Genomic DNA, 56,171 nt, shown 5'->3' with positions numbered 1-56,171 from the left:
CGTTCAGGCTGCTGTCCCGGCGTGCGAGTGACATCGCAGAACGGCAGGCTTCTGTAAATGCGTTGGAGGCATCGCTCAGCAGTTGCCGCCGGTAGGCTGAGACACCGGCTTCAGCCAGGCGTACATTGCTTTCGGCGGCCTGTATGCGTGCCCCTCGCTTGTTGGCTGTTTCCAGGGTTATGGCAATACCTGCTATCGACGTGGTGGCAGTATTGGGCTTGTTTGGGCCATACATTTCCTTGGCATCAATACCCGCTGTCAATTGTGGATCTGGTCGTACACCGGCGATGGAAATACCTGCCTTCGCACTCGCGATGAGTTCTTGCTGCGCTTGCAGATCGAGGCTATTGTTTTCTACTGCAGCCAGGTATTGCTGCATGCTGACCGTATTTTCCTGCACATTGGCCTGCACATTGACCTGTGCATTAACTTGTGCATGAGCAGGCAACTGCAGCAAGAGTGGCAACAGCGGCAGCAGACCGCACATCAGCGGGAGGGCACGAGATTTTTGCTTCTTAATTTTTGGCATGATGATTCCTTACACTGCATCCGCGACGCTGGCATCATGGTGTGCTGCAGCTTTACTGTTTTTGTTTTCCATATATTTTTCTATCAGGTAATAGAGACCTGGCAGCCATACCAGGGTCAGGCCGGTTGCCGTGATCAAACCACCCACAACGACCGTGGCCAACGGGCGCTGCACGTCACTGCCCAGGCCGTGGGCGATGGCGGCAGGCAGCAAGCCCAGGGCTGCAACGCTGGCGGTCATCAGTACCGGGCGGAAACGCTCGCGTGCACCTTGCAGCACCACATCCCGCAATGACAATTTGCCTTCGGCACGCAGGCGATTCAGGTTCGACACCATCAAAATCCCATCCATTACGGCAACCCCAAACAGGGCGATAAAGCCCACCGCGCTGGATACGTTCAGCGTCATGCCACGCAAATGCAGGGCACACAAGCCACCGATGGCACCCAGTGGCACAGCCATGAGTATCAGCGCCGGTTGACGCAGGTTCCTGAATTGTCCAAACAGCAGAATGAACATCAGCGCCACCACGACTGGCAAAATCACCGCCAGCCTGGCCTGGGCCCGCTGCTGGTTCTCAAACTGACCGCCCCAGGTAATCTGGAATTTGGAATGATCGTAGTTGACTTTGGACTCCACCTGTTCCTTGGCATCATCAAGGAAAGAAGCAAGATCGCGTCCTTTCAGCCCCAGACCGACAGTCAGGTGGCGCTTGCCCATTTCCCGTGTGATGGTGCTTTCGCCATCATCGAGACGTATGCTGGCTACCTGCGCCAACGGGATCCTGGCACCGCTGGAGGATGTCAGCATCAGGTTGCCCAGGGCATCCGGGGTATTGCGGGATTCCTTGCTAAAGCGTACACCTATGTCATAGTGGCGTTCATCAATAAACAACTGGGCGATGGGTTTGCCACCTATGCCTGTGCCTATCAGGTCGGTGATATCTGCAACGTTGACGCCATACCTGGCAGACGCAGCGCGGTCGACTTCTATGCGTATCTGCGGCAAGGGTGGTTCCTGTTCGATAATGACATTTTCTGCACCAGGTACGGCTTTCAGTGTGTTTTCTACTTCTTTGGCAATACGACGGGATTCCTTGAAATCATTGCCATACACTTTGGCGACCAGGTCACTATGGGCACCGGCAAGCTTGTCCAGTACGCCATCTATCATGGGTTGCGTGAAGCCGACATGGGTGCCGGGTAACTTCTCAAAGCGCTGCGCCATTTTTTCGATGAGTTCCTGCTTGCTCCAGCCAGATTTCCAGGTGTCATACGGGTGCAGGGTAACGCTGACCTCGATGTGGGAAGGTGTCCATGGGTCCGTGCCCTCATCATTGCGCCCCAGTTGTGTGACGATGGAGGACACTTCCTCGAACTCCATCGTGGCTTTCCTGAGTTCATCTGACATGCTGCCAGCTTTTTCCAGTGAAATCCCCGGTGGCAAAGTGACTTGCAGCCAGATCGACCCCTCATCCAGGGTGGGCAAGAAGTCACGGCCTATGCTGGCACCCAGGCCCACGACGGCGGCAAAGGCAAAGACAAAGGCTGCAATCGTCAGGCGGGGTGAGTTGACGACTTTTTCCAGGACGGGTCTATAGATGGAAGCAAATTTTTCCAGTACCGGATTATGGAATACCTTGCGCGGCTTTTTATAGGCTTCATAGGCCAGGCCGGGTATCAATACCAGCGACACCACCAGTGCGCCGAACAGGGCAAAGCCTATCGCAAATGCCATTGGGGAAAACAATTTGTATTCTATGCGCTGGAACATGAACAGCGGCAGGTAGGCAGTGATAATCACAACCATGCCGAAAAAGATGGGTTTGCTGACCTGCAAGGCGGCTGTCATCACATCTTTGGCCGTCAGGGGCTTGCCGCCATCTTCTTCAAACTTGCGCAGTATCTGCTCCATGACCACAATCGCACCATCCACCACGATGCCGAAATCGATGGAACCCAGAGACAGTAAATTGGCCGGTATCTTGAAGTGGTGCATGAAGATGAAAGCCGTCAGCAAAGACATGGGGATCGTCACCGCAACAATCAGTGCGGCACGCGGGCTACCGAGAAAAAGCAATAACACCAGCGTCACCAGCACCATGCCTTCGAGCAGGGTTCTGCCTACCGTGTGCAGGGTTGCCTCCACCAGCATGGTACGGTCCAGATAAGGCACCACCTTGACATCCTTGGGTAAGACATTCTCATTCAAATCCTTGACTGCGGCGTGCACGCCTTCCAGTACCTTGGATGGATTTTGTCCCTTGAGCAGCAAAGTGATGCCCTCTACCGTGTCAGGATTTTCATTCTTGCCGAGTATGCCACTGCGTTCCTGATTACCCAGCTTCACTTCACCCAGGTCTTTCAGCAAGACAGGCACACCGTTTTTTTGCGTGATCATGATATTGCCCAGATCATCCAGGCCGCTGATCAGGCCTATGCCGCGCACGACAAAACCTTGCTGCCCGCGTGTCAGTATGCTGCCGCCAGCACTGGCATTATTGGCATTGATGGCTTGCGTGATTTGCGCCAGGCTCAGATTATATTTACTGAGTTTTTCAGGTTCAAATTCCAGCTGGAACTGGGTGGTGATACCACCAAAATTGGTGACATCGGCCACACCCGCCACCTGTTTCAGACGTGGGATTACCTTCCAGAACTGCAGTTCGGACAATTCACGCAGGTCACGGCTCTTGGATTCCAGCGTGTAGCGATATATTTCACCTATGGGTGATGTCAGCGGGTCGAGACCGGGCTGCGCACCGTAGGGCAGGGTAACGGCGCTGATGCGCTCCTGCAAACGTTGGCGTGACCAGTAATCTTCCGTACCATCCTGGAACACGACTGTGATCAGGGACAGGCCGAAGGTGCTTTTAGAGCGCATCACATGCATGCCCGGCGTCCCCATGATTTCGCGTTCCAGCGGTATCGTGATCTGCTTTTCAACTTCTTCGGCCGCCAGGCCACTGACTTGTGTCACGACCTGGGAAGTCGTATCGGCGATATCCGGATACGCTTCCAGCGGCAACTGGTTCCAGCAGTAGATGCCATACATGGCGACCAGAATAAAGACCAGCCAGACGATGCCGCGCCGGGCGAAACTGACTTTGACGATATGTTCAATCATTGAGGAGTACTCCCTCTTTGATGACGATGCGCTCACCTGCTTTCAGACCAGACAGGATTTCCAGTTTGTCGCCTACTTGCGCACCGGTCTTGACGATGCGCGGTTCAAACACCCAGGGTGTTTTTTCTACAAACACACGGGTATTGAAACCATTCTGCACCACTGCTGACGCAGGAATGGCAGGTGCCTGATGGGCCTGGCCGTTGAGATTGACCTTGGCATACATACCAGGTTTGAAACGCCCAGCCTTGTTGTCAATCGCAATCCTGACCTTGACGCTGCGGGTATCTGCATCAATGACATCGCCGACATAACGTATTTTGCCTTCGAAGACTTCATTGTCATAGGCATTTAGGGTGATTTTGGCGGCTTGACCAGCAAACACCAGTGCCAGGTCTTTCTCGGCGACACTGGCGGTCATCCAGACAGTGGACAAGTCAGCTACTGTCATCAAAGGCGCGTTGGTGTCATTCCAGAAACCACCTTGCGCTGCACTTAATTCAATGACACGTCCGGCTATCGGAGAACGCAACTGGTAATGGTGGCCAGCACCGCCATCCTGGCTGACGCCTAGCTGTGCCAGCCTGGCTTTGGTCCTGCCCACTTCCGAGCTGGCCTGGGAGTAATCTGCTTCTGCTTGTTCATAATCCTTGCGTGCCGCAATTTCTGCATCCACTAGGTCTTTTTGACGCTGCAAGTTGCGTTTTGATAATAAAAGTGCGCTTTGTGCCTTGCTGGCATCGCTATAGGCCGTGGCAATATCGGCAGAGTCTATAGAAAACAGTACGTCGCCCACGTTGACCTTGTCACCCAGACGTTTGTTCAACTGCAATATGCGCCCTGCTACCGGGGGAACTACCTTGATGGAGGTTGCCGCATCCAGTTCTATGGTGCCGGGAATGCTGATGGCGCGTTCTACCGTCTGTTCGGTGACCGCGGCGACCACGATAGATTTCCGTAATGGCGATGTCTCAGGCAGGCGTATCCCCGCTGCTTCCCGGATCAGAGGCAACTTGGCTTCATCCGCCGCTTCTTTTTTGGATGCCGGGGCCTCTGACTTGTTGCAGCCAGACAGCAGCATGCTCAGACAGATGGGGGCGAGCAGTATGCTTAACGTATGCAGACTGGTATTGTTCTTATTCATTTCCACCTCAAGGGAATTCACCTGACAGCAAAGCAAACTAAAGCAGCCAGGTGTTTGCCGCAGCAAATAGTCAATTACAAATTTTGAGGCAGGATAGCAAGGCATTCTGTCGTCAACATGACAGGAGGCTGACAATAAGCTGACAATCAAAAATAAGTGAGAGCAGGCTTGGAACAGAGATCAAAGAGGTAGAATATCCAGGTTGTTCATATGCTCATTCGGATATTTTATGCATGTCTTGTTGGTTGAAGATGACACCGTGATTGCGGATGGCATCTCCAAAAATCTCAAAGCCCACGGTATGGTGATTGACGTCGTCCATAATGGTCTCGATGCGCTCGCAGCATTGCAGCGTTCAGAAATTTCCATCATGGTGCTCGATATCGGTATTCCTGGCATTGATGGTTTTGAGGTTGTCAGACGCCTACGTAGTCAGAATGCTCATTTGCCAGTGCTGTTGCTGACAGCAAGAGATTCCATCCAGGACCGTGTGCACGGGCTGGAATTGGGAGCCGATGATTATCTGGTCAAACCCTTCGCTACACCAGAATTGGTGGCGCGCATCAAGGCCCTGGTCAGACGCAGTTCGCCAGAAGCCACGGCCATGCAACTGGCGGGACTGACGCTGGACCAGACTGCCAAGCGCGCCCGCGTGAATGGCCAGACAATTGAATTGTCGGTACGTGAATGGGCTGTGCTCGAATATTTGATGTTGCAGGTCGCCCGCGTGGTATCCAAGCAGCAAATCATTGATGCCATCCTGCCGTGGGGTGAGGACATCACGCTGAATGCGGTCGAAGTCTATGTCTCACGCATACGCAGCAAGATTCTTGATGCCGGTGTCACCATCAGGACGATCAGAGGTTTTGGCTATATGCTGGAGAAAACCAGTTGATGAATGCCAGCATACGCCTGCGATTGCTGAAATGGCTGATTGCCCCTTTGTTGATCACCAATATCCTTGGTGCCATCCTGATTTATCGCCTCGCCTGGGGGCCTGCCAATGCCGCTTTCGATGAAGGACTGACAGACACGGCCTGGGCACTGGTGCCAAGGTTAAAACTGGCCAGTGCTGATGTCGCCATTGACTTGCCACCGCAAGCTGAACAAGTTCTGCGCGTTGGTCATTTTGACCCTATTTATTTCATCGTCAGGAATGCGGCAGGCAAAACTATCGCAGGTGATGCTGATTTTCCATCCTTGCACACATCTGAACAACTGAATGAACCCCTGGCCTATGACGGCATGATGCGCGGCGGTGGAATACGCGTTATTTCACTCAAGGCCATGGTGGATGGCAAGCCAGTCTTCATCGGCGTAGGTGAAACCCTGAGGCGCAGGAATAATATCCGTTCCGAGATTTTTACCACCCTGTTGCTGATGGAAGGCTTGCTGGCAGTCATGTCCATCCTCATTGTCTGGTTTGCGGTGTCAAAAGGGCTGTTGCCTTTGAAGAAAATGCGCGCTGACCTGGATTCGCGCAGCTATGATGATTTGTCCCTGATTGACGTAGAACATAACGCACTAGAATTACAGCCATTGGTAATGGCACTCAATGATTTGCTGAGTAAAGTGCAGGTAGGCGCCGCTGCACAGCGTGATTTTGTTGCGAATGTGGCGCATCAACTGAGAACACCACTGGCTGGGCTGAAAATGCAGATCGAATGGTTGCAGCAGCGCTATGTGGCGGATGAAGAAACCAGTCGCTCCATAGAATTGATGCTGTCATCGAGTGAGCGCGTGATACGACAGACCAACCAGTTCCTGTCACTGGCAAGAGCAGAGCCCAGCCAGTTTGTGGAAGCCTATCTTGAGAAGGTAGCACTGGATAAGCTGGTGGAAGAGGCGATACAGCACTTCATAGAAGAAGCCGACAAAAAAAATATTGACCTGGGTTTTGATTTATCACCCGGCGATATCATGGGAAACCGCTTTTTGTTGCGTGACCTGATTGATAACCTGATCGATAACGCGATTCGTTATACCCCGGCACAGGGAACCATTACTGTCAGTTGTCTGAGTCTGCAAGACCAGGTACTGCTGAAAGTCGAAGATTCTGGCCCTGGCATTGCGCCTTCAGATCAGGAGTTGATCTTCAACCGTTTTTATCGTATCAGCGATCAGTCAAATGGCAGCGGCCTGGGGTTGGCCATCGTCAGGGATATTGCAACAGACCATAAGGCAGAGATCAAGGTGCTGACCGGCAGCCAGGGACAAGGAACGATTTTTGAGGTGATATTTCCTCGGTATAAAAACTGAAGCGCAACGCGTATTGTTTTATACCGGGTGTTGCCATAAAGTCCGTATGACTTAAGCACGTATGACTTAAGCGCGTATGATGTTCGATGCATTGACTTCACGGATGTCTTTAGTCCCCGTCAAAGCCATGCTGACATCCAGTTCCTTTTGCAGGATTTCGAGCATGGTAGTTACGCCGGCTTCACCCATTGCACCCAGGCTATACAAAAAGGCACGACCTATCATGCTGCCTTTGGCACCAAGGGCGGTGGCTTTGAGTATGTCTTGTCCTGTACGTATGCCACCGTCAAACCAGACTTCGGTCTGATGACCGACCGCATCGACGATTGCTGGCAGTGCCTGTATCGATGACATTGCACCGTCCAGCTGACGGCCACCGTGATTGCTGACAACGATAGCATCAGCACCGGCAGCGACTGCCAGCCTGGCATCTTCCACATCGAGTATGCCTTTGAGTATCAGCTTGCCACCCCATTCCTTCTTGATCCAGGCAACATCATCCCAGCTCAGGGTAGGGTCGAACTGGCTGGCTGTCCATTGGCTCAGCGTGACTATGCCGTCGCCGCCCTTGACGTGACCTACCAGATTACCAAAAGTCTTGCGGCCAGTCAGCGCACGCAAGGCCCAGGCTGGTTTGGTGGCGAGGTCGATGACGTTTGCCAGGGTCAGCTTGGGTGGTACCGACATACCATTTTTCAAGTCTTTATGACGTTGTCCCAAAATCTGCAAATCCAGCGTGAGCACCAGAGCCGAGCATTTGGCGTTCTTGGCCCTTTGTATGAGTTCTTTGACAAAGCCGCGATCGCGCATGACATACAACTGGAACCAGAAAGGCTTGGTGGTCACAGTGGCGACATCTTCTATTGAGCAGATGCTCATGGTCGATAACGTGAAGGGTATGCCGAATTTTTCTGCCGCTATCGCTCCCAGCATTTCACCATTGGCCCATTGCATGCCTGTCAGCCCGGTCGGTGCTATTGCTACCGGCATGGCTACTTCCTGGCCTATCATGGTGGTACGGGTAGAACGGTGTTCAACATTGATGGCGACGCGCTGCCTTAACTTGATGGCTGCCAGATCGCTGGTATTGGCCTTGTAAGTCGATTCTGTGTAAGAGCCGCTGTCTGCATAATCATAAAAAGCTTTTGGGACGCGCTTTTTGGCGAGCAGGCGCAGGTCTTCTACACAGGTAATGACAGGCATGGGTTTACTCCGGCTAATTAAACAATACGGCAAGTGTAGAGGATAAGCGGAACGCCATGGCGGAAAAGCTTTCAGACTTATGATGAAGGATTTTCAGCATCATTTTTATCTGAGACGATGAAATGGCCCATTCACTCAAGAAAATGATCAGATATCAGACTACGCATCCACTGATTACCTGCATCCTGATTGTAGCGCCTGTGCCAGAACATATTGGTTTGCAGGGCAGGCAAACGCAAGGGTGGTTTGACATAACGCAAACCAAACGGTGCGGCAGCACGCTCGGCCAGTTTTTGTGGCACCGTCACCAGCAAATCATTACAACTGACTATGTATGGAACAGCAACAAAATGCGGTACACGCAAATGGCTGGCTGCACTGATGCCTGCCTTTTCAAGGCTTTGGTTGACTTTGGCATAAGGGTTTTCCCTGGATGCAACAATCAAATGACGTGCAGCCAGAAAATCCTTCATGTCCAGCTTGTCTGCTGCCAGCGGGTGGTCTTGACGGAACATGCAGACATAATTTTGCCGGAACAGGCGGCGTTGGTACCAGGCATCTGACAAATGATCAAACGCACCTATAGCCAGATCAACACGACCTGATTCCATTTCCGTTTTTAAATCGATATCACTTGCGCGCACAGTGGATAACTGTACCTGCGGTGCCTGAGTATGCAAGTGCTCAGCCATTATGGGCATGAAATATACTTCACCGACATCGGTCATGGCGATGGTGAAATGGCGTTTGCTGCTGGCAGGGTCAAAATTTTCCTGACGATTCAGCGCCTGGGTGATATGCGTAAGTGCCAGTGCCACAGGTTCTGCCAGTTGCTCTGCCAGCGCCGTAGGCTGCATACCTGTTGCCGTTCGCACAAATAATTCATCATCAAAACTGCGCCGCAGCCGCGCCAGCGCGTTGCTGACCGCTGGCTGTGATAAGCCCAGCTTGCGGGCGACGGAGGATATTTGGCGGTCTTGGTAGACTTCCTGGAAGACCACCAGCAGGTTCAAGTCGATGTCTTTGGGTTCCAGCATCAGTGTCCAATATCATTGTTGAGTATTATTGATTTTATGAATGTAGTACATTTTTGTATTTATATCGTAAAACCGGGTGCTTTGCATTAAAGTTCAAGTCTGTTCAATCAAGAATGGCAGGATCAGCTATGAGCAAGCATGACGAAAGAGAAGTTCAACTGCAGTACCAGACCGGTTTTGCGAATGAATTCGCGACCGAGGCATTGCCTGACGCCTTGCCCAAGAGCCAGAATTCCCCCCAGAAGTGTGCCTATGGTCTGTATGCCGAGCAAATCTCTGGCACGGCGTTTACCGCACCGCGCCATGTGAACCGCCGTTCCTGGGTATACCGCATACGCCCGGCTGCCATGCACCAGCCTTTCCAGCAAGCCAGCAATGGCCGCATGACAAATGATTTCGGCGCGACACCAACAACGCCAAATCAGTTGCGCTGGGACCCTATGCCTTTGCCGACCGAAGCGACAGACTTTATTGATGGCTGGATGACCATGGCAGGCAACGGTTCTGCCGATGCCCAGACTGGTTGTGCCATTCATGTTTATACGGCTAACCGTGACATGACGTCACGTTTCTTTTATGACGCCGATGCCGAGCTGCTCATCATCCCTCAACAGGGCCGGCTGCATATCCGTACCGAAATGGGTCTGCTCGATATAGAGCCGCAAGAAATCGCCGTGATACCGCGTGGCGTGCGTTTTCAGGTGCACCTGCCAGATGGCGAGGCCCGTGGCTATGTCTGTGAAAACTTCGGTTCGATATTGAAGTTGCCGGACCTTGGCGTCATCGGCTCCAATGGCCTGGCCAATCCACGAGATTTCCAGACTCCGGTTGCCTGGTATGAAGACAAGGAAGGTGATTTTGAATTGCTGGCCAAGTTCAGCGGGAATCTGTGGTCGGCAAAAATTGGTCATTCACCTCTGGACGTTGTCGCCTGGCATGGCAATTTCGCGCCTTACAAATATGATTTGCGTCACTTCAATACCATAGGCTCTATCAGTTACGATCATCCTGATCCATCCATTTTCCTGGTCTTGCAGGCAGCCAGTGATACGCCGGGTGTGGATACCATAGACTTTGTGATTTTTCCGCCACGCTGGCTGGCCGCTGAAAACACTTTCCGCCCACCCTGGTTCCACCGCAATATCGCCAGTGAATTCATGGGCCTTATCCATGGTCAGTATGACGCCAAATCTACCGGCTTCCGCCCCGGGGGGGCCAGCTTGCACAATTGCATGAGCGGCCACGGCCCGGATGCGCCGACTTTCGATAAGGCATCCGCAGCAGATACCAGCAAGCCTCATAAAGTCGATGATACGATGGCATTCATGATAGAAACGCGTAATATCATCAAACCTACCCGCGCCGCCATGGAAGCGCCGCAATTGCAGGCTGACTATTATCAGTGCTGGCAAGGTATCCAGAAAAATTTTAATCCGGAGCAAAAATAAATGACGGTACAACTTAACGAAACCCATGATGTAGGCTTGCGCAGCTGGGTAGCACCCGCGAATCAGGCTGACACGGATTTTCCCTTGCAGAATTTGCCATACGGGGTGTTCCGTCGTCAGGGCAGCAACCAGGCATTTCGCATCGGTATTGCCATTGGTGACCAGATACTTGATCTGGCTGCCGCCCATGCTGCCCATGCTTTTGCAGGTTATACCGAATTGCAGGGCGGGCATTTCAGTAATGCCGTCAATGCCAGTAACCTGAATGCCCTGATGGGTCTGGGTGCACCAGTGTGGTCAGCATTGCGCCTGGCCCTGTCGCGAGTCTTGCGTGAAGGTGCAAATCTGCAAGGAGCATTGCAAGCTTGCCTGCTGGCACAAAGCGCGGCAGAATTTGCCTTGCCTGCACAGATTGGTGACTACACCGACTTTTATACTTCCGTACATCATGCAACGGCGGTTGGTAAATTGTTCCGCCCGGATAATCCTTTACTGCCGAATTACAAATGGTTGCCTATCGGCTACCATGGCCGTGCATCATCTATCGGCGTATCAGGCCAGCAATTCCGCCGCCCGGTAGGTCAGACCAAACCGCCGACTTCTGATACGCCACTGTTTGGTCCTGCCAAGCGCATGGATTATGAAATGGAAATCGGCATCTTCGTCGGCCCCGGCAATGCACTGGGCGATGTCATCAATATGGACAAGGCAGAGTCGCATATCTTTGGCCTGTGCTTATTGAATGACTGGTCAGCGCGCGATGTGCAGGCGTGGGAATACCAGCCGCTAGGCCCATTCCTTGCCAAGAATTTTGCCTCCACCATTTCCCCCTGGGTAGTGTCGCTGGAAGCACTGGCACCCTATCGTCATGCCTGGACCCGCGATGCAGAAGACCCACAACCCATGGCTTATCTGGATGCCCCAGATTTGCGTGACAGCGGTGCCTTTGATGTACAGCTTGAAGTCTTATTGCAGACCGAAAAAATGCGTGAAGCAGGTGCACCTGCCGAGCGTTTGTCCCTGTCGAATTTCCGCCATTCATACTGGACGATCGCGCAACTGATTACCCATCATACTGTCAATGGTTGCAACCTCAATCCTGGTGATTTGCTGGGCTCGGGCACGCAATCTGGTCCTTTGGCAGAAGAAGCCGGTTCCCTGCTGGAACTGACCGAAGGTGGCAAGAAGGCACTGACTTTCAGTAATGGTGAGCAGCGCATTTTTATGGAAGATGGTGATGCCATCATCATGCGCGGCTGGGCACAGAAAGAAGGTTGTGCGCGGATAGGCTTTGGTGAGGTGGTGGGGACTTTGTTGCCAGCCAGGACGTAAATTTTCGATTGACTTTGACTTTCTGCAAATAATAAAACGGGACTTTTCAGTCCCGTTTTTTTCATGCCAATTAAGCCAATCAATTGTGGTGTTATTTAAATCTGCACCCAGTTACCCTTGAATATAATCGGCCCAGATGGTTTCTCAGGATTACCCGATCCACCTTTTGGTTCCAGCGTCACTGCCAGCAAAGGCACGCTGTCTGCGGTCATGTCTTTAGGCATGGGCAGGGTGATGATTCCTTTGTCTGCCACCAGGCCCAGCGATTTGACTTTGCCATCCTTGCCCACTGCCCATAGTTCCAGGCTCTTGTCAGCAGCGATGTTTTGCGCTGTCACCATGCGTATCTGTAACTGGCCGCGTTTGCTGTTGCCGGTAATCACTGCGATAGCCTGTGCCTTGTCATCCGACAAAGTGGCGACATAATTGGTTTGTGGCGTTGCCTGCTGTTGATCCGCCTGTTTGCTCAGCAATACAGATACCAGCACCACGGCGGCGGTGGTTGAGAACATGCCCAGGCCGCGCCAGAAGGCCAGGTCTTCGCGCAATTTGCCCCAGTTGCGCCAGTAGGCCCATGGGTCTTTGGTGGTATTCAGGTTCAGGCGTTTTTCCAGTGCTGGCCAGACTGCTGCCGGCGCTGTTACAGCAGGTGTAAATTCTGCCATGGGCACGAGGTGTGCTTCCCATTGGCCGACGACCTGGCGCAGGGCTGCATCTTGTTTGAGCCAGGCATCAAAGCGGCGGCGTGCGCCACCGCGCAGGGTGCCCAGCACATATTCAGAGGCCAATTTTTCCTGCAGACCTGGATTATTTTTTATCTGGTGCAAATTCATCATGCCTCCAGACGTGTGAGGCAGGTGCGCAGCTTGTCGAGCCCGCGCCTGATCCAGGTTTTTACCGTACCTATCGGCAGTTTCATGTGTTCCGCCACTTCGCTATGTGACAGATCATGGAAAAATGCCATCGCCATTGCCTGCCTGTGCAAACCTTCCAGACGTGACATGCAAGACGCCAGTGCTTTGGCATCCTGTGTCAGTTCCAGCGTCTGTGCTGGTGTCGGTTCAGTGCTTTCCATGGCTTGCATGATTCCCATATCAAAATTATCAGCATCGATTTCTACATCGTGATCAACACGACGCAGGAGATCGAAAGCGCGATTGCGTACGATCGTTGTCATCCAGGTCATAGGTGCAGCCAGACCTGCCTGATAACTAGCGGCATTATTCCAGATGTTGACAAAACTTTCTTGTAAAACCTCTTCTGCCAACTCACGCTTAACTAATATACGCAACGCGAAGCCAAACAGTTTCGCTGAAGTGGCGTCATACAGAAATTTAAATGCCTGAGCGTCTTTGCGGGCGACGGCGGCTAGCCAGTTTTGTAACTGGCTGGTATCCAGAGCGGCAGTGGGCAATTGCTTTCCAATCTTGGCTGTCGGTTATATGAAGGGCTTACGTGCCAGGAAACGCTGACGCAGGTGCAGCTTATCTGATTTTAGTCGATTTCCAGTTTGTAACGCAGTGTACGATATCAGGACTTACGATTTTCTGCATGCATAAACAGAGATGGATGTTGTTCTGCATATTCGCGCAACAGGTTCCACACCACGCGCACCCGCTGCAAACGATACAGGTCGCTAGGAGCAGCCAGCCAGTAAGAGCGCTCGGTAAAGAAGCTGTCTTGCAAAACCGGCACCAGAGTACCGCTGGACGGTATGGCATAAGGCGGTGCCATGATCAGGCCCATGCCAGCTGCCGCAGCTTCACATTGCGCCATCATGCCAGTGCAGCACAAGCGCCTTTTTGGCGTAAAGCCCAGTTTGTCGAGGAAATTGAGTTCATTGCTGGCCAGGCGGTCTTGTACATAATCGACAAATTCATGCCCGGCCAGGTCGGTTTCACTCAGGATGGGGGGATGGCGGGCCAGATAGTCTGGTGATGCATATAAATTCAGGCGGAAAGTCGCCAGACGGGTAAACACATAGCGCCCGGTATTCGGTGGGTCCAGCATGACACCGAGGTCTGCCTCACGCGTAGCCAGGTTGGCAAAACGCGGTTGTACCAATAAGTCCACACTCAGTTCGGGATGGTCTTTCAGCAAATGCACCAGCAAAGGGGCAATCACCAGGGTACCAAACATTTCCGGCACGCCGAGGCGTACGACACCATGGGCAGAGACACTGGCTGCGCCTAACTGATCAGTCGCTGTCAGGGCGGCGCTTTCCATGGCTTCGGCGTGGGGGAGCAGGGCATGTCCCATCTCGGTCAGCTCATAGCCTTCGCGGCTGCGGTCAAACAGGGTGGAGCCTAGCTGACTCTCCAGCCGGTCTATGCGGCGCGCTACTGTCGTATGTTCAACGCCCAGACGACGGGATGCTCCAGACAGCGTGCCAGCGCGGGCAAGCTCCAGAAAGTAACGCAGGTCAGTCCATTCAGGCATGCTATTCATGCGCTAATTGTGCATCAATTGTGCGACAAAGCACATACTGCAACAGCTCATTCTCCATTTCTGCTTTGCAAGAAACCAAGAAATGCGGGTTTTGCACAACAACTGGGCAGTTTTAATTGCTCTATCTTCACTCTGATGTGCATTTATGCACAAACGGTGGGCGTGCATACGCTTTCTGGGTTTTTTCTTTCCGTGCACACTGCCTGCCATGCGACATACAACAATGTAGACGGCGCACATAAAAAATACAGGAGACAGAAATGAATCAGAGCAAGAGAAGGCAGAAATTCTTACGTCGGTCCGCTGCAGCGTTGTTGGTCGCATCAGGAACAGTCACAGGCAGTGGCATCAGCCAGGCGCAGACTACTCCACCAGCAACAAGCACTGAAACAGCCAATGCCGAGCCGACCACGGTAGTCGTTACCGCCCGTCGCCGCGAAGAATCCCTGCAAGACGTGCCAGTTTCTGTCACTGCTTTCTCCGCCGATCAACTCTCCAAGACAGCAATACCTGATATTGTCGGCCTGGTGCAAAGCTTGCCCAACACGACGATGAAAGCTTCGCGCGCCACTAATTCCACGCTGACCGCCTTTATCCGCGGCGTTGGTCAGCAAGACCCGCTGGCTGGCTTTGAGGCTGGCGTCGGCATTTATCTCGATGATGTGTATATCGCCCGCCCGCAAGGTGCCGTGGCTGATATCTATGATGTAGAACGCATCGAAGTCTTGCGTGGCCCCCAGGGTACCTTGTATGGCCGCAATACCATAGGTGGTGCGGTCAAGTATGTGACACGCAAACTGCAACCAGAAACCGATGTGCGCGTGAAAGCCACGGTAGGTACTTATGGCCAGACCGATGCGGTACTGACTGCCAGTACACCTGTATCCGATACCCTGCGGGTTGGGGCCAGCCTGGCAAAGTTCAAGCGCAATGGCTTTGGCAAGAACCTGCTGACCGGGGCAGAAAATTATGACAAGGACGTTGCTGCCGCCCGCCTCAGCGCAGAATTCACGCCTAATTCCAACCTGTTCATCCGTGTATCGGCAGATACCAGCCAGGATGATTCCAGCCCCAAGAACGGTTATCGCCTGACCGTGGGCAACCTCAGTAAGGCACCGGTACTGGACAATGTATTTGATACCCGCGCCAACCTGACTACAGCGCTGGGCCATTTGCAGCAGGTGAAGCAAAGCGGTGGTTCTGCATTGGTGGAGTGGCAAATCAATAATGAGCTGACGCTGAAATCCATCACCGCCAGCCGCCGCGATACATCCTATGCACCTATCGATTTTGATTCTTTACCGACAGTCGATCTGGAAGCGCCGGCGGTTTATAAAAACCGCCAGTTCAGCCAGGAATTGCAACTCAGCTATAGCGGCAAAACCATACAGGGCGTGGCTGGTATCTACTACATTGACGCCAACGCCTATAACAAATTCGACACACTGTTGAATGGTGCCTTGCCTTTGTCTGTGTACACACTGGGCGATGTCGATACCAAGGCCTGGGCGATATTTGCCGATGGCAGCATGAATTTATCTGAAAGTATTAGCGTTTCTGCCGGTGGCCGTTACACCTCGGATAATCGTCAGGCTACTATTCTGCGACAACTGTATCTGGGTACCAAAGGTTCGCCAGAACTGGGTAACCCTGGCGCAGTGTTGTTCCGCACCGATACCAACCTGAGTAAGGCAGACCTTGACCGCACTGACACCAAGTTCACACCACGCCTTTCATTGAACTGGAAAGCCAATGCTGATAACAATGTGTATGCATCTTGGTCACAAGGCTTCAAGGGTGGCGGTTTTGATCCACGTCTAAATGTGGTCGGTACCAAGATCAGTCTGGCTAAAGCAAAAAGTGGTTATGAGCCAGAAGAAATCGAAACTGTGGAACTGGGTTTGAAGTCGCAATTCAACAAGCGGCGCATCATGACCAATGCCGCGCTATTCTTCAGTAATTACAAGAACGTGCAGATACCTGGTTCGGTTGCAGTAGATACTGATGGTGACGGCAAGGATGACAATTTCGCCGGTGTCACCACTAATGCAGGCAAGGCACGCATCAAGGGTTTTGAGCTGGAAGCGACAGCACGTATTACTGATGCTTTCCGCCTGTCAGGCATGTTCAGTTACATCGATGCCAAATACACGCAATTCATCGTGGCCGGTGTCGATGTCGCCAGCCAAAAGGTATTCCAGAATACACCGAAGCAATCAGCCAACCTGACTGCCAGCTATGACTGGCCGCTGAATATGATAGGCAAGAACGGTACCTTGTCACTGATCTCCAGCTATTCCTATCGTGGTGCGACCAACCAGTTCGAAACACCAAACGCCCTGCTGGATCAGGATGCTTATTCGCTGTGGGATGCCAGCCTGGTCTGGACCAGCACCGACAAGCGACTGCGTGCTGGCCTGCATGGCAAGAACCTCAGCAATACCAAGTACAAAGTCGCTGGTTACCTGTTCCCGACCCTGGGCCTGGAAGGCAGTACGACTGCGTTCTATGGCAATCCACGGACAGTCTCGGCCACGGTGGAATACCGTTTCTAGTCCGGTGACAGCGAGAGGATAATGCGTGACTACTTTCACTGACATCAGCTATACCAGCAGCGATGGCCTGCAACTGTATGCGCGGGATTATCCATCGCAAGGCGGGCAGGCCAAATGCGCAGTCATTTGCATCCACGGCCTGACCCGCAATTCTGGCGATTTTGAAGAGCTGGCACCGTGGATAGCAGAACAGGGCAGGCGCGTGATTGCGGTCGATGTCCGGGGGCGCGGGCGTTCCCAGCATGACGCCGACCCTGAGCACTACAATACTGTCACGTATGCCAATGATGTCATCAAGCTGGCCCGTGACCTGGGTATAGGCCGGGCCGTCTTCATCGGCACCTCCATGGGGGGACTCATCACCATGACGGTGGCAGCGCGTAAATTGAATCTGATTGCGGCTGCTGTCCTTAATGATGTTGGGCCTGCCTTGTCCGCGAAGGGCCTGGGCAGGATAGCCGGATTTGCTGGCAAGGCCGTGGAAGTGCAAGACTGGGATGAGGCCACACACTACATACGCCAGGTGAATGTGTCTGCTTTTCCTGATAACAGCATGGAAGAATGGCGCAAGTGGGCCAGGCGGGCTTTTGCTCAGAATATCGATGGCAAGCTGGTGCTGCAATATGATCCTAACATTGCCCGCCCCTTGCAAACTGGTCAGTTAAAAAGTAAATCCTGGGTCGCCAATTTCGCCTTCCGCCGTCTTGCCAGAAACCGGCCTGTGCTGCTGATACGTGGTGATCTGTCAGACCTGGTCGAGCCTGAGCAGCTCGCTTATATGCAAGACCTGGCACCTGACATGCAATATGCAGAAGTCAATGGCGTGGGCCACGCACCCATGCTCATGGAAGCGCAGGCGCAAAGAGCCATCAGGAAATTTTTAGCCACAGTAGATTAGGCGATTTGCAGTATGCTTATGCGCACAGTCAAAAAAGAGCATGTGAAATGCCGCCGACAAAATGCATGCAGTTCCATAACGTAAAATTAGCAGGAGACAAAATGCAACAGAAAAACCGCTTTAAACTCGTCTGTCTGAGCCTGGCATTGAGCAGTATATTCGCCTCAGCCAGCAGCTTTGCACAAGATCTGAAAATTGCCCTCATTGCGGGCAAGACTGGCCAGCTCGAAGCCTACGCCAAGGAGACCGAAACCGGCTTCATGATGGGCCTGGAATACCTGACTGGCGGCAAGATGGAAATCAATGGCCGCAAGATCAAGGTCATCGTCAAAGATGATCAGGGAAAACCAGACATAGGCCGCACCATGCTGGCAGAAGCCTTTGGTGATGACAAGGCAGATATCGCCGTTGGCACCACTTCTTCCGGCTCAGCGATTGCCATGCTGCCCGTGGCAGAAGAATACAAAAAAGTACTCATCGTCGAGCCCGCAGTGGCAGATGCGATTACCGGTGAAAAATGGAACCGCTACATCTTCCGTACCAGCCGCAATTCCACCCAGGATGGCCTGGCTGGTGCCAGCACTATCAAGGCTGGTGGCAGTATCGCTTTCCTGGCACAGGATTATGCTTTTGGCCGTGATGGTGTCAAGGCAGCCAAGGATGCCCTGGTGACAGTCGGCGCCAAAGCCAAGGTAGTTCATGAAGAATATGCGGCACAAAACACCACCGATTTTACTGCCGCTGCGCAGCGCATTTTTGATGCGCTTAAAGATAAGCCTGAGCCGCGCATATTGCAGATCATCTGGTCTGGTGCCAGTCCCATGAACAAGTTGGCCGATATGAAGCCAGAACGCTTTGGTATTACCCTTGCGCCAGGCGGTAATATCTTGCCTATCATGAAAAACTGGAAAACCTATGCAGGCACCCAGGGCGCGATTTACTACTATTACGATTTCCCAAAAAACAAGATGAATGACTGGTTTGTGGCTGAGCATCACAAGCGTTACAAGGCACCGCCCGATTTCTTTACCGCTGGAGGTTTTGCCGCTGCCAGCGCAGCTTACACTGCGATAAGCAAGGCAAAATCCACCGATACCGAAAAACTTATCACGGCGATGGAAGGCATGGAATTTGACACGCCTAAAGGCAAGATGAATTTCCGCAAAGAAGATCACCAGGCCATGCAAGCCATGTACCATTTCAAGATCAAGAAAGACCAGAAGAATGAATGGGATTTATTGGAACTGGTCAGGGAAATACCTGCCAGTGAGTTGCCAGTCCCGGTCAAGAACAGGCGCTGATGATGGCAGGTGAGCAAATGAGTGGTGCGCCCTCGCTATCAACGCGTGATCTCAGCATACGTTTTGGCGGCCATGTGGCCGTCAACCAGGTCACGGCAGACTTTTATCCCGGTACACTGACTGTCATCGTCGGCCCGAATGGCGCTGGTAAAACCACTTACTTCAATCTGATGTCTGGCCAGTTGTCTGCCAGTGCGGGTAGTGTGCATTTATTTGGTGTGGACATCACCCGCAAGGGTGCGGCAGAACGCACACGCAGGGGCCTGGGCCGGGCTTTTCAACTGACCAATCTTTTCCCTAGTTTGTCGGTCATAGAAAATGTCAGGCTGGCTGTCCAAAGCAGGGCGGGTCTGGGCTTGAACATCTTTTCTCTGTGGTCTGCGCATGCCAGCCTGCTGAAGCGGGCTGAACATTACCTCCACAAGGTGGCACTTGCAGACCGCAAGTCGGACAAGGTTTCTGCACTGTCGCACGGCGACAAGCGCAAGCTTGAAGTCGCTATCCTGCTGGCACTGGAACCAGAAATCATGATGTTCGATGAACCTACCGCAGGCATGAGTGTCGATGAAGTACCAGTGGTGCTTGACCTGATCCATCAGATCAAGGCTGAGCGCAAGAAAACCATTTTGCTGGTTGAGCACAAGATGGATGTTGTACGCTCACTTGCTGACCGCATCATCGTCCTGCATAACGGCGCACTGGTGGCGGATGGTGAGCCTGTCAGCGTCATGGCATCTGCCATCGTGCAGGAAGCGTATCTGGGCGTTGCCCCTGAAACCAGGGAAGAGCAACATGCCTGAAGCCCTATTGACACTGACCGGGGTGCATACCCATATCGGTGAATACCATATCCTGCAAGGTGTGGACATGCAAGTGCCGCGTGGCGGCCTCTCGGTTTTGCTGGGTCGCAATGGTGCAGGCAAGACCACTACCCTGCGTACCATCATGGGCTTGTGGAAAGCCAGCCAGGGCAAGATACATTTTGATGGCCGCGATATCACTGCCATGGCAACGCCAGACATCGCCCAGCTAGGTATCGCTTATGTGCCAGAAAGCATGGCGATATTTTCGGACCTGACTATCAAGGAAAATCTGGTGCTGGCTGCACGCAATGGCCCGCTTGATAATCATCGCGTCGAATGGATATGCGGTTTTTTTCCGGCTTTGAAAAAATTCTGGAACTACCCGGCAGGCAATCTTTCCGGTGGTCAAAAGCAAATGGTCGCCATCGCCCGCGCCATCGTCGAACCACGCAAGCTGATTTTGGTCGATGAACCGACCAAGGGTCTGGCACCCGCCATCATCCTTAGCCTCATGGCGGCCTTCAATGAATTGAAAGCCAGTGACACCACCATCTTGCTGGTTGAACAGAATTTCAATTTCGTGCGCAAGCTGGGGGATACGGTGGCTGTCATGGATGATGGCCGTGTCGTCCATACCGGCGGTATGCAGGCACTGGCTGATGACAATGACTTGCAACAGCATTTGCTGGGCTTGTCACTGGCTGCGCATCAATAAAGCAAGAGGAAGAATAATGACAGATACTGTTCTGGACAAGACTGCCAAGCAAGAAGTCGCCAGCCTGCCGACAGCGCCAAGCGATATCTGGCCGCTGGTACTGGTGCCAGCGCTGGCCTTGCTAATGTTGCCGCTGGTGGGCAGTTTCCCGACCTGGATTACCCTGACCGTCGCAGGCCTGGCCATGGGCATGATGATCTTTATCATGGCCAGCGGCCTGACCCTGATCTTTGGCTTGATGGATGTATTGAATTTTGGTCATGGTGCTTTTGTATCTGTCGGTGCCTTTGTCGCCACGCTGGTGCTATTGCCCATGCACGGCTGGATGGAGGCTGATTCCTTGCTCATGAACCTGACAGCACTGGGCCTGGCTATCCTGCTGGCGATGCTGGCAACTGGCTTGCTGGGCTGGGCGTTTGAGCGCGTCATCATCATGCCCGTATATGGCCAGCATCTCAAACAAATCCTCATCACCATGGGCGGCATGATAGTCGCTGAGCAGATGATCAATGTCATCTGGGGGGCGGAGCAAATCCCGCTACCGCTGCCCACCAGCTTGCGCGGCTCTATCCTGCTGGGTGATGCTGCCATAGAAAAATATCGCCTGATTGCCGTCGTGGTTGGCTTGCTGGTATTCGTCGCCATGTTCCTGGTGCTGAACCGTAGCAAACTGGGTTTGCTCATACGTGCCGGTGTCGAGAATGGCGAGATGGTAGAAGCACTCGGTTACCGCATACGCAGACTGTTCGTGCTGGTGTTTGCTGCCGGTTCGGCACTGGCGGGTCTCGGTGGCGTCATGTGGGGCTTATATAAAGAAAGCCTGACCGCAGCCATGGGCGGCGACATCATGGTTATGGTATTTATTGTCATTATCATCGGTGGTCTGGGTTCTGTGGGCGGCTGTTTTATCGGAGCCTTGCTGATGGCGCTGGTGGCCAATTACGCTGGCTTCCTGGTGCCCAAGCTGGCGCTGGTATCGAATATCTTGCTGATGATCGCCGTGCTGCTGTGGCGTCCGACTGGCTTGTACACCGTGGTAAGGCGTTAAGACATGAATGCAATGAAACAAATCTTGTCGGATGATTTTCCGCGTAACCGCTGGCTGGGGCTGATCCTGGTGGCGATATTTTTAGGCTTGGCCTGCGCGCCCTTCATTACCAGCGGCGCCCGGCCTTTGAACACTGCTGCCACCATCTGCGTATACATTGTGCTGGTTGCTTCGTATGACTTGTTGCTGGGTTATACCGGCATAGTCTCTTTTGCTCACACCATGTTTTTTGGCATAGGTGCATACGGCATAGGTTTGGCGCTGGCTAGTGGCACACCATCCTGGGGACGGGCTGCCGTGGGCTTGCTGACAGCATTGCTGGTGACGCTGGTGCTGGCCCTGATCATCGGCCTGTTTGCCTTGCGTGTGCGCGCAATTTTCTATGCCATGATCACGCTGGCGGTGGCTTCATCCTTTGCTGTGCTGGCATCGCAATTGTCGGATTTTACGGGTGGCGAAGATGGCAAGACCTTCAGCGTGCCTGCTACCCTGTCGCCTGCTTATCGCCTGTTTGAGAACGAGATATTTGGCCGTGTGGTCGATGGCAAGGTGATTACGTATTACATCGTGTTTATTGGCTGCGTCCTGTTATTCCTGTTCTTGCTACGCGTCGTCAATTCGCCTTTTGGCCGGGTCTTGCAGGCCATACGCGAAAATGATTTTCGTGCCGAGGCCCTGGGTTACCGCACCGTGTATTACCGCATCCTGGCGAATTGCATTGCGGCCCTGGTTGCGGCAATGGCGGGTGCCCTGATGGCTTTGTGGCTGCGTTATGTCGGGCCCAAGACTATGCTGAGTTTTGAAGTCATGACAGATATTTTATTGATCGTCGTGATAGGTGGCATGGGAACCATGTATGGGGCAGTGGTGGGGGCTACCTTGTTCATACTCGCGCAGAATTATTTGAAGAGTTTGATGGGCGTGGCCTCGTCGTCTTTGGCTGACGTGCCGCTGCTGGCGAATGCCTTGCATCCGGATCGGTGGATGTTGTGGTTGGGGGTATTGTTTGTGGTGTCGATTTATTTTTTCCCTGCGGGAATAGTGGGAAAATTGAGGGGATCAACTAAGGCTGGTTGATCTGCTTACAAAATTGCCGTGTCCTTTATTTACGTCGCTCCAGCGCAGGCTGGAGCCCAGCGGCGTGTTGCATACTTGTGTTGTCTGTAAAACGATTGCCCTTCGTGGACGCAAGCTGGGTCTCGGCCCGGCGGCCGAAGTACTTTCTTTGGTCGCCAAAGAAAGTACTCAAAGAAAGGCGACCCAGGCGTAGTCGCCTCCTGAAGGGGGTTCCCGTTTGTGCAGTACAAAAAATGGGAAATGCCCGAAACTCGCCTGCGGCCTTGCTTTAGGAACATGCGCTTGCATGCGCATGCCGTTACGGAGGCGGGCAGCATGCTGCCCGAAACCCCTGCTACACCTCAAACAGCGGCTCTTCTGTTTCCATTTTCTGTACTGCACAAACGGCGTCTATACATGGGAACTGCGAAAAGTCAAAAGCAACGTCAAACCCAACAACAACGTCAAACCCAACAACAACGTCAAACCCAACAACAACGTCAAACCCAACAACAACGTCAAACCCAACAACAACGTCAAACCCAACAACAACGTCAAACCCAACAACAACGTCAAACCCAACAGCAACACCACCGCTCTACGTATTTTATCCCTTAGTTTTTTGTAAGCGGCAGGCCATCTGCGTACTCCCCATACAAAGTCTGGCCTGCCGTCCTTGCAAATCAGCGGCTATCTTGTTTTGAACCAAACTCCCTGTCCAGCAAGGAATAGCATTTAAGATCAACATAGCGCCCATGTTTGAATTCACACTCCCGCAACACTCCTTCCAGTCGGAAGCCCATTTTTTCTATCAAGCGCCAACTGGCGATATTTTCTGGTTCAACCATGGCTTGCAAACGGTGCAAGCACAGATGCTGGAAACAATGGGCGATCATTGCGTCCAGGCATTCTGGTATGACAGCTTTGCCCCAGTGGTCGGGCGAAAGCCAGAAGCCGGTTTCTGCGCAGTGGTGTTCCTGTTCCCATTCATGCAGGCCGCAAGTGCCTATCAATTGTTCAGGTTCCTCTTTGCTGCAAATGCCCCACCACAGGCCTGAGCCGTCTTGCCAGACCTGCTCATACCAGTCCATCTGCGACTGGCTTGATGCCAGGGTGTCGTAGCTGATGCCATAATATTCAGTGACGCGCGGGTCGGATAAACCACGAAAAACGGCGGGCATATCGGCAGCGACTATGCGGCGTAGTTGGTAGTTTGCGGTCTCAAGTACGGGGAAAGGTTTGGTTTCAGGCATATAAGCTTTGCAATAAGGAATGAGAGGATTGCATTTTAATATGCGCTTGCACGTAGCGCGGTGCCGAGTGTGCTCGCCTTGGAGCTGTAAAATCTGGGATAATCCGTCTGCTCGTTATCAGCGAGTGAATTGATTAACAATATTGAAGAAATAATGAGCCCAGAGCAACGCAAAGAAGCTTCCGAACTGGAATTGCATAAACGTGGTATCCGCATCAATGTGCAATTGCATGTGATTGAGTCTGATGAAGAAGTGGAACTGCGTACGCCTGCAGAATTGATGCCGCGCATGCTGGCCTTGTGGGCGGTGACTGCGGTAGCGGCTGGTGGTGATGCTGTGCACTACCGCTCGTATTTTGAAATGCATGATCTGAAGCCTTGTTTGTCGGCACAGGAGCAGGCATTTTTGTTTGCAGATGAAATCACTGAAGAAGTGCGTGCGCAATTTCTGCAAAGGCAGGAGTCCCTGTATTTTCTGTCCTGGGCAGCGGGTTTGACAGACAAACTGGCTGTTCCTACGCAAGCCGCAAACCTGAAGCAAATCCTGAAATTCTTCCCGCATGCGATGGAAGCGCCCGAGCGTTTGCAGGCAGCCCTTAAGCCGCGTCGCAAGGGGCAGGTGCTGGACTGGTCTGATTTGTTATATCGCCTGCACTGGGCGGTTCGCCATGCACATATCACAGGGCGCGATGCACCGGGTAACCTGAATGCAGAAGCAGTGCGTGAATGGCATCAGGCCGCCAACTGGCTGTGCCAGTATGAAGAAGAAAATGACTGGGACAAGGTAAGCACTGAAACCTGAAGCAAGCGCCGTAAAAAAGTAGTCAATACGATGTAATGCTTTTGCGCTCTGCCTTGCAATCATTGATTTCTTCCTGCAACTTCTGACAGCGCGGGCCTGAGAAATTTGTTTGCAAGGCGTCCAGAAAGACACGCGTGCGGGCGGGCATCAGGCGACGGCCAGGGAATACCGCCCACACAGTAACATCTGGCAGTGTCCAGTCTTCTAGCAAGGGTACCAGTTCACCCTTGTGCACATGCTGACCAGCGAAATGATCGGCCAGCATGGTGATGCCTTTGCCGCGCACAGCCAAACGTGTCAGCAGTTCGGGGGAGTTTGCGCTGGCGCGGCCCGGTGGTATGCCTTCCCACACCGCACCATCCTTTTCCATGCGCCAGATTGTGGTTTCGCCATTGCGGGCCGTCAAGCGCAGGCAATCATGTTCCATCAGGGCTTCCGGTTCTGCTGGTGCACCATGCAATTTCAAATAACCGGGCGAGGCATACAGACCTATGCTAAAGCGCACCAGTCCGCGCGCAGCAAGTGAAGCATCATCCGGCAAGTCACCGACACGGATAGCGACATCAAAATTCTCGCCTATCAAATCCACCCGGCGTTGAGACAAATCCAGTTCCAGGTTCACAGAAGGGTATTTGCTGATGAAATCAGACAGCAACTCACCCATTTGGTGATTGGCGAAATCACCAGGCATCGACACCTTTAGCCTGCCGTTCGGCTCGGCCTGTCTGTGCTGGGTCAGTGCCAGCGTGGCATCTACCTCTTCCTGCACATGTTGTGCGTGTAGCAAAACATTTTGTCCAAGGTCAGTCACGGTCAGTTTGCGCGTGGTGCGCAAGATCAGGCGTTCACCGAGTTGTGCCTCCAGCGCAGATATGCGGCGTGACAGTGTCGATTTGGGTACGCCCAGCTTCTCTGCCGCCTTGCTGAAGCTGCCTTCTTCAACCACGCGGGCAAATAGCAAAAGGTCATTGGCTTCCAGAGTCATGATGGCATCCCCATACTATTTTCCTATTTTTGGAACAATGATATCCATTTTAACGCCTTCCGGATTATTTTTGGAACGATTAAAGTACGTTCATCAACTCTTTATCTGAAAGGAACACAAAATGAACATCCTGCAAATCAATTCCAGCGCCCGTGCCCAAGCTTCTCATTCCACTCAACTGGCAAATAGCCTGGTTGAAGTTTTATTGGAAAGTACCTCTGGTGCCACCGTCAATGTACGCGACCTGGGCAGTACTCCTCACCCCATACTTGACGAAACAGCACTGCAAGCCCTGTTCACACCAGCCGACCAGCGCACTGCAGAACAGCAAGCCCGCGTTGCTCTGGATGATGCACTGATTGCAGAAATCCAGTCCGCCGATGTGGTCGTGCTGGGTGCTCCCATGTATAACTTTGGTATCTCAGCCCAACTAAAAAACTGGATCGATGCGATTTCCCGCGCCCAGGTGACTTTCCGTTACACCGCCAATGGCCCTGAAGGCTTGTTGACTGGCAAGAAAGTCTATGTCGTACTGACACGCGGCGGCCTGTATCGCAATACGCCAAATGACACGCAAATGCCTTACCTGAAAACCTTCTTTGGCTTCCTGGGCATGACCGATGTAGAGTTTGTCTATGCAGAAGGTCTGGCCATGGGCCCGGATGCAGAAAAAGCATCTCTGGCTTCAGCCCACCAGCAAATTAATGATTTACTGCCTGCTTAATAATTTATCGGCAATTTATTAGGACTTATGCAAAATTGTCCCAACAAGGCTATCGCTAAGGTAGCCTCCCTTACAAGGGGGGCTCGTTACGTTGGCAGGCAACATGTTGTCTGGAACCCCAACTACACCGTAGCGACGAAGACAGTACTGTAGTACCGAATCTTGCTAAATGCGGGAGCTGCAACGCTTTGGGGCGGTTTTGCGTAAGTCCTATTTACAAGGATGATGGATCATGGAAACGAAAGATGTAGTTGCAAGCAACACAGTTCAACAGGCTGAAAGCGTGAGCAAATCGCGTACGGTAGAACAACTGGTCGCCGGGCAGCCTACTTCAGATGGTGCCGGTGTCAAACTGACACGGGTATTGACGCAGCCACTGCAATACCGGCTGGACCCCTTCCTCATGCTGGATGCTTTCGGCAGTGATGAGGCAGGCGACTACATCGCCGGTTTCCCCAGCCATCCGCACCGTGGTTTTGAAACGGTTACGTATATGTTGGCCGGGCGCATGCGCCATCGCGACAGTGCCGGTAATGAAGGCTTGCTGCAAAACGGCGGTGTGCAATGGATGACGGCTGGGCGTGGTGTGATTCACTCGGAAATGCCGGAACAGGAACAAGGCCGCATGGCAGGCTTCCAGCTTTGGCTGAACCTGCCAGCGAAAGACAAGATGATAGCGCCTTGGTACCGCGATATCCAGAGCGACACCATCCCTGAGTTGCTGACCGCAGCCGGTGTCAAAGTGCGTATCATCGCTGGCAGCAGCCATGGTGTGACAGGTGCCGTACAGCGTGAAGTGACCCAGCCGCTATACCTGGATATACACATGCCGGCCGGTAGCAGTTTTACGCACAGCCTGCCCGTCAGTTTCAATGCCTTTGTGTATGTCTATGAAGGTGAAGTGTTGATAGGCGAGCGTGATGTGCCGGTGCAACGCATGGCGATATTGAAAAAATCACCGGATGCGGATGGGGTGGTGATTGATGCCAAAGTTGATAGCCGCTTGTTGTTGATTGCCGGTCAGCCTCTGGGTGAAACCATCGTTCAATACGGGCCGTTTGTGATGAATAGTCAGGCGGAGATTTTTAAAGCGATCAGCGATTTTCGCGAAGGCAAACTAGTTGATGTTGTTTGATACAAGAGCGTGTTGAACGAGGGAACTTGTAGTTGTAGGTTGGGCTACGGGGTATCAGCCCAACACTCGACCTTGAAATAACATATACCTTTATTAAATGCCCAGTGTTGGGCTGGTAAATCGTAGCCCAACCTACGACCCTGCGTTCCGCGACGAATGAACGAAATCAAATTCTACTTAAGGAAAACAAAATGAAACAAGCAGAAACCATGGCACCCATCTTCGGTTCTTTCATCGCCCGCGTTCTGATTGCCCTGATTTTCGTGGCATCCGGGGCAGGAAAAATAGCAGGCTTTGCGCCTACGGTCACTTATATCGCCAGCAAGGGCCTGCCTTTTCCAGAACTGGCTGCAATCGCCGCCATCGTGGTAGAGCTGGGTGGCGGCCTCATGCTCATCGTCGGCTGGCGTGCACGCTGGGCAGCGGCAGCAATGATACTGTTCACGCTGGCTGCGGCTGTCATCTTCCATAATTTTTGGGGAGTACCAGCAGATGCGGCGCAAAACCAGATGATCCATTTTATGAAAAATATCTCCATGGCAGGTGGCCTGCTGTATGTCCTGATACATGGCAGTGGTGGCTGGAGTCTGGATGGCCGTAAAGCCTGATCAGTAATATCTTGCCTGGCTCCAATAGTTGAAATAGCGGATTTGTCTGACGGCAAATCCGCTATTTTTATTTTCAATAAGGATTATGCAAAACTGTCGTCGTTTCATCATCTTGTAATGCAGCGTTCATACGCCTGACATATTCTTGTCCAATACTCCCGTGGATTAGCTCAATTGTCCAGGCGGGGTAAATGTGATGAAGATAGAAATCAATGGGATTTCCAAAACCTTTAAAGGTGGTTACCAGGCACTGGACAATATTGCGCTGACTTTTGCGCCTGGAGAAATGGTTGCCCTTATCGGTGCATCCGGTTCTGGCAAATCAACTTTATTGCGACACATCTCTGGCCTGATCACAGCCAATGCCGACAAGAATGATATACGCCTCGGTGAGCAGGTCTTGCAGGCGAATGGTGTGGTCGGCAAGCAGATACGTCATTTGCGTTCGCAAATCGGTTTTGTCTTCCAGCAATTCAATCTGGTCGGGCGTTTGCCTGTACTGACCAATGTTCTCACTGGTGGTATTGCCCGCATCCCGCTGTGGCGCAGTTGTTTCCGTATTTTTACGAAAGAAGAAAAAGCCCTGGGCCTGGCTGCCTTGGCACGCGTTGGTATTGCAGAACATGCTTACAAGCGCGCATCAGCCTTGTCTGGTGGCCAGCAACAGCGCGCTGCAATTGCCCGTACCATCGTGCAGCAAGCCAGGGTCATCCTGGCAGATGAACCGATAGCCTCGCTGGACCCGGAGTCTGCCCGCCGCGTCATGCAGACACTGGCTGACCTGAATCGTCAGGATGGTACGACCGTCGTGGTATCCCTGCACCAGGTCGATGTGGCTTTTCGTTTTTGCCCACGCACTGTTGCGCTCTCGTGTGGCCGTGTCGTGTATGACGGCCCTTCCAGCGAGCTGACAGTCGCCATGTTGCGCGACCTGTACGGTGCAGAGGCAGAAGAATTGCTTAATCCTGTATCAGTCAACACGGCAAGTGCTGCACCGGGTACCGCCCCACTTTCTTTACCCACTCTCGCGGCTGCCGCCTGAGTTTCTTTTTTCTTCAGGAGTATTTCCATGTTTCGTCAATTCGTGCGCAGTCTGACCCTGGGCCTGGTGATGGCCGCAACTGCTAATGCTGTCATGGCAGAAGATGCAGTCAAGACTTTGAACTTTGGCCTCATTTCTACCGAGTCTTCACAAAACCTGAAACAGGACTGGCAGCCGGTGCTGGATGACATGAGCAAGAAGCTGGGCATCAAGGTCACTGCCTTCTTCGCTTCTGACTATGCGGGCGTCATTGAAGGCATGCGTTTCAATAAAGTGCAGTTCGCCTGGCTAGGGAATAAATCGGCTATCGAAGCTGTTGACCGTGCCAACTCTGAAGTGTTTGCGCAGATGGTGAATGCTGACGGTACTCTCGGTTATTACAGCATGATCAGCGTGCACAAGGACAGCTCCTATCAAACCATGGAAGATGTCTTGAAAAATGCCAAGAATATGAATTTTGGCATAGGTGATCCTAATTCCACTTCCGGCTTTCTGGTACCCAGCTATTATGTGTTTGCACAAAATAATGTGAATCCAAAAACAGCTTTCAAGACTGTACGCGGTGCCAATCATGAAACCAATATCCTCGCGGTTGCCAACAAACAGGTAGATGCCGCCGTGCACAGTTCTGATACGCTGGACCGCATCAAGGCGCGCCAGCCAGAAACAGCCAGCCAATTGCGCCAGGTCTGGAAATCTCCTTTGATCGCTGCTGACCCCCTGGTATGGCGCAAGGACTTGCCAGCCGATATGAAAAACAAGATCAAGGACTTTTTTGTCAACTACGGCAAAACTGGCCCTGATGCCGCGCGTGAAAAAGCACAACTGGCTAAGCTGACTTTGGGTGGTTTCCAGGATTCCAGCAATGCCCAATTGAAGCCTGTACGCCAGCTTGAATTGTTCAAAGAAAAAGTCAAGATAGAAGCAGACGTTGCCCTGAATGCGGATGAAAAGAAAGCCAAGCTCGATGACATCAACCGCAAGCTCAACGACATCGCCAAGTCTTGATAGCATGAACAGCACACCAACAGTCCGCCCGCAAGCCATCATGAATTTGCCGGAAGCACCAAAGCGTGACACCGGTAAATTACTGGTCTGGGGCATAGTCCTCGCCATACTTGCCATGTCCTGGCAAGGCGCTGACATGCGACCGCTGGAATTACTGCGCGACAGCGGCAATATGCTGACCTATGCCGCCAGCTTTTTCCCACCAGACTTCCATGAATGGCGTATCTACTTGCAAGAGCTGTTAGTGACTTTGCAGATCGCCGCCTGGGGCACTGCGCTGGCCGTAGTCTGTTCCATCCCCCTGGGTTTGCTGAGTTCATCGAATATTGCGCCAGCCTGGGTCAGCCAGCCCGTACGCCGCCTGATGGATGCTGCACGCGCCATCAATGAGATGGTGTTTGCCATGCTGTTCGTCGTGGCAGTTGGCCTTGGCCCTTTTGCTGGTGTGCTGGCCTTGTTCGTGCATACCACGGGCATCTTGTCCAAGCTGTTTTCTGAAGCAGTCGAGGCGATAGACCCGCAACCGGTAGAAGGCATACGTGCTACTGGTGCGCATGCTTTGGAAGAGATAGTTTATGGTGTCTTGCCACAAGTCATGCCGTTGTGGGTGTCATTTGCGCTGTACCGCTTTGAATCAAATGTACGCTCCGCCACAGTCGTTGGAATGGTTGGTGCCGGTGGCATAGGCGTGATCCTTTGGGAAGTTATACGCGCTTTCCAGTACGCACAAACCTGTGCTGTTTTATTGATGATCGTGCTGACAGTAAGCATGATAGATGTGATTTCTTCCCGTCTCAGAAAAGTCTTCATCTGATATGCCTGATATGCAAACAAAAAATCGCCAAATCGTTCAAGGGATCAATCTCCCGCAAGTCATAGACTGGCTGCAAAACCGTGCCGGTGGTTTGTATGGTGGCGAAGCCATCACCCAACTGGAGCATGCCCTGCAATGCGCCAGCCTGGCCATGGAAGAAGGCGCAAGCGATGCCCTGGTCATTGCTGCGCTCTTGCACGACCTGGCGCATATGGCGGATGATGAAACCGATGAGACCTTTCCACATGGCGAATTGGCAGCCTTGTTGTTGGCAGAATTGTTTGATAGGGATGTGACTGAGCCGATACGCATGCATGTCGATGCCAAGCGCTATCTGTGTGCTGCAGATCCCCTGTACTGGTCAGGCTTATCCCATGCATCGCAACGCAGCCTGATCTGGCAGGGTGGTCCGTTCTCCGTGACGCAAGCGACTGAATTCATAGATCAGGACTATGCCGAACATGCAGTCAGGTTACGTCAGTGGGATGACACGGCAAAAGTGGTTGGTGCAAAAACTGTGGACCTGCAGGTATTCGTCGTGATGATGGAAAAACTGAGTCTGCAATTTGCCCAGGCTGAGACAGTGTAAAGTAACAATGTGCAGTGCATAGCACTGCACACGATGCTGTACCAATTCTATTCTTTAGCAAATATCTTTAACAGCTTTTGCCCCGCTACATGTATAGCTCCGCTATTATCTATGCAGATAATATCCTGATCATCAGGCACCGTAAATTTCAAACCCCGGTCAATCCGGTTCAACAAGGCAGCACCAGATTCACGCTGGCGTTTTTCCACGCGCTGCCTGATTTGCTCAGGATCAGCCACGATCCAGATGATGCACGCCTCCGGGAATAACTGACGCAGTTGTGGCAAATATTCACGCGAACCATTGACGATCACATCCTGTCCGCATTTGAGCTTGGCTTCGATATGCCTGCGTATGCCATAGCATAGACCATTAGCTTGCCATTGCATGCAAAAGTGACCAGCGGCAGCGGCTTGCCAGTAGGCTTCCTGGTTCAAGACTTCATGCGCTTCACTGTCGTGAGCAGGGCGGGTGATAGCCCGCTGCGCAAATTCCAGTGCGGCATTGGCGGGCAGGTTTTCTCTGACCCAGTGTAACAGGGTATCTTTGCCCGCACCTGAAGGACCGACGACAAAGTAAAGACGGCCAGCGGCAGGCAGGGATTTTTGTTGCACCTTGGCCTGGAAAGGAAAACGCATCCAAAAGTTCAAAGGCGCACCTGGCCGTTCTTCACGGAATATCGTCAGCGCATCAATGTCCAGCGGGGTACTCTCTAGCAAGCGCGAGAATTGCTGATCTGCTGCCTTGCGCAAGGCATACTGCGCATCGGCATCCACGTCCAGCAACTCATCGCTGAGTGTCAGGTGGAAGCGATATTCTTCTTCTGTATAGGGATAACCCCATTGCTGCAACAGGGCTTCCTGTCTGGCGCTGAGACCGGCATGGCGCCGCTTGGCCAGATAGGTTGGATCAGGTGCGCGCCTTAGTAAATCGAAATAACTGACGCAGCGCATGGCCAGGGCATTGATCTCGGCTTCATCTCCATGCGGACGCAGTGCCAGGAAATTACCCATCATGCGTACCTGTATTTCCCTGATGCTGATGACAGGCTGCACTTGAGCAAAGGCGCTGGCCATCTGTATCAGGTCTGCTTCCTGAAAACCTTCCAGCAAATTGAACGGGGCTTTCAGGGTCGCATGAAAGCCATAGCGCCTGGCTTCGCTGGTGAGCTGGCTGAGCAGTATATCTGGTACACCATTGATATGTGCTTGTGGTATTTTCCCTGCGTGCATGGGGTCGCGCCCCAGCCAGTGGGCACCCGCTTGCCACCATGGGCTCTCTGGTACCGGGGAAAAGTAGAGGGCATAGCGCATCAGGCGGCCAGTTCCAGCGGCTGTTGACATTGCAGGCGTTGCGGCTCGGCGCAAAATACCAGCTTGCCTGCTGCGATGGTGGCAATCAGGCGTGGGCTGCCGTCGGTCTGTTTCTCTATCATGAGAATGTCGGCACGCTGGCCAGCAGCGATATTGCCTCTGTCATGCAAGCCCAGTACGCGGGCCGGGTTCAGTGACACCAGTTGCCAGGCCTGTGCGAGGCTGCAAACATTTTCCTGCTCAAGGCGGAAAGGCGCATGCAATAAGGCCGGATAGTAATAATCAGATGCCAGCGTGTCACACAAGCCACGGCGCACCGCATCGCTGGCTGACAAACCACCGCAATGGCTGCCACCGAGCAAGACATTCGGTGCGCCCATGACGACATGGTTGCCCAGGGCTTTTGCTGCCTGCAAGGCTTCTTCTGTCTTGGGGAATTCACTGACATCAACGCCCAGTTCCTGGAAGCGTTCTCTGTCCATGCGGGTTTCGTCATCATGCGATGCCATGGCGATACCGTGCTGCCGGCAAGCTGCAGCAAGCTGGCTAATCGCCTGCGCAACTTTGGGTGAACGCAATTGCGCTTTGTGCAGACGTTCCAGGAAACCGGCAACATCGCAACGCGCACGCTCGGCGTAAGCCACCAGTTTTTCTGGAGATGCACTTTTCTTCAGGATGGAAGGCAGGTGTTCATTGAAGGCAAAGAAGGCAATCAGGCCCGACTCTATCCAGTTCAATGCATCATGCAAACCATCGAGATGGTGGTTCTCAAAACGCAGATGTATCAGATGATCGGCATGCACACGGGATTTTTGAGCTGCCACCTGTTCTAATGTGGCCAGTGCTGCTTCACGTCCGCGCAAACCGCCTTCCCATGAAAAGGTCAGGCCGTGACAGGCTGTGGTGATGCCATTGCTGATCAGTTGTCTGTCCGTATCTGCGAAGGCGATGTCGTAGGCAAAGCTCGTGGCCGGGCGCGGTTGTAATTGACGTTCAAAAGCATCACCATGAATATCGACAAGACCGGGTAATACTAGCAAGTCCGTGGCATCAAAAGATTGCTGCCTGCTATTGTGCTGCAAGCCTTTATTGCCTGTGGCTGCAATGCTCAGGCCGTGCAGATATATGCTGTCTTCAGACCAACCGGTATGACCGTCCTGGTCTTGTTGCAGATACTTGCCACCCTGTATTGCGATATGCGTTTCCATCCTGATCCCCTTGGTCGCGATGACAAATCATAAACCCGAAATGTGACTGGAAATTGACAAGAACATTCCAGATCAGATGTCATCAAGACTTCATCTAAGCCTGCTGTAATGTGGGGCTATGAATGCTGACCAAACCCCCAACTCTGCCCAGCAAGAGCGTGCCCGCTGGATGTCCATCCTCGCGAAAGCGCCAGCACCAGACCTGGCTGCCAGTGTGCGCCAATTCGGCCAACTGCCTTCCTATTTATGGTTAAGAAAACCCGAGACTGGCCTCGCCATGGTCAGGGCAAGGACTGGCGGTAGTGGCAGCCAGTTCAACCTCGGTGAAATGTCAGTGACGCGCTGCGCCTTGCGCTTGGCAACGGGCGAAACTGGCGTCGCCTATGTGGCTGGCCGCGACCAGCGTCATGCAGAATGGGCAGCAATTTTTGATGCGCTGATGCAAGGTGAGCACAGACCGGCGGTCGAAGAAAATATTATCAAACCACTGGAGTTATTGTTGCAGCAGAAGCGTGAACAATTACAGGCTGAAGCGCAAGCCACCAGAGTGGAATTCATGACCATGGTCAGAGGAGAAGATGCATGAGCTATTCACCGGACAATACAGCGGCGTCCATGCAGCAACTTTTGCCCGCGTGGGAAGACACGGTGCATGATGCGCAAACAGTTTTTCGCAGTTTGCTGAAAGCTTTGTCTGAGCCTGGCACTATCCAGCGTCTCAAGGTGAGCCTGCAAGCGCCTGCTCCTTTGCATATGGCGACAGCCGCAGCTTGCCTGGCCCTGATGGATTATGAAACCACTGCCTGGCTGGCAGATGAACTCGATAATGATGCGGTGCGCACTTATCTGCGCTTCCATTGCGGCCTGCCGCTGGTACATGAAAAATCCTCAGCAAATTTTGCAGTGCTGAGTAGCTCATTACAGCAACTGGATTTGCAGGGCTTTGCCCAGGGGAGCATGACTTATCCGGACAAATCCGCAACTTTGCTGATACAAGTCGATGATTTTTTGAATGGCACTGAATACCAGCTCACGGGCCCAGGCATCAAGGACAAGCGCAGCATATCTATCAATGGCTTGCCCGCAGATTTTGTCAGCAAGTGGCAAATCAATCATGCCGCCTTCCCACAAGGAGTGGATGTGATTTTTTGCAGTGGCGATGCAGTACTTGGCTTGCCACGCACCAGCAAGATAGCAGCAGTGCAGCCAGAGGAATTGCCATGTACGTAGCCGTCAAAGGTGGCGAGAAAGCCATTGCCCAGTCCTATGAAGCGCTGGCGAAAATGCGACGTGGTGACACGACCGTCCCAGAACTCAGCATAGACCAGATACGCGAACAAATGTCGCTGGCCGTAGCCCGCGTCATGGGTGAGGCTTCGCTGTATGACAAAGACCTGGCAGCACTCGCCATCAAGCAAGCCAGTGGTGATTTGATAGAAGCCATCTTCCTGCTGCGCGCCTACCGCACCACCTTGCCACGCCTGATGGCAACTGTGCCTGTGGACACCGCCAATATGCTGCTGCAAAGACGCATCTCGGCGACCTTCAAGGATGTGCCGGGTGGTCAGGTGTTGGGGGCGACTTATGACTATACCCAGCGTCTGCTGGATTTCTCACTCGCGGCTGAGGCCATGAGTGTTGGTGAGTTTGGGCCTGTGGCGCAGGAAAATACTCAGGCGGAGGCTTGCCCGCGCGTACTCGACTTTTTGAATGCAGAAGGCTTGATCGAGCCTGAACTGATACCTGAAGGTGACCCCGAACCTTTTGACCTGACACGCGAGCCTCTGCAATTCCCTGCCAGCCGCGCCCTGCGCCTGCAAAGCCTCGCCCGTGGTGATGAAGGTTTCTTGTTGGCGCTGGCCTATTCTACGCAGCGCGGTTATGCCCGCAACCATCCCTTTGCTGGCGAGATACGTTATGGCAAGGTCAGAGTACAAGTCGTGCCTGAAGAACTGGGTTTTGCCATAGACATAGGCGAAATCGATATCACCGAATGCCAGATGGTGAACCAGTTCGTCGGCTCGCAAAACGAAGCACCGAAGTTCACTCGCGGTTATGGTCTGGGCTTTGGTCATTGCGAACGCAAGTCGATGGCTATGGGCGTGGTAGACCGCGCCTTGCGTGCCAGTGAGCTGAAAGAAGAGATCACTGCACCAGCACAGATGGAAGAATTCGTGCTCTACCATGCCGACAATGTAGAAGCATCTGGTTTCTTGCAACATCTGAAGCTGCCACATTATGTGGATTTCCAGGCTGAGCTCAGCCTCCTGCGTGGCATACGTGCAAGCATTAATGCCAAGGCTGCTGAAGCTGGCAAGCTTGAAACAACAGATGAACAAGCAGATGAACCAGCCGCTGAAAAATCCGGCAAGAAGGCAGCATGATGATGGAGATGGACACCATGGAAACTCGGGAGTATCAAGAGACCCCAGAGCAAGCCCAAGCCGCGCCTGCCAGGACTGAGCCTGAAGCTGGCTATAATTTTGCCTATCTCGATGAGCAAACCAAGCGCATGATCAGGCGTGCCATTTTGAAAGCAGTTGCCATACCCGGTTACCAGGTACCATTCGGCGGGCGTGAAATGCCCCTGCCTTATGGCTGGGGCACAGGCGGTATACAGGTCACTGCTGCCATCATAGGCCAGGATGATGTCTTGAAAGTCATCGATCAGGGCTCTGACGATACCACCAATGCGGTCAATATACGCCGCTTCTTCCGTCGCACCACGGGTGTGGCAACGACGGAAAAAACCAAGGCGGCGACCGTCATACAAACCCGCCACCGCATCCCGGAAACATCTTTGGCTGAAGGGCAGATCATGGTGTATCAGGTGCCTATCCCTGAACCCCTGCGCTGGCTGGAACCCAGCGAGACTGAGACCCGCAAATACCATGCGATGGCTGACTATGGCCTCATGAGTGTCAAGCTGTATGAAGATATCGCCAGACTGGGCAAGATAGAAACTGCTTATGATTATCCTGTCATCGTCAATGAGCGCTATCTGATGCGCCCTTCACCGATACCCAAGTTTGATAATCCCAAGATGGATAACAATCCCGCCTTGCAATTATTTGGTGCCGGACGCGAAAAACGCATTTATGCCGTGCCACCTTATACACCAGTGAAGAGCCTGGATTTTGAAGATTATCCATTTGAGATAGAACATTGGGATCACCACTGCGCGATGTGCGATGCGAACGACAGCTTCCTTGACGAAGTCATCGTTGATGACCAGGGTTCACGCATGTTTGTTTGCAGCGATACTGATTATTGCCGCGGCCGCAGGGAAGAACGGGCATGAGTAAGATGAATATTGATAAGAATATGGATAACAACGAGCCCTTGCTGCAGGCACGTAATGTCAGTAAATTCTACGGTGGCAAAACGGCTTGCGAACAAGTCAACCTGAGTCTGTATCCCGGTGAAGTGCTGGGCATCGTCGGTGAATCCGGCTCCGGCAAATCCACGCTGTTGAATTGCCTGGCAGGACAATTGCAGCCAGAGCAGGGTGAAGTCTTGTTCAATACCCGTGATGAAGGCCTGGTCGAGTTGTTTACCATCAGCGAGGCTCGTCGCCGCCTGCTGGCACGTACAGACTGGGGCTTTGTCCACCAAAGTGCCAGGGATGGTCTGCGGGTAGAAGTCTCTGCCGGTGCCAATGTCGGTGAAAGACTGATGGCTGTCGGTGCCCGCCATTATGGCCAGATACGTGCCGAGGCACAGGACTGGTTGCATAGGGTGGAAATTGATGCGGCGCGTATCGATGATTTGCCGCGTGATTTCTCGGGCGGCATGCAACAGCGTTTGCAGATTGCCCGTAACCTGGTAACCAAACCGCGCCTGATTTTCATGGATGAACCTACGGCCAGCCTCGACGTGTCAGTACAGGCCCGTCTGCTGGATTTATTGCGCCAGCTGGTTTCGCAATTGCAGGTGGCGGCTGTCATTGTCACGCATGACCTGGCTGTGGCGCGTTTGCTGGCTCACCGCCTCATGGTCATGCGCCAGGGTCAGGTAGTCGAAGAGGGTTTGACTGATCAGGTGCTCGATGATCCGCAACATCCCTATACCCAGTTGCTGGTGTCATCCGTCTTGCAGGCGTGAGGAACACATGTTGAAACGTATCGTAGTTGAAGCTTTGTCCAAAGACTTTACCCTGCATCTGCAAGGTGGACAGGAAATGTCCATCCTGTCAAAAATAGACATGCAGGTAGATGCTGGTGAATGCGTGGTCATCCATGCCCCCTCGGGTGCAGGCAAGAGCACCTTGCTACGCTGCCTGTATGCCAATTACCGCGCCAGCAGTGGCAGCGTGAATATCTGGCACAAGGGTGATGCGGATGAAGGCGCTTGGGTTGATGTGCAATCTGCACCTGCGCAACAGGTGCTGGCAGTCAGGCATAGTACCCTGGGTTTCGTGACCCAGTTCCTGCGCGTGATACCACGCATCAGCACGCTGGATCTGGTGGCAGAGCCCTTGCTCATGCGTGGCGTAGAAAAGCAGGCAGCCTATGAACAGGCAGAAGAATCATTGTCACGGCTGCGCATACCCAAGCGGCTGTGGCAAATCCCGCCTGCGACTTTTTCTGGCGGTGAACAACAGCGTGTGAATATTGCACGCACCATGATTTGCGATTACCCCATACTTTTGCTTGATGAACCTACTGCTTCACTAGATGAAGCCAATCGCGCCACGGTCATCGACATGATCAATGCCGCCCGCGAACGCGGTGCTGCTGTTGTCGGCATCTTCCATGATGAAGTGGTACGACAGGCGCTGGCGACCAGAATTTTTTCCATTCCCGTAGCAGTCTCTTTGGTGGCAGCATGATGAACAGAATAGAAAACGCACAAATTGTGTTGGCCGATGAAGTCATCAGCGGCTCCATGCTGGTAGAGCAGGGCAGGATAGCTGACCTGGCAGAAGCAGCGCGGGCTTCCAGTGTCACTGCTACAGATGACTGGCAGGGTGATTATCTCTTGCCTGGCATGGTAGAACTGCATACCGACAATCTGGAAAAGCACCTGATGCCACGTCCCAAGGTAGTCTGGCCTACACTAGCTGCTATTTTGGCCCACGATGCCCAGATTGCTGCATCCGGCATCACGACCGTGCTTGATGCGATTTCAGTCGGCGATATCGACTCTGACAGCCTGCGCAATGACACTCTCGAATCATGCACCCAAGGTTTGCGTATGGCCGCAGACTCAGGCATTTTGCGGGCCGATCACTTCCTGCACATGCGTCTGGAGCTGGCGGAAGAAGGCTTGCTGGACATGTTTGCCCCTTATCTGCATGACGAACGCCTGAAGCTGGTTTCGCTCATGGACCATACGCCCGGCCAAAGGCAATGGACAGACCTGACGCATTACCGTGTCTATGTATCTGGCAAGCGTGGCTGGAGCGAAGAAAAAGTCGATTCCATGCTGGAGCGTTTGCTGCTCAGGCAAGTCGCTTATGCAGCCTCCAACCGCCGCGCCATCGTCGCTAGTTGCCGTGAACTGGATGTGCCTGTACCGCTGGCTACCCATGATGATACGACAGTAGAGCATGTGGCCGAGGGCGTCGATGATGGTGTGACGATATCTGAATTCCCGACCACCGTTGCTGCTGCCAGCGCTGCCCGTGAACAGGGCCTGGGCATCATCATGGGTGCACCGAATATGGTGCGCGGTGGTTCACATTCCGGCAATGTCTCGGCAGCAGAACTGGCGCGCCTGGATTTGCTGGATGTACTGTCTTCAGACTATGTACCAGCCAGCCTCTTGCATGCAGCTTTTCTGCTGCAAAATGAAGGCTACAGCTTGCCCAAGGCGGTAGCCACCGTGACGCGTAATCCGGCACGCATGATAGGCCTGCACGACAGAGGTGAGATTGCAGTTGGCTTGCGTGCTGACTTTTTACGCGTGCGTGTAGTGCGTGGCATTCCTGTTGTCATGGGCGTCTGGAAAGCGGGTAACAGGATTGCCTGAGTTATCAGGGACATATGCTGACTGGTGATCATCGTTTCAATGCTGTTGCTGCAAATTATTGTGCTTACATTAAATGCTGGCGCAAAAAATTACCAATATCGTCCAGTGCCTCACGGGCGGCTATCAGTGATGACAGGCTGGCGGGAAAGACATGCGTCATCCCTTCCCATACATGTGCCTCAGCCGTTCCGCCTGCCGCGCTGAGTACTTGCGCATAGCGGATCGCATCGTCCATCAGCACTTCGTCTGCCCCAACATGCAGCCTGACAGGGGCGAGTCCTTCATGCCGGGCAAACAAGGCAGAAACCAGAGGATCTTTGGTCTCGACGCTCTGATTGCCCAGATACAGCACGGCAGCCTTGGCCAACACTTCGCGGCTCAATAATGGATCATATGCAGCCCTTGTGCTCATCGATGCACCAGACAGGCTTAGGTCGGTCCAGGGTGACATGACTGCCGCACAAACTGGTGGTGTCAGACCTGCTGTTCCGGCAAGCTCTTGCAAACGGGACAGCACGGCCAGCGCCAATCCACCACCTGCAGAATCGCCTACCAGGGCGATATGGCGGTAGCCCAGCGCAATCAAGCCCTTGTAAGCTGTGATGGCATCTTCCAAAGCACCAGGGAAATGATGCTCAGGTGCCAGGCGATAATCGGGTACGAAGGCTTCAACGCCAGTGCGGGCGGCGATCTGAGCAGCCAGGTTCTGGTAAGCAGCGGATGAGCCCAGCACATAGCCACCGCCATGCAGGTACAAGATGGCTGCATCATTTTGCGCACCAGCAGGGCGGCACCACACGCCTGGTATGCCGGCAACGCTGAATGGCTCATAGTCAACTGCATCTGCATCCGGCACTTGGCTCATCAGAACATCAAAGCCAGGGCGCGCTTCGGGTGTTAGTTCAAGTTTCGGGGCTGATGCGAGTGCCGCACGGAGGTCCGCCATGAAGGCACGATCCTGATCATGTTGTTGATGATGAATGACGGTGTTATCTGATTTCATAATGCATCCCTTAAAGCACTGATCAAAGCAATGGGTGTGACGACGAGCGATAAGATTCCACCAAAAACAGCCTTTAACATCACAAACTGACCCAGTATTAAAACAATCGCCCCCTGTGCTGGCCCCAGAACGGCGTAGGCCGCCGTACAGATAGTCGTGACAATGACACCCGTTACTGTGCTTCGCAAAAATACATTGCGCGGCAAGCTATGCTTGCTTTCCAGTGCTTGCAGCTTCCCATTACTGCGACGCTGGTGGGTTAACAAGGACGGTATCAGCGAGCTCATAAAGGCAACCGCGAAGCTTTGCGGCATGATATCCAGAACAACCTTACGGCTTCCCAAATCGATATGGGTGTCCGATTGAAAAAACAGGAACGCAAACGCGATACCGAGAACAACACTGAATACCGTATTGATTGCAGTTTCCCTGGCAATGTACGAGTTATGCTTGGTTGTCATACCCATGTCCTTAGCGAGAGTTAACCAAAGATTGGGCCTGTGCCAGCTCGGTGAAATAGGCTTTCAGACTGCGGGGTTCCCTGCCCAGGATTGCCCGCAAAGTCAGCGAGTTGCCTTGCAAACCATGCCTGTCGTAATACGCATACATAGCGCGCAGCATCTGCGTGGGTCGTGCGGCATCTGGCAAATGAACCATGGCTGCCCATTGCTCAAATGAAGGTGTAGCTGACTTGACTTCGCGTCCCAGCACTTCGCTCATGATGCTTACCACATGGTCACGGTCGGTATTTTCGCCTGCGGTCAGCTCAAACGTGCCATAGGCCAGGGCATCGCTGGTCAATGCGAGCGCGGCCACTTCGGCTACATCGCGATAATCCACCCGGCCCAGGGTTGAAGTGCTTGAAAACGGCTCGGCAAATACGCCATGTTCGGCTGCCACTGGCAGGGCTGGTGCCATGTTTTGATAGAAAACACCAGGTTGCAACAAGGTATACTGTATGCCAGCACGGATCAGGGCTTCTTCCACCGCTGGCTTGCCATTATGATTGGCCAGTTGACTAATGACCGGGTGAATTGCTCCAGAGAATACAAAGCGGAGCACACCTGCTGCTTTGGCAGCTTCAACCAGTTGTACGCCAACCTGCGCTTCGTCTTGCAGAAAAGCTGGAGCCAGATAAAAAACGCCATCTACACCTTGCAGGGCAGACTCAATCGCAGCACGGTCGCTCAGATCGCCGATGGCGATTTCTGTCGCGCCATTCGCACGCGCCTCTTCCACTTTTTCCGGATGACGGACCAGGCCACGCACAATGGCGCCGCGTTTGACCAGTTCAGGGACAACCAGGCCAGCAAATTTACCAGCGGCACCGACAGCGAGAATACGATTTAATGTAGTCATGATATTTTCCTATTTGTTGTTGTTCGGAAGAGAACAGTGCCATCTTGACCGTAACAATCGACTGGAAAAATAGTAATATCGCACATAGACTCGTAAATAGGATTAACGAATGGACCGTTTTGCCGCTATCAGCACCTTTGTCAAAGTGGTAGAGAAGGGGAGCTTTGCCGCTGCCGCTGACGCTACCAACCTGTCGGCACCGATGGTGGGCAATCACATACGCTATCTCGAAGCGCATCTGGGCGGCCTGCTGCTGAACCGGACAACGCGCCGTCAGAAGCTGACTGAACTTGGCATGGCTTTTTATGAGCGCTGCAAGACCATCATGGCCGAACTGGAGGGCGCGGAAGCCGACGCCCTTGGCCTGCATGCTGCACCGCGCGGCATATTGCGAGTGACGGCACCACATTCGATAGGCTCGGTGGTGCTGCCAGCGATCATCACGGCATATCTTGAAAAACATCCCGAAGTCGAGATTGAGTTAGTCCTCAATGACAGTCGGGTAGATTTATTGGATCAGGGGTTTGATGTAGCGATACGCGGTGGTGAATTACCCGATTCGGGCCTCATAGGCCGCTCGCTGGCGCCTTTGCGGCTGGTGCCGTGTGCCTCGCCAGCCTACATAGCGCGTTGTGGTGAACCTGAAATATTGGCTGATCTGGCCCTGCACCAATGCGTTGATTTTACTGGCTCATCGACGCCGGGCGTGTGGTTTTTCGTTCAGGCTACTGGCCAGGTACCTGTATCGGTACGTGGACGCTTGCGCGTCAATAGTGGCCACTCGCAACGTGCTGCGGCATTGGGCGGGCTTGGCATCGCCCTGTTGGCCGAGGTTTTGGTGAGTAACGATCTGCTCACGGGAAAGCTGGTGAGAGTGCTGCCGCATGAAACGCCGCTCAGCCGCCCCTTACATGTATTGATGCTACCAAACCGCCGCCCTAGCGCCAAGATCCGCAGCTTTGTCGATTTTCTGGCGACGGAGCTGAAATCCTAGCGCTTGATTAAGTGAGTTGTATCAGATGCTCATGCAGCAGGTATTTTTAATTCTGATTCAAATGCAGCGAAATCACTCCCGCAGCAGGCGTCGCACAAGGTTCATCATCAAAGGCGATATCGCCATTTGGATTTGCCTCGCCATCAACTTTCAGATCAGTGAAATTGAACAAGTTCTTGTCCATCAGATGTGAAGGTGCGACGGTGGACAGGGACGCAAAGATATTGTCCACACGGCCAGGGAATTTTTTGTCCCATTCACGCATCAGGCCCTTGATTTGCTTGCGTTGCAGATTCTCTTGCGAGCCGCATAAATCGCAGGGGATGATGGGGAAGTTTTTGACTTCAGCATAGCGTTCAGTGTCTGACTCTTTGACATAGGCCAGGGGGCGGATGACGATGTGTTTGCCATCGTCAGATTGCAGCTTGGCTGGCATGCCTTTGAGTTTTCCGCCGAAGAACATGTTCAAGAAAAAAGTTTCCAGGATATCGTCACGATGATGGCCAAGCGCGATCTTGGTGGCGCCCAGTTCATCGGCCACACGATACAAAATACCACGGCGCAGGCGTGAGCACAGCGAGCAAGTCGTTTTGCCTTCCGGGATCAGGCGCTTGACGATGCTATAGGTATCCTGGTTTTCTATATGGTAGGGTATGCCCAGTTTTTCCAGATAGGCTGGCAGGATATGGTCGGGGAAGTTCGGTTGCTTCTGGTCTAAATTGACGGCGACGATATCGAAATTGATGGGCGCACGTTCACGCAGGGTCATCAGGATATCCAGCAGGGCATAACTGTCCTTGCCGCCAGACAGGCAAACCATGACCTTGTCGCCTTCTTCTATCATATTGAAATCACCTATCGCCTGGCCAACCAGGCGGCATAAGCGCTTGTGCAGCTTATTGTTTTCGTAGGTGATTTTTTCCTGTGACTTGACCGTGGCTTTTACTTCGACCGGGGTGTCCATCAATGTATCGTTCAGAGCTTGCATGATATGGCTTTAAATTCTTGCGTAAATTCGGGCTTAAATGTCGGTTTTGATCTTGAATACTTCTACGCCTACGCCTTCGCAATCTGGATAGACATCTGGCTTCATGGTAGAGATGCGCACTGCGCGCACTTTGGGATGTGCCAGCATGATAGCGGCGACATCATCACACAGGGTTTCCTGCAGGTGGACATGACCTTTGGAAATACGGTCGGCTATCGTGCAACGCATGAAATCATAATCGACGACTTCTTCCAGTTGGTCATCCTTGGGTGTAGACAGGGCCAGCGGGATATACAGATCGACATTGAAGAGCACGCGTTGCTCGCCCTTTTTCTCGAACTCATGTACGCCGATGTTGATGGAGATTTCATAATTGCGCAAGAACAGGCGGCGGCAGTCTGACAGCTGGGGGTGATGCAGGATGGATAACATGGTGGTCCCGGGATTAAGGTGAAATAACTTGGTTTGCAGTCGCCAGGAACATGACGTCGCGCTGCAAGGGAATAAGGTGCTGGCCGCCATCGACGAGGATAGTGGTGCCAGTCATGGCAGGGCTGTCCGCCAGAAAACAGACGGTGCGGGCAATATCTTCAGGCATGCTGGAACGACCCAGCGGCGTGACCTGATGTGCCCGCTGGAAATCTGCCGTGCTTTGATGGCCTGATTCCATGGTGATGCCGGGTGCAACGCCAACTACCCGGACTTTAGGGGCCAGTGCCTGCGCCAGTGTCGTCGTCGCACATTGCAGTGCTGCCTTGGACAGGGTGTAAGACAAAAAATCAGGATTCAGGTTGTACAGCTTCTGATCCAGCAGATTGATGACGCAGGTCTGTTCGCCATCTTCAGTTGCCGCATGCAGGGCTTGCGCCAGTATGATGGGCGCGGCCAGGTTGGCATGCATATGCCTGTCCAGGCTGGCCTGGCTGAAGCTGTGTACATCATCTTCTGCAAACAGCGAGGCATTATTGACGATGCAATCTATCTTGCCCATGGCAGCTATCGCTGCGGGTAGCAAGGCATGTGTTGCTGTTTCATTTGCCAGGTCGGCCTGCAAGGCATGGGCGCGGCGGCCCATTGTCTGGATTTCTGTCACCAGGGTCTGCGCTTCTGCTGCTGAATTGCCATAATGGACAAGAATATCCCAACCCTGCCGCGCCATATGCAGGGCGATATGCCGCCCTATGCGTTTGGCGGCACCGGTGATCAGTGCTGTGCGGGGTGCTTGCTTAGTGTTCATATCTATAACTGCTCATATCTCACTCATGGAAATTCTTGACAAGGATTACTGTGTTTTCAATACAATGCGGCTATGCATAAATTATCTCTACCTGTGCCTGGCGATGATGCGCTGGCCGCTTCATCTGCTTTGCAACAACTGATTATCGACGATATCCGCCAACATCAGGGCTGGATACCGTTTTCGCGCTACATGGAACTGGCGTTGTATGCGCCCGACCTTGGTTATTACAGCGGCGGTGCTACAAAATTAGGCAAAGACGGTGATTTTACAACCGCACCAGAAATGTCGCCGCTATTTGGAGCCACCCTGGCCAGGCTGGCAAGTCAGTTATTCAGTCAAACTGCGGCCGAAGTCATGGAGTTCGGTGCAGGCACGGGCAAGCTGGCCTTGGATTTTTTGTCGGAATGTCAATTATCAGGAATCGCGATAGAGCGCTATTTTATCGTGGAATTGTCCGGCGAACTGCGCGCACGTCAGGAAGAATTGCTGAAAGGCTTTCCACAAGTGCAATGGTTGCAAAAAATGCCAGGCTCTTTTTCTGGCCTGGTGCTGGGCAATGAGGTGCTCGATGCCATGCCGGTTGACCTGGTCATCAAGACGGCAGATGGCTGGCATGAAGTCGGCGTGGCGGTGGTGGACGAAGATATTGACGATCATGCGCCAAGACTGATTTTCCGTGAACAGCCACAAACATGTAGCCCTGACAAGATTGAGCAAATCCCTTTTGCCGATGAATTGCCAGTCGGTTACCTGACTGAAGTTCATGCCATCGCTAGCGGATTCATGCACAGCCTGGCCGCCATGTTGCTCGCCAGCGGCAAGCCGGCCGCCGCGATACTGATCGATTATGGTTTCCCGGCGGCCGAGTATTATCACCTGCAACGCCAGCAAGGCAGCCTGATGTGCCATTACCGCCATCATGCCCACCCAGACCCCTTTTATTTGCCAGGCTTGCAGGACATTACCGCCCATGTTGACTTTACGGCCATGGCCAAGGCGGGTCTGGCAGCGGGATTGGAGTTATTGAACTATACCAGCCAGGCCAGCTTTTTGACTGCAGCTGGCATAGCCGATGTGCTGGCGCGTACATCAGCAGAACAAGTCATGGATTATCTGCCAAAGGCAAACGCCCTGCAAAAACTGGTCTCGCCAGCGGAAATGGGGGAGTTATTCAAAGTGCTGGTCATGGGGCATGGCGTGGAGTTGCCAGAAAATATATTACGCCTGGACCGCAGTCACCGCTTATGATGGCTGCGGGCAGACTTGAATCAAAGTCAATTGCTTTTTTTAAAACAAACAGGAGCTGGCTTTGCTGCGCTGGGTATTAACCATTTTTATCGCCGTCCTGGTGTTTTCCAGCCTTTTGCCCTGGCTGGAAAAGCTCGGTATAGGGCGGCTGCCTGGTGATCTGCGTTTCAAACTGTTTGGCCGTAATTTCTCTTTTCCCTTCGCCTCCACCATCCTGATCTCTTTATTCGTCCTGTTAATAGCGAAGATATTCAAGTAAATGCGTTAAATATGTTAAAGCCTTGCAACATTGTCGTCATATGGGGGTAAAGTTTCTACATCAATGCGCCGTCACTTCAATATAATGAAATTGCCTTTTTGAGCTTGTACAAGCAGATCAGGCCTGCCAGCCAGGGGACGGCCAGGCAAGCGCCGCAGAGATACCAACAATAAATTACGCTAAAGGTTGAAATGAGCGAACTCAGCGATATCAGGGCATTGCTCATCGAACCGCATGCAGGCATGCGGGTCAGTTTGCATAATATGCTGAATCTTTGTGGCATCACCAAGATAGAACACGGACTTTCTGCGGGTATTGCTGTGCGCACGATACAGGCCAAGGTGTTTGACCTTATCCTGTGTGAATATGATCTTGGTGTAGGCCAGGACGGCCAGCAACTGCTGGAAGACATGCGGCATCACAAGTTGGCACCCTTATCAACCATCTTCATCATGGTGACGGCAGAACGCTCCTATGCCAAGGTCGTCAGCGCGGCTGAGCTTGCACCTTCCGACTACCTGCTCAAACCATTTACCGCCGACATGTTGCTGGAGCGCGTTATCCGTGCCCTGGAAAAACGCAAGGCCTTTGTCGATGTCCATAACCTGATGGAACAGGGCGCTATCCCGGAAGCCATCACGGCCTGCCACCATGGCGAGCGTGATTTTCCCAAATATGCGATAGATTTCATGCGTTTGCGTGCAGAATTGCACGTCATACAAGGCGAAGCGGCTGAAGCTGAAGAATTATATAAACATTTATTCGAATTAAAGGCAGTAGCCTGGGCGCGCCTGGGCCTGGCCAAAACCCTGTTCATGCAGGGCAAATACCAGGAAGCTGAAGAAATCCTGAAAAACCTGGTAGCAGAAAACAACAAATACATGGATGCCTATGACTGGCTGGCCAAGACCCATGAAATGGTGGGTGAACTGCCAGAGGCAAAAGAGGTGCTTGATGTCGCCGTTGGCGTTTCCCCGCATGCCGTCAGGCGTTTGCGCAAGCTGGGTAAGATATCCCTTGAGACCGGCGATATAGAAACGGCTGAAAATGTCTTCAAAAAAGTGGTCAGCAAAGCCAAGTTCTCTGAGTTCCGTGATCCTGAAGATCATATGAATCTGGTCGATGCCCTCGTCAAGAAGGGGGATACCGAACAGGCCAAATCCGTTATCCGTGATCTCGAAAAGAACATGGTAGGCATGAAAAAAACTGCCGCTGTGCGGGCTATCTCTGCTGCCATGGTCCATGCCAAGACCGGTGACGCCAGACTCAGTGAAGAACTTGACAATGCCGTGGCCGCAACCCGTGAAGACATAGGTCTTTCGACGGAAGCCAAACTGGGGCTGGCAAAAAGTTGTCTTGAAAATAATCAGGAAGACAATGCTTCCGAGATTATTCTCGATGTCATGAAAAATGCCAGCAACCAGCAAGTCATGAGCAAGGCCATGGGCGTATTTGAAAGTGCAGGCAAGGGGCATCTTGCCAAAGAACTGGCACAACGCAGCCAGAAAGAAGTCATGGACCTGGTGGCTCTGGGTGTACAAAAAGCCAAGCAGGGTGATTTCCGTGGCTCTGTGGAAATGATGGCAGCTGCCGCACGCAAGTCACCCGACAACCCGCAAGTGGTCTTGAACGCGGCGCTGGCCGCCTTGAAATGCCTGGAAAACATGGGCTGGGATCATGCCACTGGCGAACTTGCGCGCAATCTGATTGAGTCAGCGCGTCGCCTTGATCCCATGAATCCGCGTCTGAAAGCGATACGCGGCCTGTATGACGAATTGCAGAAAAAATACGGCATCAATGCTGCCCGGGTTGCCAAGTAAAGATTAACTATAAAGATTAAACAACCAGACTTCAGAATGGTTTTGTTAAGAAAGTAAGTAGTTGCGGAGACCATGACTATTCAAGCTTCTGTACATCTGGATCAGCACGCACCAGAATTGCCGCGTGACCGGCTGATCAGGCAAATCAATGAAGAAAGTAGTTTGCCGACCTTGGGTGTGTCGATTACCAAGGTCGTCGAAATTACTTCCTCCAGTGAAGACCCGGTCGCCAAGCTTGCGCATTTTGTGCTGGCCGACGTCGCCCTGACACAAAAAATACTCAGGCTGTCGAATACCATCCATTACCGCACCAGTGCAGGCGCACCTGTCACTACCATTTCACGGGCGATCTTCCTGCTGGGTTTTAATAGCATCAAGACCAGTGCCATGGCGATGTTGCTGGTCGATTGCTTCAAGGATAAAAGCCATGCCAATAGCGTCAGGCGTGAACTGGTGCAAGCCTTGTGTGCAAGCATAGTAGGACGTGAAATGGCTGCGCGTGGTCGATTTCAGGATGGCGAAGAAGCGGCAGTGGCAGCCTTGTTCAAGAATGTCGGCAAGATTCTGGTGGCGTCCTATGATCATCCTCTGTATAGCCGCATACAAGCCATGCTGCAGACCGGCCAGACCACCTCGCAGGAAGCTGCCTCCACATTGCTGGGGTGCAGTTATGAGCGCTTTGGTGAGATGGCCCTGCAAGAGTGGAAGATACCTGACACCATCATCCAGTCACTGCTGCCTTTGCCGGGAGGAGAATTAAAGAAGGTGAATACCCGCGCTGAATGGCTGCGCCAGGTAGCCAGTTTCAGCGATGCGCTGGCTTCAACCATCATGAGTGCCGGTAGCGGCAGTCTGAGTGAAAAAGCCAAACCCTTATTGCTGAAATATGGCAAGGCACTCGACTTTGATCAGGCCATACTTGACGAAATGCTGACCAAGGTCGAGACAGAAACACGGCAATTGGCCAAGAGCATGGATATTGCCATGGGTGACATCCAGATTGGTGAAGCCGATGCCAACACCACCAATGGTGTGCCAAACGATCTATTGTTACAAAATTATGAAGCTGGCGAAATCCAGAATGATGAACGCCACCCCAGCGGCAAGCCCAAGCAGGCCCGCGATCTTTTGCTGGCCGGTGTGCAGGATGTCACGCAAATGCTGGCGTCTGACAATTTCAAATTGAATGACCTGATCCTGCTGGTACTTGAAACCTTGTACAGCAGCATGGGTTTTCGTTTTGCTACAGTCTGTCTGCGTGACTTGCAAACCGTGCGTTATGTCGCGCGCCTGGCGATAGGTGAGAATTATCAGGAACGACAAAAAGGCTTTGCTTTCAGCGGCAAGCCGGACCAGAATTTATTCCATCTGGCGATGAGCAATAATGTTGATCTGATGATATCCGATGCCTCTGCCCCCAAGATACAAAGCCTGCTACCCGACTGGCACAAGCAATTATTGCCGGACGCATGCAGCTTTATCATCCTGCCGCTAGTCATACAGAAAAAACCGCTGGGCCTGTTTTATGCCGACCGGGCTGTGAATGCTGATGAAGGCGTGCCACCAGACGAGACTGCGCTCATCAAAACCCTCAAGAGCCAGTTGCTGGCAGCCATGATGCGTGGCTAGCCGTATGCATGCCTTGCAGTACGTGCTAGCACGTACTGCAAGGATAATGCCCACGTATTACAATGCCCTGATATCAATGATCATTTCAGCGGGACAAATCTCATGCACTTCACGACCTGGCTTACTTTCTTTTTTGCGGCCTGCGTTATCGCCGTGTCACCTGGCTCCGGCGCTGTGCTGTCGATGTCTCATGGTTTGAATTACGGTGTTAAAAAGGCCAGTGGCACCATCATGGGTTTGCAGGCTGGTTTATTGCTGATACTGGCAATTGCCGGTGCTGGCGTAGGTTCCATCCTGATGGCGTCTGAATTTGCTTTCAGTGTTGTCAAGACGGTAGGCGCGCTTTACCTGATTTATCTGGGCATCAGCCAATGGCGTGCCAAAATTGATGTCCCTGCTGCGAATGACGCCAATGCTGATCAAGCAACCACTACCCAGGTGCCGGCCATGTCCAGACGCTTTTTGACAGGCTTTTTGACGAATGCGACCAATCCCAAGGGCATCATTTTCATGGTGGCGGTACTGCCCCAGTTTATTTCTCACGATGCGCCCCTGCTGCCACAGTTGTTGATACTGGGGGTGACCATGTGCGCGATTGACCTAGTGGTCATGCATGGCTATGCATTTGCCGCATCCACGATGCAGCGTTATTTCCGCGATCCTAAATGGCTGAAGAGCCAGAACCGTTTTTTTGGCGGGATACTGATGGCGATAGGTACGGCGCTGTTCTTTGTCAAACGCAGTCCTTCCAATTAAAAAATCCCGCCGGTGATTGAATTCACGGCGGGATTTTCTTATGCAGGTCTTTCAAGCCAGAGGAATTTCCTGCTTCTTGGCGAGGGCATCGATGTCTTGCCATATCGTCATTTGATTCAATAGACGGGTGGCTGGGTCCAGCATGGGGTTCAGGTTGAAAAAGCGCTCCAGGGCAGTTTCATCAAAACTGCTGTGCTGGGAAAAGTTTATCCTGCCATATTGCTTGCGAAACGCATGCAATAAATCTGCTGGCGTATCCTTGTGCCAGGATTGCATGAGCCCGCCCACCATCAACGCGGTATCAGTGGTTTGCTCCAGTGAGCGCGGGCTCCGTGAGCTGGCGACATCGCGATAATCGAGTAGACGCGGGAAATAAAACTTCTTGATCCAGGACGCCGGGATGCCACCCTCGCGTTGCAAGATGCCACTACGCCACAGTTTCCAGCTTTTCTCTGCTTCATTGTCTGAGACAAAGTGCGTGTCAGCCTTGAGTGCGCAATCTTCACCTAGTTCTATTTCCAGTATCACTGGCAGGCCAGCAGCAACTGCAATGTTTTCCAGTTCTGGCATCTGGGGTTTTTCACCGTGCTGGCTTTGCAGCGCATTGACGAATTCTCCCAATACTTGCTGGTGTTCATGATGCAGGCTGCTGGTTGCTTTGCAAAAGGCGGCGCAGGCGGCAAAATAGGCCATCAATTCACCCACCATGATGCCACCTGCGGGCATAGCGGCTTCTTCCTGGAAGCCCTGACGTGGCATGTCTGCTGACAGGCCCTGGCGCAGGATAGGGTACAACTGAGTGGAAATACCACCAAATTTGACGTGGCTGCCAGCGGCAAGTTTAAATTCTGACATGGCGGCTCAGGCTTTCTTGAACAGGGTGAGGACGTGTTCCGGCGGACGTCCTATTACCGCTTTATTTTGGTAAGTCACTATCGGTCTTTGCAATAAGTGAGGTTGTGCAGCGATGGCAGCCAGACCTGTTGCTGCATCAGCGCTGGCCAAATGCAGGCTGGCATATTCAGCTTCGTTATTGCGCAGCATGGACTGCACGTCACCACCGGCATCACCAAGGCCCAAAGCAGCCAGCAGGCTTTGCAATTCCTCAAAGTTCAAAGGGGTTTTTTGGTAATCAATGACTTGCACAGCTATTTGTGTTTTTTCTGCATATGCCTGTACCAGCGCCAGGGTTTCGCGCGATTTTGAGCAACGTGGATTGTGGTAAATCGTAATCATGTATCTATCATCATTCTATGGTCTTATCATATCAACATGGCGCAGAGCCTGTTGCAGAATTAAGTTGGCGTTGTTGCGTCTGGACGGGAACGCCGGGTTATCTTCATCCTGCACCGGGCCTTTATCCAAGTTTACAGTCCAGGAAATTTAAGTTCCATACCAAACAATACGAGCACGCCCAGCACTGCAAAAACTGCGGCAGCACACCAGCGTACGTATTTGAAAGGAAAATTCGGTGCAGCAATCTTGCCCAGGAATACTGCTGGTACATCCGCAATCAGCATGCCCAGTGTGGTGCCGGCGATCACCATCGTCAGGTCAGAATATTTGGCGGCCAGTGCGACTGTCGCCAATTGGGTTTTATCGCCAATTTCAGCGATGAAGAAAGTCACGCAAGTCAGCATGAAAACACCATAACGGCTTTCACTGATGCCGCCATCATCCATCTCATCCGGCTTTAACGTCCAGGCAGCTATCGCCAGAAAAGACAAACCCAGCAGATAACGCATGATGTTGCCATCAATATGTGTTGCCACCAGTTGTCCGACCAGGCCGGCAAGGGTATGGTTGGCCAGCGTTGCGACCAGTATGCCCAGCACGATCGGGCCGGGTTTTTTGTAACGGGCAGCCAGCAACAGGGCGAGCAATTGTGTTTTATCACCAATTTCACCAACGGTGACAGCAAGGGCAGAGACGAGAAAAGCTTCCATGAGAATAGGCGGGATGGGGCAATTTTGTCCGATGACAGCTATATCCCGCCCCATCCCTGGTCAGCGGAAACATAACTATCAAAGGTCTTGCCCAATACAATCGCCACACTTGCGGCAAATCGTATCAAACGCACCATGACCAGATGGCCAAGTATGTTGATGCGTTTCCCCGGATTTAACCGGAGCAGGCTACTCCCCAATGAAAGAGAAGCAGGATTATAACGCATACTGCCTGTTTTACGGGCGCTGGATTTATTTGACGATGTTTTACTGGTTTCTATTGGTTTTTCTGGTGAGCAGGCAAGCGGATTGTTACACTATCAAGACATACAATTTAGCCATTTCAACCTACTTAAGCTACATTCAAGCTGCACTCAAGCAATAATAAGGCAAACTTATGACGCAATCTTTTTCAAGCTATTTCATGAGTTTCTGGTCTGCCGCTGAATTGCATGCCAATGCAATTATTTTCCTGAACCTGACTGGCGCCATGCTATTGGGTTTTGTGGTTGGCTATGAACGTTCTTATCATGGACGTGCTGCTGGCATGCGGACTTATGGCCTGGTGTGCATGGCATCTGCCGCCCTGGTGGTGGTTGCCGGTTACCCGGATTTCTGGTTTGGTGGGCGCGCTCTGTATCCCGTCAATCTCGATCCTTCACGTACCATACAGGGCATCGTCACCGGCATAGGTTTCCTCGGTGCCGGCGTCATCATGCGCGAAGGTTTTACCATCAGTGGTTTGACAACTGCCGCGTCTTTATGGGCTTCGTCAGCCATAGGTGTGATGGTTGGTGTCGGCTTTTATGCTGCTGCAATTCTGCTGGCGTTTTTGTCGGCAGCTTGCATGATCTGGGTATCCAGGATTGAGGCCTGGCTGCCGTCCCGGCCAGCGGTGGCGATCACCATGCAATTCCGCCAGGGCTTTATTCCGCGTGAAGATGCCTTGCGCAACATGGCACTTGCGCGCGGCTATGAAATTGCAACAGGCACCCTGAACATCAGTTGCAAGGAAGGGCGTTCTGAATGGCGTTTCGTGGCAGTTGGCCTGAGTCGTAAACTGGCGATGCGCATCGGTGAGCTTTCACTGGAGCTGGGTGCTGTTGAGGGGCTGGAGTTTTACCAGATTGCCCACGCCAGAAACTGAATTCCAGGAATCATGCAGGACAAATAACTTAAGCTTGCGGTTTTTCTGGTGCTGTCACGGGTACGCCCAGCATGCCCTGCATGAAAATCTGCGTTACCAGTACGGCAAAGTCGGCATATGAAATTTTGTCTGCATCCTGATGCGGTTTCAGCCAGGTGAATGTCCAGTTGATCATGCCAAACAAGAGCATAGTGATGGCACTGCGGTTTTGTGCTGTGGTGCGTTCTGGAAAGCTGCGTTGTATCGCGCCAGCGAACAAATCGACGATTTTTCTTTGCGCATCGAGTATCAGCTTGCGCTGCGGCTCTTCCAGAAATTTCACATCATTCAGCAAGGCGATATGGCGGGTCTGGGAATGCTCATATTCCGCCAGGAAGGCCGCAATCAGCGCCGGCAAGTCATGATGACTCTCCGCCAGACGGATCAGGACTTGCGTATAGCGGTTCAGCAAATCAAACAAAATGGCTTCTTTGCTGGGGTAGTAATGGTAGAGCCTTGCTTTGGAGGTGCCGCAGGTCTGCGCCAGTACACTCATGGAGGTGCCGGGGTAGCTATGGTTGGCAAAGGCAGTCGCTGCCTTTTCCAGGATATCGTCGCGCTGCAATTGATAATCGGATGCGAGAGTGCGGGCCATGGCTTAGGTGTGCAATAGGGTGTCCACATCATACCTTGAGCTTGTCAGCAATGGTGATTGTAGGTAAGTTGCAACAAAGGCATGGTGAGGAAATCAATCTGTCTCATCTGTCGTGGATTTTCATCGTATCCTTTTACTACATATGATTTTATAAATGATCAATAAAATCAAATATTTATAAAGTTTCTGGATGAATCCCGCCTTTGTTTGAGTAAGAAATTCTCAAAAGGGTGTTGACAGTTGGGTCGAGTATCTCCATAATTCGGGGTTCCCTGCGGAGAGGTGGCCGAGTGGTTAAAGGCGACAGACTGTAAATCTGTTCTCTTACGAGTACGCTGGTTCGAATCCAGCCCTCTCCACCACAGGTAAAGAATTGAATTTAGAAGTTAGCGGCTGAAGCGGTAGCCTTTGCGGGTGTAGCTCAATGGTAGAGCTGAAGCCTTCCAAGCTTATGACGAGGGTTCGATTCCCTTCACCCGCTCCAGTTTTACTTGCGCGGGGTTTTGCGCAGCAAGCTGCCCTTGTAGCTCAGTGGTAGAGCACTCCCTTGGTAAGGGAGAGGCCACGTGTTCAATCCACGTCAAGGGCACCAAGGTTATCTGGTGTTTTCAAGTCTGATTTGTCGGGCGCGTGCCTGAGCATTCTCATCAAAATCGTTAGGAGTCCAAAATGGCAAAAGGTAAGTTCGAGCGCACCAAGCCGCACGTCAACGTCGGTACAATTGGCCACGTTGATCACGGTAAAACTACACTGACAGCAGCGATTGCAACAGTTCTGTCGAAAAAATTCGGCG

Annotated in this window: 57 protein-coding genes, 3 tRNA genes and 1 riboswitch (1 of these 61 running past the window's edge); of the genes, 38 read left to right on the top strand and 22 right to left on the bottom strand. The window is 52.7% G+C overall.

Annotated features, from left to right (window positions below):
* The 3 genes in view from ACO0LG_RS03595 to ACO0LG_RS03585 are tightly spaced (at most 9 nt apart) and all read right to left on the bottom strand, a layout consistent with a single transcriptional unit that may run on beyond the window.
* Positions 1-529, bottom strand: partial view of a TolC family protein gene (locus tag ACO0LG_RS03595; RefSeq protein ID WP_423023409.1) — the 5' portion only. It extends 839 nt beyond the left edge of the window; 529 of the gene's 1,368 nt are visible here — the first part of the coding sequence; the start codon lies at positions 527-529; its stop codon lies beyond the left edge, outside the window.
* A gap of 9 nt (positions 530-538) precedes the next feature.
* Complete coding sequence (locus ACO0LG_RS03590; protein ID WP_423023407.1) at positions 539-3,655, bottom strand: efflux RND transporter permease subunit; 3,117 nt, start codon at positions 3,653-3,655, stop codon at positions 539-541.
* Positions 3,648-4,799 carry an efflux RND transporter periplasmic adaptor subunit gene (locus ACO0LG_RS03585; RefSeq protein ID WP_423023405.1) on the bottom strand — a complete coding sequence of 384 codons (1,152 nt, stop codon included), beginning with the start codon at positions 4,797-4,799 and terminating at the stop codon, positions 3,648-3,650. The genes ACO0LG_RS03590 and ACO0LG_RS03585 overlap by 8 nt, the downstream gene beginning before the upstream one ends.
* 229 nt (positions 4,800-5,028) lie before the next feature.
* On the opposite strand from ACO0LG_RS03585, the gene ACO0LG_RS03580 reads away from it, so the two are divergent.
* Together ACO0LG_RS03580 and ACO0LG_RS03575 are read left to right on the top strand one after the other, a co-directional pair.
* A complete protein-coding gene (locus tag ACO0LG_RS03580) occupies positions 5,029-5,694 on the top strand; it encodes a response regulator transcription factor (RefSeq protein WP_423023403.1) in 666 nt (221 codons plus the stop codon).
* Positions 5,694-7,058, top strand: coding sequence for a sensor histidine kinase N-terminal domain-containing protein (locus ACO0LG_RS03575; protein ID WP_423023401.1), 1,365 nt, complete (start codon positions 5,694-5,696; stop codon positions 7,056-7,058). The genes ACO0LG_RS03580 and ACO0LG_RS03575 overlap by 1 nt, the downstream gene beginning before the upstream one ends.
* Before the next feature lie 66 nt (positions 7,059-7,124).
* Here ACO0LG_RS03575 and ACO0LG_RS03570 read toward each other — a convergent pair whose 3' ends face one another.
* Together ACO0LG_RS03570 and ACO0LG_RS03565 are read right to left on the bottom strand one after the other, a co-directional pair.
* Positions 7,125-8,261: an alpha-hydroxy acid oxidase gene (locus ACO0LG_RS03570; RefSeq protein WP_423023399.1), complete on the bottom strand. Its 1,137-nt coding sequence runs from the start codon at positions 8,259-8,261 to the stop codon at positions 7,125-7,127.
* 131 nt (positions 8,262-8,392) lie between these two features.
* Positions 8,393-9,298 carry a LysR family transcriptional regulator gene (locus ACO0LG_RS03565; RefSeq protein WP_423023397.1) on the bottom strand — a complete coding sequence of 302 codons (906 nt, stop codon included), beginning with the start codon at positions 9,296-9,298 and terminating at the stop codon, positions 8,393-8,395.
* A 128-nt stretch (positions 9,299-9,426) separates the two neighbouring features.
* Here ACO0LG_RS03565 and hmgA point away from each other — a divergent pair, with 128 nt between their 5' ends.
* Together hmgA and fahA are read left to right on the top strand one after the other, a co-directional pair.
* Positions 9,427-10,746 (top strand): homogentisate 1,2-dioxygenase, encoded by a 1,320-nt coding sequence (gene hmgA / locus ACO0LG_RS03560; protein WP_423023395.1) that lies wholly within the window; start codon positions 9,427-9,429, stop codon positions 10,744-10,746.
* Entirely contained in the window at positions 10,747-12,078 is a 1,332-nt protein-coding gene (gene fahA / locus ACO0LG_RS03555) for a fumarylacetoacetase (protein ID WP_423023393.1), read from the top strand.
* A 95-nt stretch (positions 12,079-12,173) separates the two neighbouring features.
* Here fahA and ACO0LG_RS03550 read toward each other — a convergent pair whose 3' ends face one another.
* The 3 genes from ACO0LG_RS03550 to ACO0LG_RS03540 form a co-directional block, all read right to left on the bottom strand.
* Entirely contained in the window at positions 12,174-12,911 is a 738-nt protein-coding gene (locus tag ACO0LG_RS03550) for an anti-sigma factor (protein WP_423023391.1), read from the bottom strand.
* Entirely contained in the window at positions 12,911-13,492 is a 582-nt protein-coding gene (locus ACO0LG_RS03545) for a sigma-70 family RNA polymerase sigma factor (RefSeq protein WP_423023389.1), read from the bottom strand. Before ACO0LG_RS03545 ends, ACO0LG_RS03550 begins: the two co-directional genes overlap by 1 nt.
* Positions 13,493-13,608: 116 nt before the next feature.
* Positions 13,609-14,526 carry a LysR family transcriptional regulator gene (locus ACO0LG_RS03540; protein ID WP_423023387.1) on the bottom strand — a complete coding sequence of 306 codons (918 nt, stop codon included), beginning with the start codon at positions 14,524-14,526 and terminating at the stop codon, positions 13,609-13,611.
* A gap of 260 nt (positions 14,527-14,786) precedes the next feature.
* Here ACO0LG_RS03540 and ACO0LG_RS03535 point away from each other — a divergent pair, with 260 nt between their 5' ends.
* The 8 genes from ACO0LG_RS03535 (at position 14,787) to ACO0LG_RS03500 (ending at position 23,520) form a co-directional block, all read left to right on the top strand.
* On the top strand, positions 14,787-17,081 hold the full coding sequence (locus ACO0LG_RS03535) for a TonB-dependent receptor (RefSeq protein ID WP_423023385.1): 2,295 nt from the start codon (positions 14,787-14,789) through the stop codon (positions 17,079-17,081).
* Positions 17,082-17,106: 25 nt separating this feature from the next.
* Positions 17,107-17,979, top strand: coding sequence for an alpha/beta fold hydrolase (locus ACO0LG_RS03530; protein WP_423023383.1), 873 nt, complete (start codon positions 17,107-17,109; stop codon positions 17,977-17,979).
* A 101-nt stretch (positions 17,980-18,080) separates the two neighbouring features.
* Entirely contained in the window at positions 18,081-19,280 is a 1,200-nt protein-coding gene (locus ACO0LG_RS03525) for a substrate-binding domain-containing protein (protein WP_423023381.1), read from the top strand.
* Positions 19,281-19,282: 2 nt separating this feature from the next.
* Entirely contained in the window at positions 19,283-20,080 is a 798-nt protein-coding gene (locus ACO0LG_RS03520) for an ABC transporter ATP-binding protein (protein ID WP_423023379.1), read from the top strand.
* Complete coding sequence (locus tag ACO0LG_RS03515; RefSeq protein ID WP_423023377.1) at positions 20,073-20,798, top strand: ABC transporter ATP-binding protein; 726 nt, start codon at positions 20,073-20,075, stop codon at positions 20,796-20,798. The genes ACO0LG_RS03520 and ACO0LG_RS03515 overlap by 8 nt, the downstream gene beginning before the upstream one ends.
* Before the next feature lie 16 nt (positions 20,799-20,814).
* Positions 20,815-21,846, top strand: a complete 1,032-nt coding sequence (locus ACO0LG_RS03510; RefSeq protein WP_423023375.1) for a branched-chain amino acid ABC transporter permease — start codon at positions 20,815-20,817, stop codon at positions 21,844-21,846.
* A gap of 12 nt (positions 21,847-21,858) precedes the next feature.
* Complete coding sequence (locus ACO0LG_RS03505) at positions 21,859-22,923, top strand: branched-chain amino acid ABC transporter permease (protein WP_423024406.1); 1,065 nt, start codon at positions 21,859-21,861, stop codon at positions 22,921-22,923.
* Positions 22,924-23,238: 315 nt separating this feature from the next.
* Positions 23,239-23,520, top strand: coding sequence for a hypothetical protein (locus ACO0LG_RS03500; RefSeq protein WP_423023373.1), 282 nt, complete (start codon positions 23,239-23,241; stop codon positions 23,518-23,520).
* A 65-nt stretch (positions 23,521-23,585) separates the two neighbouring features.
* Here ACO0LG_RS03500 and ACO0LG_RS03495 read toward each other — a convergent pair whose 3' ends face one another.
* Positions 23,586-24,155, bottom strand: coding sequence for a GNAT family N-acetyltransferase (locus tag ACO0LG_RS03495; RefSeq protein WP_423023371.1), 570 nt, complete (start codon positions 24,153-24,155; stop codon positions 23,586-23,588).
* A gap of 153 nt (positions 24,156-24,308) precedes the next feature.
* Between ACO0LG_RS03495 and ACO0LG_RS03490 the strand changes: the two genes are divergently transcribed.
* Positions 24,309-24,956, top strand: coding sequence for a DUF4272 domain-containing protein (locus ACO0LG_RS03490; RefSeq protein ID WP_423023369.1), 648 nt, complete (start codon positions 24,309-24,311; stop codon positions 24,954-24,956).
* Between the two features lie 22 nt (positions 24,957-24,978).
* On the opposite strand, the gene ACO0LG_RS03485 is transcribed toward ACO0LG_RS03490, so the two are convergent.
* On the bottom strand, positions 24,979-25,941 hold the full coding sequence (locus ACO0LG_RS03485; RefSeq protein WP_423023367.1) for a LysR substrate-binding domain-containing protein: 963 nt from the start codon (positions 25,939-25,941) through the stop codon (positions 24,979-24,981).
* 121 nt (positions 25,942-26,062) lie between these two features.
* Here ACO0LG_RS03485 and ACO0LG_RS03480 point away from each other — a divergent pair, with 121 nt between their 5' ends.
* The 7 genes from ACO0LG_RS03480 (at position 26,063) to ACO0LG_RS03450 (ending at position 31,861) form a co-directional block, all read left to right on the top strand.
* Positions 26,063-26,665: an FMN-dependent NADH-azoreductase gene (locus ACO0LG_RS03480; protein WP_423023365.1), complete on the top strand. Its 603-nt coding sequence runs from the start codon at positions 26,063-26,065 to the stop codon at positions 26,663-26,665.
* A gap of 232 nt (positions 26,666-26,897) precedes the next feature.
* Positions 26,898-27,800, top strand: coding sequence for a pirin family protein (locus tag ACO0LG_RS03475; RefSeq protein WP_423023363.1), 903 nt, complete (start codon positions 26,898-26,900; stop codon positions 27,798-27,800).
* A gap of 191 nt (positions 27,801-27,991) precedes the next feature.
* Positions 27,992-28,408 carry a DoxX family protein gene (locus ACO0LG_RS03470; protein ID WP_423023361.1) on the top strand — a complete coding sequence of 139 codons (417 nt, stop codon included), beginning with the start codon at positions 27,992-27,994 and terminating at the stop codon, positions 28,406-28,408.
* Positions 28,409-28,604: 196 nt separating this feature from the next.
* Complete coding sequence (gene phnC / locus ACO0LG_RS03465; protein WP_423023359.1) at positions 28,605-29,450, top strand: phosphonate ABC transporter ATP-binding protein; 846 nt, start codon at positions 28,605-28,607, stop codon at positions 29,448-29,450.
* A gap of 27 nt (positions 29,451-29,477) precedes the next feature.
* Positions 29,478-30,458: a phosphonate ABC transporter substrate-binding protein gene (gene phnD, locus ACO0LG_RS03460; protein WP_423023357.1), complete on the top strand. Its 981-nt coding sequence runs from the start codon at positions 29,478-29,480 to the stop codon at positions 30,456-30,458.
* Between the two features lie 4 nt (positions 30,459-30,462).
* Positions 30,463-31,272 (top strand): phosphonate ABC transporter, permease protein PhnE, encoded by an 810-nt coding sequence (gene phnE, locus ACO0LG_RS03455; RefSeq protein ID WP_423023355.1) that lies wholly within the window; start codon positions 30,463-30,465, stop codon positions 31,270-31,272.
* Positions 31,273-31,282: 10 nt separating this feature from the next.
* A complete protein-coding gene (locus tag ACO0LG_RS03450) occupies positions 31,283-31,861 on the top strand; it encodes an HD domain-containing protein (RefSeq protein WP_423023353.1) in 579 nt (192 codons plus the stop codon).
* 47 nt (positions 31,862-31,908) lie between these two features.
* Here the strand turns inward: ACO0LG_RS03450 and phnN are convergent, their stop codons facing one another.
* A complete protein-coding gene (phnN, locus tag ACO0LG_RS03445; protein ID WP_423023351.1) occupies positions 31,909-33,204 on the bottom strand; it encodes a phosphonate metabolism protein/1,5-bisphosphokinase (PRPP-forming) PhnN in 1,296 nt (431 codons plus the stop codon).
* Entirely contained in the window at positions 33,174-34,382 is a 1,209-nt protein-coding gene (locus ACO0LG_RS03440) for an alpha-D-ribose 1-methylphosphonate 5-triphosphate diphosphatase (RefSeq protein WP_423023349.1), read from the bottom strand. Before ACO0LG_RS03440 ends, phnN begins: the two co-directional genes overlap by 31 nt.
* A 118-nt stretch (positions 34,383-34,500) precedes the next feature.
* On the opposite strand from ACO0LG_RS03440, the gene phnG reads away from it, so the two are divergent.
* The 7 genes from phnG to ACO0LG_RS03405 are packed head-to-tail and all read left to right on the top strand — an operon-like array spanning position 34,501 to position 40,355.
* Complete coding sequence (gene phnG / locus ACO0LG_RS03435; RefSeq protein ID WP_423023347.1) at positions 34,501-34,968, top strand: phosphonate C-P lyase system protein PhnG; 468 nt, start codon at positions 34,501-34,503, stop codon at positions 34,966-34,968.
* Complete coding sequence (gene phnH, locus ACO0LG_RS03430) at positions 34,965-35,612, top strand: phosphonate C-P lyase system protein PhnH (protein ID WP_423023345.1); 648 nt, start codon at positions 34,965-34,967, stop codon at positions 35,610-35,612. The genes phnG and phnH overlap by 4 nt, the downstream gene beginning before the upstream one ends.
* Positions 35,603-36,766: a carbon-phosphorus lyase complex subunit PhnI gene (locus ACO0LG_RS03425; RefSeq protein WP_423023343.1), complete on the top strand. Its 1,164-nt coding sequence runs from the start codon at positions 35,603-35,605 to the stop codon at positions 36,764-36,766. The genes phnH and ACO0LG_RS03425 overlap by 10 nt, the downstream gene beginning before the upstream one ends.
* Before the next feature lie 17 nt (positions 36,767-36,783).
* Positions 36,784-37,683 carry an alpha-D-ribose 1-methylphosphonate 5-phosphate C-P-lyase PhnJ gene (locus ACO0LG_RS03420; RefSeq protein WP_423023341.1) on the top strand — a complete coding sequence of 300 codons (900 nt, stop codon included), beginning with the start codon at positions 36,784-36,786 and terminating at the stop codon, positions 37,681-37,683.
* The gene (phnK, locus tag ACO0LG_RS03415; RefSeq protein WP_423023339.1) at positions 37,680-38,486 is read left to right on the top strand and encodes a phosphonate C-P lyase system protein PhnK; all 807 of its coding nucleotides are present in this window, start codon (positions 37,680-37,682) and stop codon (positions 38,484-38,486) included. Before ACO0LG_RS03420 ends, phnK begins: the two co-directional genes overlap by 4 nt.
* Before the next feature lie 7 nt (positions 38,487-38,493).
* A complete protein-coding gene (gene phnL / locus ACO0LG_RS03410; protein ID WP_423023337.1) occupies positions 38,494-39,213 on the top strand; it encodes a phosphonate C-P lyase system protein PhnL in 720 nt (239 codons plus the stop codon).
* Positions 39,210-40,355, top strand: coding sequence for an alpha-D-ribose 1-methylphosphonate 5-triphosphate diphosphatase (locus ACO0LG_RS03405; protein ID WP_423023335.1), 1,146 nt, complete (start codon positions 39,210-39,212; stop codon positions 40,353-40,355). Before phnL ends, ACO0LG_RS03405 begins: the two co-directional genes overlap by 4 nt.
* Before the next feature lie 64 nt (positions 40,356-40,419).
* Here the strand turns inward: ACO0LG_RS03405 and ACO0LG_RS03400 are convergent, their stop codons facing one another.
* Genes ACO0LG_RS03400 through ACO0LG_RS03390 form a run of 3 tightly spaced genes read right to left on the bottom strand, consistent with a single transcriptional unit; the run spans position 40,420 to position 42,717 of the window.
* The gene (locus tag ACO0LG_RS03400; RefSeq protein ID WP_423023333.1) at positions 40,420-41,358 is read right to left on the bottom strand and encodes an alpha/beta hydrolase; all 939 of its coding nucleotides are present in this window, start codon (positions 41,356-41,358) and stop codon (positions 40,420-40,422) included.
* A complete protein-coding gene (locus tag ACO0LG_RS03395; RefSeq protein WP_423023331.1) occupies positions 41,355-41,819 on the bottom strand; it encodes a hypothetical protein in 465 nt (154 codons plus the stop codon). Before ACO0LG_RS03395 ends, ACO0LG_RS03400 begins: the two co-directional genes overlap by 4 nt.
* Before the next feature lie 10 nt (positions 41,820-41,829).
* Positions 41,830-42,717, bottom strand: coding sequence for an NmrA family NAD(P)-binding protein (locus ACO0LG_RS03390; protein WP_423023329.1), 888 nt, complete (start codon positions 42,715-42,717; stop codon positions 41,830-41,832).
* Positions 42,718-42,826: 109 nt separating this feature from the next.
* Here ACO0LG_RS03390 and ACO0LG_RS03385 point away from each other — a divergent pair, with 109 nt between their 5' ends.
* Positions 42,827-43,711: a LysR substrate-binding domain-containing protein gene (locus ACO0LG_RS03385; RefSeq protein ID WP_423023327.1), complete on the top strand. Its 885-nt coding sequence runs from the start codon at positions 42,827-42,829 to the stop codon at positions 43,709-43,711.
* Positions 43,712-43,757: 46 nt separating this feature from the next.
* On the opposite strand, the gene ttcA is transcribed toward ACO0LG_RS03385, so the two are convergent.
* Genes ttcA through ACO0LG_RS03370 form a run of 3 tightly spaced genes read right to left on the bottom strand, consistent with a single transcriptional unit; the run spans position 43,758 to position 45,936 of the window.
* Positions 43,758-44,699, bottom strand: coding sequence for a tRNA 2-thiocytidine(32) synthetase TtcA (ttcA, locus tag ACO0LG_RS03380; RefSeq protein ID WP_423023325.1), 942 nt, complete (start codon positions 44,697-44,699; stop codon positions 43,758-43,760).
* 33 nt (positions 44,700-44,732) lie between these two features.
* A complete protein-coding gene (locus ACO0LG_RS03375) occupies positions 44,733-45,131 on the bottom strand; it encodes a dihydroneopterin aldolase (RefSeq protein ID WP_422949034.1) in 399 nt (132 codons plus the stop codon).
* 13 nt (positions 45,132-45,144) lie between these two features.
* On the bottom strand, positions 45,145-45,936 hold the full coding sequence (locus tag ACO0LG_RS03370; protein ID WP_423023323.1) for an SDR family oxidoreductase: 792 nt from the start codon (positions 45,934-45,936) through the stop codon (positions 45,145-45,147).
* Between the two features lie 72 nt (positions 45,937-46,008).
* Here ACO0LG_RS03370 and ACO0LG_RS03365 point away from each other — a divergent pair, with 72 nt between their 5' ends.
* The 5 genes from ACO0LG_RS03365 (at position 46,009) to ACO0LG_RS03345 (ending at position 51,651) form a co-directional block, all read left to right on the top strand.
* Positions 46,009-47,187, top strand: coding sequence for a class I SAM-dependent methyltransferase (locus ACO0LG_RS03365; protein ID WP_423023321.1), 1,179 nt, complete (start codon positions 46,009-46,011; stop codon positions 47,185-47,187).
* Between the two features lie 61 nt (positions 47,188-47,248).
* Entirely contained in the window at positions 47,249-47,446 is a 198-nt protein-coding gene (locus ACO0LG_RS03360; RefSeq protein ID WP_423023319.1) for a DUF2905 domain-containing protein, read from the top strand.
* 191 nt (positions 47,447-47,637) lie between these two features.
* Positions 47,638-49,266, top strand: coding sequence for a tetratricopeptide repeat protein (locus ACO0LG_RS03355; RefSeq protein WP_423023317.1), 1,629 nt, complete (start codon positions 47,638-47,640; stop codon positions 49,264-49,266).
* Between the two features lie 72 nt (positions 49,267-49,338).
* On the top strand, positions 49,339-50,895 hold the full coding sequence (locus tag ACO0LG_RS03350; RefSeq protein WP_423023315.1) for an HDOD domain-containing protein: 1,557 nt from the start codon (positions 49,339-49,341) through the stop codon (positions 50,893-50,895).
* A gap of 102 nt (positions 50,896-50,997) precedes the next feature.
* Positions 50,998-51,651: a LysE family transporter gene (locus ACO0LG_RS03345; protein WP_423023313.1), complete on the top strand. Its 654-nt coding sequence runs from the start codon at positions 50,998-51,000 to the stop codon at positions 51,649-51,651.
* 51 nt (positions 51,652-51,702) lie between these two features.
* On the opposite strand, the gene ACO0LG_RS03340 is transcribed toward ACO0LG_RS03345, so the two are convergent.
* From ACO0LG_RS03340 to ACO0LG_RS03330, 3 genes are all read right to left on the bottom strand, one after another.
* Positions 51,703-52,506: a hypothetical protein gene (locus ACO0LG_RS03340; RefSeq protein ID WP_423023311.1), complete on the bottom strand. Its 804-nt coding sequence runs from the start codon at positions 52,504-52,506 to the stop codon at positions 51,703-51,705.
* Positions 52,507-52,512: 6 nt separating this feature from the next.
* On the bottom strand, positions 52,513-52,887 hold the full coding sequence (locus tag ACO0LG_RS03335) for an ArsC/Spx/MgsR family protein (RefSeq protein ID WP_423023309.1): 375 nt from the start codon (positions 52,885-52,887) through the stop codon (positions 52,513-52,515).
* Between the two features lie 131 nt (positions 52,888-53,018).
* Positions 53,019-53,597 (bottom strand): TMEM165/GDT1 family protein, encoded by a 579-nt coding sequence (locus ACO0LG_RS03330; protein WP_423023307.1) that lies wholly within the window; start codon positions 53,595-53,597, stop codon positions 53,019-53,021.
* Positions 53,598-53,690: 93 nt separating this feature from the next.
* Positions 53,691-53,807, bottom strand: a riboswitch (yybP-ykoY riboswitch).
* A 187-nt stretch (positions 53,808-53,994) separates the two neighbouring features.
* Here ACO0LG_RS03330 and ACO0LG_RS03325 point away from each other — a divergent pair.
* Positions 53,995-54,744 carry an MgtC/SapB family protein gene (locus ACO0LG_RS03325; RefSeq protein WP_423023305.1) on the top strand — a complete coding sequence of 250 codons (750 nt, stop codon included), beginning with the start codon at positions 53,995-53,997 and terminating at the stop codon, positions 54,742-54,744.
* 28 nt (positions 54,745-54,772) lie between these two features.
* Here the strand turns inward: ACO0LG_RS03325 and ACO0LG_RS03320 are convergent, their stop codons facing one another.
* On the bottom strand, positions 54,773-55,378 hold the full coding sequence (locus ACO0LG_RS03320) for a TetR/AcrR family transcriptional regulator (protein ID WP_423023303.1): 606 nt from the start codon (positions 55,376-55,378) through the stop codon (positions 54,773-54,775).
* A gap of 276 nt (positions 55,379-55,654) precedes the next feature.
* Here ACO0LG_RS03320 and ACO0LG_RS03315 point away from each other — a divergent pair.
* The 4 genes from ACO0LG_RS03315 to ACO0LG_RS03300 all read left to right on the top strand — a co-directional run.
* Positions 55,655-55,740 (top strand) — tRNA-Tyr (locus ACO0LG_RS03315).
* A gap of 48 nt (positions 55,741-55,788) precedes the next feature.
* Positions 55,789-55,862: transfer RNA gene (locus ACO0LG_RS03310), tRNA-Gly, on the top strand.
* 33 nt (positions 55,863-55,895) lie between these two features.
* Positions 55,896-55,970: transfer RNA gene (locus ACO0LG_RS03305), tRNA-Thr, on the top strand.
* A gap of 77 nt (positions 55,971-56,047) precedes the next feature.
* Positions 56,048-56,171: GTP-binding protein (locus ACO0LG_RS03300; protein ID WP_017454492.1), on the top strand; the 124-nt coding region annotated here is incomplete at its 3' end.

The organism is Undibacterium sp. Ji42W (genome assembly GCF_049340405.1).
Taxonomy (GTDB): Bacteria; Pseudomonadota; Gammaproteobacteria; order Burkholderiales; family Burkholderiaceae_D; genus Undibacterium.
The sequence above is the reverse complement of the archived record's forward strand: the minus strand, read 5'-3'. Positions and strand labels throughout refer to the sequence as shown.

Bases quoted from the DNA above. Each gene is read 5' to 3' on its own strand.
- ACO0LG_RS03590 (WP_423023407.1), bottom strand. From the start codon at position 3,655: ATGATTGAACATATCGTCAAAGTCAGTTTCGCCCGGCGCGGCATCGTC.
- ACO0LG_RS03585 (WP_423023405.1), bottom strand. From the start codon at position 4,799: ATGAATAAGAACAATACCAGTCTGCATACGTTAAGCATACTGCTCGCC.
- ACO0LG_RS03580 (WP_423023403.1), top strand. From the start codon at position 5,029: ATGCATGTCTTGTTGGTTGAAGATGACACCGTGATTGCGGATGGCATC.
- ACO0LG_RS03575 (WP_423023401.1), top strand. From the start codon at position 5,694: ATGAATGCCAGCATACGCCTGCGATTGCTGAAATGGCTGATTGCCCCT.
- ACO0LG_RS03570 (WP_423023399.1), bottom strand. From the start codon at position 8,261: ATGCCTGTCATTACCTGTGTAGAAGACCTGCGCCTGCTCGCCAAAAAG.
- ACO0LG_RS03565 (WP_423023397.1), bottom strand. From the start codon at position 9,298: ATGCTGGAACCCAAAGACATCGACTTGAACCTGCTGGTGGTCTTCCAG.
- hmgA (WP_423023395.1), top strand. From the start codon at position 9,427: ATGAGCAAGCATGACGAAAGAGAAGTTCAACTGCAGTACCAGACCGGT.
- fahA (WP_423023393.1), top strand. From the start codon at position 10,747: ATGACGGTACAACTTAACGAAACCCATGATGTAGGCTTGCGCAGCTGG.
- ACO0LG_RS03550 (WP_423023391.1), bottom strand. From the start codon at position 12,911: ATGAATTTGCACCAGATAAAAAATAATCCAGGTCTGCAGGAAAAATTG.
- ACO0LG_RS03540 (WP_423023387.1), bottom strand. From the start codon at position 14,526: ATGAATAGCATGCCTGAATGGACTGACCTGCGTTACTTTCTGGAGCTT.
- ACO0LG_RS03535 (WP_423023385.1), top strand. From the start codon at position 14,787: ATGAATCAGAGCAAGAGAAGGCAGAAATTCTTACGTCGGTCCGCTGCA.
- ACO0LG_RS03525 (WP_423023381.1), top strand. From the start codon at position 18,081: ATGCAACAGAAAAACCGCTTTAAACTCGTCTGTCTGAGCCTGGCATTG.
- ACO0LG_RS03520 (WP_423023379.1), top strand. From the start codon at position 19,283: ATGGCAGGTGAGCAAATGAGTGGTGCGCCCTCGCTATCAACGCGTGAT.
- ACO0LG_RS03515 (WP_423023377.1), top strand. From the start codon at position 20,073: ATGCCTGAAGCCCTATTGACACTGACCGGGGTGCATACCCATATCGGT.
- ACO0LG_RS03510 (WP_423023375.1), top strand. From the start codon at position 20,815: ATGACAGATACTGTTCTGGACAAGACTGCCAAGCAAGAAGTCGCCAGC.
- ACO0LG_RS03505 (WP_423024406.1), top strand. From the start codon at position 21,859: ATGAAACAAATCTTGTCGGATGATTTTCCGCGTAACCGCTGGCTGGGG.
- ACO0LG_RS03500 (WP_423023373.1), top strand. From the start codon at position 23,239: ATGCTGCCCGAAACCCCTGCTACACCTCAAACAGCGGCTCTTCTGTTT.
- ACO0LG_RS03495 (WP_423023371.1), bottom strand. From the start codon at position 24,155: ATGCCTGAAACCAAACCTTTCCCCGTACTTGAGACCGCAAACTACCAA.
- ACO0LG_RS03490 (WP_423023369.1), top strand. From the start codon at position 24,309: ATGAGCCCAGAGCAACGCAAAGAAGCTTCCGAACTGGAATTGCATAAA.
- ACO0LG_RS03485 (WP_423023367.1), bottom strand. From the start codon at position 25,941: ATGACTCTGGAAGCCAATGACCTTTTGCTATTTGCCCGCGTGGTTGAA.
- ACO0LG_RS03480 (WP_423023365.1), top strand. From the start codon at position 26,063: ATGAACATCCTGCAAATCAATTCCAGCGCCCGTGCCCAAGCTTCTCAT.
- ACO0LG_RS03475 (WP_423023363.1), top strand. From the start codon at position 26,898: ATGGAAACGAAAGATGTAGTTGCAAGCAACACAGTTCAACAGGCTGAA.
- ACO0LG_RS03470 (WP_423023361.1), top strand. From the start codon at position 27,992: ATGAAACAAGCAGAAACCATGGCACCCATCTTCGGTTCTTTCATCGCC.
- phnC (WP_423023359.1), top strand. From the start codon at position 28,605: ATGAAGATAGAAATCAATGGGATTTCCAAAACCTTTAAAGGTGGTTAC.
- phnD (WP_423023357.1), top strand. From the start codon at position 29,478: ATGTTTCGTCAATTCGTGCGCAGTCTGACCCTGGGCCTGGTGATGGCC.
- phnE (WP_423023355.1), top strand. From the start codon at position 30,463: ATGAACAGCACACCAACAGTCCGCCCGCAAGCCATCATGAATTTGCCG.
- ACO0LG_RS03450 (WP_423023353.1), top strand. From the start codon at position 31,283: ATGCAAACAAAAAATCGCCAAATCGTTCAAGGGATCAATCTCCCGCAA.
- phnN (WP_423023351.1), bottom strand. From the start codon at position 33,204: ATGTCAACAGCCGCTGGAACTGGCCGCCTGATGCGCTATGCCCTCTAC.
- ACO0LG_RS03440 (WP_423023349.1), bottom strand. From the start codon at position 34,382: ATGGAAACGCATATCGCAATACAGGGTGGCAAGTATCTGCAACAAGAC.
- phnG (WP_423023347.1), top strand. From the start codon at position 34,501: ATGAATGCTGACCAAACCCCCAACTCTGCCCAGCAAGAGCGTGCCCGC.
- phnH (WP_423023345.1), top strand. From the start codon at position 34,965: ATGAGCTATTCACCGGACAATACAGCGGCGTCCATGCAGCAACTTTTG.
- ACO0LG_RS03425 (WP_423023343.1), top strand. From the start codon at position 35,603: ATGTACGTAGCCGTCAAAGGTGGCGAGAAAGCCATTGCCCAGTCCTAT.
- ACO0LG_RS03420 (WP_423023341.1), top strand. From the start codon at position 36,784: ATGGAAACTCGGGAGTATCAAGAGACCCCAGAGCAAGCCCAAGCCGCG.
- phnK (WP_423023339.1), top strand. From the start codon at position 37,680: ATGAGTAAGATGAATATTGATAAGAATATGGATAACAACGAGCCCTTG.
- phnL (WP_423023337.1), top strand. From the start codon at position 38,494: ATGTTGAAACGTATCGTAGTTGAAGCTTTGTCCAAAGACTTTACCCTG.
- ACO0LG_RS03405 (WP_423023335.1), top strand. From the start codon at position 39,210: ATGATGAACAGAATAGAAAACGCACAAATTGTGTTGGCCGATGAAGTC.
- ACO0LG_RS03400 (WP_423023333.1), bottom strand. From the start codon at position 41,358: ATGAAATCAGATAACACCGTCATTCATCATCAACAACATGATCAGGAT.
- ACO0LG_RS03395 (WP_423023331.1), bottom strand. From the start codon at position 41,819: ATGACAACCAAGCATAACTCGTACATTGCCAGGGAAACTGCAATCAAT.
- ACO0LG_RS03390 (WP_423023329.1), bottom strand. From the start codon at position 42,717: ATGACTACATTAAATCGTATTCTCGCTGTCGGTGCCGCTGGTAAATTT.
- ACO0LG_RS03385 (WP_423023327.1), top strand. From the start codon at position 42,827: ATGGACCGTTTTGCCGCTATCAGCACCTTTGTCAAAGTGGTAGAGAAG.
- ttcA (WP_423023325.1), bottom strand. From the start codon at position 44,699: ATGCAAGCTCTGAACGATACATTGATGGACACCCCGGTCGAAGTAAAA.
- ACO0LG_RS03375 (WP_422949034.1), bottom strand. From the start codon at position 45,131: ATGTTATCCATCCTGCATCACCCCCAGCTGTCAGACTGCCGCCGCCTG.
- ACO0LG_RS03370 (WP_423023323.1), bottom strand. From the start codon at position 45,936: ATGAACACTAAGCAAGCACCCCGCACAGCACTGATCACCGGTGCCGCC.
- ACO0LG_RS03365 (WP_423023321.1), top strand. From the start codon at position 46,009: ATGCATAAATTATCTCTACCTGTGCCTGGCGATGATGCGCTGGCCGCT.
- ACO0LG_RS03355 (WP_423023317.1), top strand. From the start codon at position 47,638: ATGAGCGAACTCAGCGATATCAGGGCATTGCTCATCGAACCGCATGCA.
- ACO0LG_RS03350 (WP_423023315.1), top strand. From the start codon at position 49,339: ATGACTATTCAAGCTTCTGTACATCTGGATCAGCACGCACCAGAATTG.
- ACO0LG_RS03345 (WP_423023313.1), top strand. From the start codon at position 50,998: ATGCACTTCACGACCTGGCTTACTTTCTTTTTTGCGGCCTGCGTTATC.
- ACO0LG_RS03340 (WP_423023311.1), bottom strand. From the start codon at position 52,506: ATGTCAGAATTTAAACTTGCCGCTGGCAGCCACGTCAAATTTGGTGGT.
- ACO0LG_RS03335 (WP_423023309.1), bottom strand. From the start codon at position 52,887: ATGATTACGATTTACCACAATCCACGTTGCTCAAAATCGCGCGAAACC.
- ACO0LG_RS03330 (WP_423023307.1), bottom strand. From the start codon at position 53,597: ATGGAAGCTTTTCTCGTCTCTGCCCTTGCTGTCACCGTTGGTGAAATT.
- ACO0LG_RS03325 (WP_423023305.1), top strand. From the start codon at position 53,995: ATGACGCAATCTTTTTCAAGCTATTTCATGAGTTTCTGGTCTGCCGCT.
- ACO0LG_RS03320 (WP_423023303.1), bottom strand. From the start codon at position 55,378: ATGGCCCGCACTCTCGCATCCGATTATCAATTGCAGCGCGACGATATC.